The organism is Verrucomicrobium sp. BvORR034 (genome assembly GCF_000739635.1).
Lineage (GTDB): Bacteria > Verrucomicrobiota > Verrucomicrobiia > Verrucomicrobiales > Verrucomicrobiaceae > Verrucomicrobium.
On record NZ_BATQ01000078.1, the window covers coordinates 1 to 44809 of the forward strand.

Genomic DNA, 44809 nt, shown 5'->3' on the forward strand with positions numbered 1-44809 from the left:
GCCTCTGTGGCGGTGTGGGAGGGAAGCTTGTGGATGCATTCGTGAGAATGCGTCGTGGCAAGTGGCCGGGTGGGGTGGCTTGGTCTTGCTGGGACAAGCGATGCCCCTGACCGCGTTTTTACAAACGCAGCCACGAGCTGCCTCTGTGACGGTGCGAAGGGGGAGCTTGGTCCCAGCACCTACCTACTGCGATGTCACCTGGCGGCGCACGGTTTTGCCGGGGTTCAGGAGATCATCTCTTTCCAGGCCGGTGATGCGTTGAATGCGGTTCAGCAGCCACATGAACACCACCATCATGATGACCAGAAGGGGAATGCCAATCACGACGGTCCCGGCCCAGTTCAGGGTGCCCAGGGCTTTGACAAAGGCTTCGCTGCCGGGTTCCTTGCCGTTCAGAAGATAGAGTGCGAGGAAAAAATTCGCGATGCTGCTCAGCACCATGCCGCCGCCCAGGCCAAGGGAGGCTTTGAAGGTGGAGCGGTCCAGTTGTTCCTTGATCCATGGGGAGGATGCTGCCTTCGCCTGGAGCGTGTTCACATTCATGATGTGTGGCTGCATGAGCATTGCCTGGATGAGCGGCTTGCCGAAGCGGTGGCTCAAGGGGAAGGCGAGGGCGATGATGAGGGGCATGGCCGTTTCCTTTACCGCGACCCAGACGGCGGGAAGTTTGAGCAGTCCCAGACCGCCGCTCAGGAGGATGGTGGCCAGGCCCAGAATGGAGAAGACGTTCCAGCCGGTTTTCTTGTACCAGCACCACACGCCGAAACCGAGAGGGAAAAGCAGGCTCACCACCAGCGCGCCAAAGGGACCCAGCATCTCGGGCTTGCTCAGTTTGTCGAGCACCAGGGATGGCAGCACGATCGTGAGTGCGATCTCAAACAGCGGGTTCGGCGGATTTTTCGGGGTGGGGGAACTCACGAGGGGAAAGGGAGGTGGCAGGGGCGTGCGAGGCGGAGACAGACATACCAAAACGGGAAAACCGCCAATCTGCAATCTCCAATCTTCGAGCGACCACTCCGGTATCAGGGAACCTCGGAGCTTGTTTGCGGCGTCTCCCGATGTGACGATTTGCGCGGGACGTCTAATTGCCAGCCGGGCTTTTGCGTTATCTTCAGGACCATGCCCTTCCCCCGCACCCTCTTTCCCGCCCTGCTGGCCGCATCTGCGGTGGCTCCCGCTGCGACGTATGCCGTTGATTTTGAGAAGGAAGTCAAGCCGATCCTCAAGAAGTACTGCTATGAATGCCACAGCGAGTCGGCCAAGAAGGAAAAGGCAGGTTTCGTCTTCGACAACCTCAAACGCTTTGCCAAAGACATCGGAACCAACCTCGTGATCGAGCCGGGCAAACCCTCCGCCAGCCACTTCTACGAGGTCATTGCTGATCCGAATGTGGACAACGCCATGCCCCCTGACGGGCCCATGCCGCAGAAGGACATCGACAAGATCCGGGAATGGATCGCCGCGGGGGCTGCCTTCGATCCGAATGCGCCGAAGGTAGCCTTCAAGAAGGAGTTGCCGCCCATTTTGAAGTGGACCAATGCCGAGGGGCGGTCCATCAAGGCGGGCTTTGAACGTCTGGAAGGCGAGAACGTGGTGCTCAAGATGCCGGACGGCAAGTATGTGCAGTACCCGTTGTCGAAACTCTCTCCCGAGAGCCAGCAACTCGCCCGCGAGTGTGCGGCCCCGTGATAAAGCTCTTCTCTCCCATGGAGAATCTGGCTTGAGTGGCGGGGTGTTCCTGATGATCCGGGCCTTGCAGGAAGGACGGTCTGGTTCATGAGATGGATTATCTGATCTGACTTCATCTGCCGCTCGACAGCGCGAGGGAGGGATGGGAAGACTGGGGAAGCCTTCCTCATTTTCCCGTCGCTTTCCCATGCAGCCCCGTTCCCTGGCAGATCCCTCCACCTTGTCCCCATCCCAGCGTTACCTCGCCGCGTGTGAGGGGTTGCTGGCTCAAGTGTCTGCGCAGGAAGACGTCATTCAGAAGGTGGCGGACCTGTTTGCCGCCACGATCCTGCAGGGACAGATGGTGCATGTGTTTGCCAGCGGACACAGCCGTATGATGGTGGAGGAGATGTGGCCGCGGTACGGGTCATTTCCCGGCTTTAATCCCATCGTGGAGCTTTCCCTGACCTTTCACAATCTGGTGGTGGGGGCTAATGGCCAGCGACAGGCGATGTTCCTGGAAAACGTGAGCGGTTTTGCCAATCGGATCCTCCGCAACTTCGATCTCAAAGACGGCGACAGCGCCCTGGTGATCTCCTCCAGCGGTTGCAACGTGGTGCCAGTGGAGATCGCGGAGGAGTTCCAGCGACGTGGGGTGAAGGTGGTGGCGCTGATCAGCGCGGCCCATAGCGAGGCCAGCACGAGCCGTCATTCCCAAGGTAAGAAGCTGCAGGACTTCGCTGACTTTGTCTTGGACACCGGTGCGCCGGTGGGCGATGCGATGGTCAAGATCGAGGGGTTGGACACGCCGGTGGCACCGGGCTCCTCAGTGGGCGGCTGTCTTGTGGTGAATGCCATCAAGGCGGAGGTGGCAGATCGTCTGACACGGGCGGGGCATCCTCCAAAGGTCCTGACGGCAACGGCGGTGTGCGGGGCTGAAAAGGGGACTGAACTCTTCGAAGCCGCCTACGACGAACACGCCCGCAGGCTGGCCCGGTACTATGAAAAACTGGGCGCCTAAGAATGCCGCCTGCCTGCCAACGCCCCTCCTACATCACGAACCCCTTCCCATGACCTCGCAACCCCTCCGTACTTCCGTCATCGGCTCCTATCCCTTCCCTGGGTGGCTTGAGTTTGCTTCCTTGAACCTGGACCAATTTGGGTCTGAGGACATCAAGGAGATGCAGGATGATGCGGCCCGGGTGGCGATTGGCGACCAGTTGGACGCCGGGCTGGATGTGATCACGGACGGGGAGCAGACCCGCTTTGACTTCAACCTTTCGTTTTACGGATTCATCGAAGGCATTGCTTTGGAGGCCGCCAGTCCACGACGTTTCGGCCCACCGGCGCATGACCAGCGGGGCAAGCATGCCATCGTGGGTGAACTTGCCGCACCGCGAGGCTTGGGGGCGGTGGAGGAGTTTGAGCGCTTGCGTCGCCTCGCCCCAGCGGGAACGCGTTTGAAGGTGTCTGTCCCGGGGCCGTACACTCTCGCGGGGCGTCTGGCTCCCAACGACCGCTACTCGGATCGCTATGCTGTGACGGAGGCGCTCCTCCCGCTGGTGAGGAAGGAGATCGAAGATCTGCTCCAGGCCGGTGCAGAGGAGATCTGCGTGGATGAGCCAAGCATGAGCTGCTACGGCTACCGGGAGGATACCCGACGCTTTGTTGACATCTTTAACCGCACGGTGGAACCCGCCCGGGGAAGGGCGCGAATCTGCACGCATCTTTGCTTTGGCAATTTCAAAGGGCATCCGGTGGGCTGGCGGAAGTATGCGCCGCTCTTCCCGGCGTTTCTGGACCTGCATGCGGACGAGGTGCACGTGGAGATGGCAAATCGTGAGTATGCGGAGCTGGATGTGATCGGCCCTATGTCGCAGCGGTATGATGTGGCGGTGGGGATTGTGGACGTGAAGAGCTACCACGTGGAAACGGTGGCGCAGATCGCCGAAGTCGTGCGCGCCTGCCTGAAGTTTGCCCCGGCTGATCGCCTGGTATTTGCTCCCGACTGTGGGCTGAGCCAGACCGCACGCTGGGCGGCGAAGAAGAAGCTGGCAAACATGGTCCGCGGCGTTCGCAGCGTTCGGGAGTCGCTGGGCGTGGCGTAGGGCTGGGGAATGGCCTCCACGGCCGCAGGCGCCTTTCTGCGAGTTCCTTCTGGGAAAATCGTGCATGGGACTTGCTGGATTCGGGGCTTTTGTGCCAAACTTGCCGATTCTCAGGTCCTCACATGCTCATCAAGCCCCTGCTTCAGAACGGTGCCCTCCTCGCAGACATTCATGCCGCCTCCAATGGCGGAGACCGGTTGCACGTCTGGTGGCTGGGCCAGAGCGGCTTTCTGCTGAAATGCGCTGGAGAATTTCTCCTGCTGGATCCCTATCTGTCAGACTCCTTGTCGAAAAAGTATGCGCGGACGGACAAGCCGCACGTTCGGATGACGGACCTGGTCATCCTTCCTCACAAGCTGGACATGGTGGGTGTGGCCACCAGCAGTCACCAGCATACGGATCACTTTGACGAGGATACGCTCCGCCCTCTGTCTCAGGCCAATGGCCACCTCAAGGTGGTGCTGCCGGAGGCGACCGTTTCCCAGGCAAGACGGCGTCTGCCGGATACCAGCATCGAGTTCGTCTCCCTGAATGATGGGCAGACCGTCCATGTAGAGGGCTGGGAGTTCACGGGGGTGGCCGCGGCGCACAATCTGGTGGAACGTGATGACCAGGGGCGCTGTCAGTTTCTCGGCTTCATCATCCGCCGCAATGGGTTGACCATCTACCACAGTGGCGACACGCTCTGGCATGATGGGCTCATCGAACCTCTGCGGAATGCCCGGTGTGATCTGATGCTGCTACCCATCAACGGGCACAAGCCCGAGCGGCGGGTGGCGGGCAATCTAAATGGCACAGAGGCCGCCGCCCTCGCCAAGGCCTGCGGAGCCGGTCTGGTGGTGCCCTGTCACTATGAGATGTTCAAGTTCAACACCGAGACCACGGATGAGTTTGTGGCCGCGTGTGAGCGGTTGGGGCAGCCGTATCACTTGATGCGCTCTGGCAGCCGGGTGACGATTGGGAAAAGGTGAGGGTTCAGTAGGCAGTGGGCAGTGGGCAGCGCAAGTCGTGGAAAGTAGAAGAGCCGTCCCGGCTCTTGGGCGCAGGTTGATGCGCGAACGAGGACCAGGACGAATCTATTGCGGTGGTAGGGAGTTGTACTCTCCTAGGTCTCACGCAGGGCCGATGCAATCGGCAATCTTGCCGCACGTACTGCGGGGAACAGGCCACCGATGATGCCGATCACAGAGGCCCAGATGATGGCTTGGATCAGCAGGCCTTTGGTCACGGCGAACTTGAAGGTCACCTGACTGAAGGTTGCCCAGTTGAGCGTGGAGGCCTCATAGCCGTTGAAGGCGAGGTAGGCGATGCCGGCACCGATGGCCCCGCCGATCAGAGAAACAGCGAGCGACTCGACAATGACCGAGATGACTACTGGACCCGAACTGAAGCCCATGGCGCGCAGCGTGGCGATCTCCCGGGTGCGGGACGCGATGGCGCTGTACATGGTGTTCAGGGCGCCGAACAAGGCTCCCAGCGCCATCATGCTGGCAATGAAGACCCCGATGGTGGTGATGAACTTGGTCAGCATCTCCGACTGCTCAGCGTAGAAGTCGGAAAGGCGCAGGACCTTCACTTTGAGCTGGGGGTTCGAGGTAAGGGCATCCCGGAATTCCGTGAAGGAGCCGGCTGATGACAGCCGGGCATACACGGACTGGAAGGAGTCCTCCCGCTTGTAAGCCGGCTGCAGCACTGCCGCATCCGTCCAGATCTCTGACTCCGCCACGCCGCCGCCAGCGGTGAAGATGCCCACGATTTTCCAGACGTTCTGGCCAATCTTGATCTCCTTGTCCAGATCCAGCCCGGCAAAGGCTCGGGCCGCACCCGCGCCCACGATGATCTCGTTCTTGCCGGACTCGAACATATTGCCCTGCACGATCTTGACGTCATCTCGCACTTTGACGGCAGTCATCTCGACACCGCGCAGGGGCACGTTTGCATCCAGGCCGGTGGAGCGCTTGGGCAGGTTGATGATGACAAACAACTCCGCCGAGGTGAGCGGGGTGTCGCCATCTCGCGCCACACCGGGAGCGTCAGAGATGAGCCGGGTTTCATCTCGACTCAGGCCGCTGGTCATTTCACTGTCGGAACCCGTGCGCATCACCACGGCGATGTCCTTGGCTCCGGAGGCGGTCATGGCGAGGCGGAAGCCTTCAGCGATCGCCAGCACGCCGACGAGCACGCCGACCACGCCAGCGATGCCGATGGCGGAGGTGAAGGCAGCACCCCGGCGCTCAGGGATGGTGCGAAGGTTGTAGGACGCCACCGAGACGACCTGGTCAAGCCAGTTGGAAAAGCTTGTCATGTGAGAGAAGAGAGGGAAGGGGATGATCCGGTTGCCGACTAACCATTGCGGCGGAGGGCTTCGGCAATGCGCAGTCGCATGGCCTGAATGGCGGGGGCGGCTCCGGCGACAATGCCGAGGGCCAGCACGATGACGGCGCCGATGACAACGTACTTTTCCGGAAGGAAGAAGTTGGGCAGCAGGTCGGGCACGGGGTTCTTGGCGGAGATGATAGCCCAGCCCAGGCCGAGACCTGCGAAGCCGCCCAGGGCCGCCAGCACGCAGGACTCTACCATTACCAGTATGAGCACCAGTTCATTCGTGAAGCCCATGGCCTTGAGTACGCCGAGCTCCTCGGTGCGTTCACGCACGGCCTGGCTCATGGTGTTGCCCGCCACGAGCAGGATGGTGAAGAACACGGCGCTGAGCACCGCGACCATGATCGTCCCGATATCGCCCACCTGCTGGGCAAAGCCCTGGGCGGCTGCTGCTTCGGTCTCGGCCTTGGTTTCATAGGGCGAGTTGGCGAACTCTTCGTCAATGCGTTTGGCAATAGCCGCGGCATTGTCGGGGTTTGCCACACGCACGCTGTACCAGCCCACCTCGCCTTTGCCCTTTTCACGGGCCTCGTCGAAGTAGTCGTAGCGGAAGTAGAAGGAGGTGTTGTCCGCCCCTTTCTTGTTCACGTCGTACACGCCCACGATCTCAAACTCCCACGCTGGTTGATTGGCGGGTTCGCCCCAGATGGGAGAGGTGATGGGGACGCGGGAGCCGACTTTCCAGCCGTGCTTGGCTGCCATGCGATCCATCAATGCCTTGCCCACGATGGCGCCGTTGCGGGTCTTTTGCCACGCCTGCATGACGTCTGGCGCCACCACGAACTCGTTGTACATCTTGGCGAACGACTCCGGTTCCACCGGCATGGTGGCGAAGAAGTTCTCCTTGGGGTCCTGGTAGATGCCTCCAAACCACGTCTGGTGGGTCACGCCGGACACGCCGGGTATGGCGGCGATGCGGTTCGTGTAGCTAACGGGCAGCGTCTGGATGATGGAGACCTTGTGCCGGACCATGAGACGGTCTGCACCGGCGATGCTTACGCCACCGGTGAAAGCCTCCGTCATGGCACAGAGGAAGGCGAAGAGGAGGAACGCCACCAGGATGGAAAGCAGCGTCAGGATGGTGCGCAGCTTTCTCCGCTTCAGGTTGCCCCAGATCAGGGAGAAGTATTTCATGCGGGCTGCTCGGTAGATAGCTGACCTTTGTCGAGGTGGACGGTGCGGGTGGCGCGGGCGGAGGCGTGCGGGTCGTGCGTGACCATGATGATGGTCTTGCCGTGCTCCTGGTTCAGGGCCTGGAGCAGGGAGAGGATCTCATCGCCAGACTTGCGGTCCAGGTCGCCGGTGGGCTCATCGCAGAGCAGGAGGGTGGGATCAGTCACAATGGCGCGGGCGATGCCCACGCGCTGCTGCTCACCACCAGACATCTGGCGCGGGAAGTGCCGGGTACGATGAGACAACCCCACGGCCTTCAGGGCGATATCCACATGCTTCTTCCGCTCGGCTTTGTTCAGGTGGGTCAGCAGCAGGGGCAGTTCCACATTGCGCTCGGCATTGAGCACGGGCATGAGGTTGTAGAACTGGAAGACGAAGCCCACGTGCCGGGCGCGCCAGGCGGCCAGCTGCCGGTCAGAGAGCTCATCAATGTGATCGCCGCCAATGGAGACGGAGCCCTTGGAGGCCCGGTCCAGGCCGCCGATCAGGTTGAGCAGGGTGGACTTGCCCGAGCCGGACGGACCCATGAGGGCGAGGAACTCACCCTCCTTCACCTCCAGGTTGAGCTGCGACAGCACGGGAACTTCCTCCGAGCCGCGGCGGAAGACCTTCGTGACGTCCGATACGTGGACGAGAGTTTTGGCGGTGTTGATCATGATTTTGTTTCCTTGACGCGGGTGCCTTCTTTGAGGGGGGCGGTGGCGCTGACGACGACTCGTTCCCCATTGGAGAGTCCGGCAGCAATGGTGGAGTTGTCGCCTTGGGTGAGGCTGACGGAGACGGCGCGCCGCTCGACGCGACCGCTCTCGATGATCCAGACGATGTTCTTTCCTCCATCCTCATGGAGGGCAGACTTGGGGATCACAATGGTGGGGACCGGAGCTTTGCCGGGTTTGGCTTCCTCCTGGGCGGCATGGAAGGCCACTTTCACGCCCATCTCAGGGAGAATGCGGGGATCCAGCTTGTCGAAGCCGACGCGCACCTTCACCGTGGCCTTCTGGCGGTCGGCGGTGGGGATGATGGCGACCACGCGGGCGGGAATCTTCCAGTCGGAGTAGGCGTCCAGAGTGGCTTCCACTGGCTGCCCGGCGACGACGCGGTTGATGTAGCTCTCACTCACATCCACCTCAATCTCCAGGGAGCTCATGTCCACCAGCGTGCAGATGCCGGTGCGGGTGAAGCCGCCGGATGACATGGGGGAGATCATCTCGCCAGGCTGCGCGTTTTTGGAGGTCACCACACCGGGGAAGGGCGCGCGGATGATGGTGTCATCCACCTGTTGGGTCCAGGTGGCCAGTTCACGCTCTGCCACTGTGAGGTCTGATTGCTGGCGGGCCAGTTTGGCCTGGAGGGAGCGTGCTTCGGCCTGCGCCTTGTTCAGGTCCGACATGCTGGCCGCTTTGGTGGCGGCCAGGTCGGTGAAGCGCTTCACTTCCTGTTCAGCAAACACCGATGTGGGACGTGTTTCTTCAATGGCACGACGGGCGGACTCAAGTTGCGCCTCGGCGAGCTTCAGGCTGGCCTGCACGTTGGTGTCATCCAGTTTTGCGAGCTCCTGGCCTTCCTCGACTTTCATGCCTTCCTCGACTTTGATGTCCACCACCTTGCCGGTGATCTTGGAGGAGACGGTGGCTTCACGCCGGGCAGTGACATAGCCGGAAGCGTTGAGCAAAGGGGTGCTTTGGGCGCGAGCTCCGTTCTTGCCGGACGGCACCGTTGCTTGCACCGTAAAGGTCTCCACCTGGACTGCCTTGGGGCCTGCGATGAACCATGCCGCCAGACCCGCGGCTGCCAGCGCAACCACGCCGACGGGAAGGAGCCACCCGGGTCGGGATGAAGCTTTGGACATGGTCGGACGGTTGATGCGCAAACCGTCGAGACTGGCTTTTTCTGAACTCATGGATAGATGGGCGGGAGGACTAGGGCGCTGCGGGCGGCAGGGGCAATATGCCTGGGCCCGCTGGATGGGACGGTGAGATTATTGTCACGAGCCGGTTTTGGAGCCTGGCTTGCGATGGGGGGGCTTGGCGGGAGCGGGAGCGGACAGGTCGGAGGCATCGGGGGCAGGTCGCTCCTTGTGAAATCGTTTCCACTGGGGCAGCCAGCCGCAGCCGTCGTGAGCAATCTGCGCGACTAGTTCATGCACGAATTCAATCTCGGCCTCGATCAATTTCAAGTGGTATGATGTCTCGACGGAGAAAAGTGCCGGCAACCCATGGTGCTGGGCCACAGTGAGCGTGGCGCGCGTGCTCTCGGCTTGCTCCTGCAGGGTGATGATTCTCTTCTGCAAAAGCTGGCTGACTTCCTTTGCCGGCAGCGCGCCCAGCAAGGAGAGGGCGGCTTCAAACTGGGGATACTCCTTCACGGGTGTCTTTAACAGCGATCGCATCCATTCCCGCATTTCCACATTACCCGCAGGGGTGAGCTCATACACTGTGCGCTCAGGACGGCGACCATCCCGCAGGGTCTCGCGAGGGGTGATGTTTCCTTCACGTACGAGGATGTCGATCACGGTGTAGAGCGAGCCATAGCGCAGCTTGATGCTGTCTTCCTTGTGCCTCTCCTTCAACGTCGCGGCCATCTCGTAGGGGTGCATGGGGCGTTCAAAGAGCAGGGCCAACACCGCGAGTGCGAGTGGGTTGGAGCGCTTGGGCCTGACGATGATTGGTGGCATATCCGTGAACGGATATACGGTGACGGAGAAAAACGGAGGAGTCAATCATGGAGTTGCGGCGTCGTCTTCCAGGGGCGGATGAGTGGAGGTTGTTCCGCCTGGAGGGGAGGCTCAGGCACGCTCGCACCATGGTGCGGAGCGGGATGTCTGCTGGCGAATTCGGACGATCGGTCTGGCTCACCGGGAGGCGGTGGGATCGGCTGGTCGAACGGTTGAAGTTTCGCCGTGGGCGCACCATTGGCGGGAGGACCGCTCATGGAGACTCCCGACCGCTGGTCAAAAAGCCCGCGACACGGCTAAAATGCATGGCAGCGTTCCATACACCTTACCCGGTTCCTCATGTCTTTTCAGGCCATCTCCGTCACCCCTCCCGCATCTGCGTCGCCCGCGGCGGAAGCGGCGGCCCGGGTGCGCCAGTCCGAGGAGAATCGCCGCTTTTGGTGGGGCCACAAGAACTACTGGCGCTGCCAGATGGCGATGTGGTTTGGCAGCATAGGGCTGGGCTGGTGGGGGAGCTTCCTGGACCCCACCCCTCACGTGGAGGGGGGGCTTCATCCCTTGTGGGGCACGGTGTTCTTCTCCACGGTGGCCGTGTTCCTCACCCATGCCTATCGCTGGGTGATCCTGGCGGGTAAATGGAAGGAGAAAAAGCTGGGCGCTCTCTGGCCACGCGTGGTGGCCGCCTCTCTGATCTGCGCTGCGATTGTGACCGGCCTTAGCTGGTCCATGGACCGCCCTACTTGGGAGGCAGAAGGCTTTGGCGCGGGTCTGGCGGCATTGCTCGTTGTTTGGATCTCTATTCAGCTGATGGCCTGGTCTGGTGCTTACTTTAGCCTGCACTACTACGTGCAGCTTCAGGAGGCCAAGGTGCAGAAGCTTCGTGTGGACATGTCTGTGAAAGAGGCGGCGCTGGCCTCCCTGCGATCACAGATCAATCCCCACTTCCTCTTCAACGGCCTGAACACGCTGCGGAGCCTGATCGACTCCGATCCAGAGCGGGCCCGGCTCATGGTCACGCAGCTGGCCAAGATCTTCCGCGCCTCCCTGGCCGGGGGCAATGCGCAGCTGGTGCCACTGGCCCAGGAGATCGAAACCGTGGATGCCTATCTGCAGATCGAGAAGATGAGGTTCGAGGATAAACTGGAAGTGTGCTCGGCGGTGGATGTGGATCCCGCGGATGCCCTGCTGCCGCCCTTCCTCCTGCAGACGCTTGTGGAGAACGCCGTCAAGTACGGCGGTGCGGATGCGGAGGGCGTGCGCCGCGTCGCCTACCGTGTGGGTGCGGTGCCTGGTTGGATCCGGATTGAGGTGGAGAACCTGGGCCGGCTGGGGCGCACATCTGGCTCCACAGGCATGGGGCTGAAGATGGCGTCTGAGCGGCTGGCTCTGCTGTACGATGGTCGCGCCACGTTCCAGATCAGTGATGAAGTTGGTGGCAAGGTCGTGGCCCGCGCGGTCATTCCTCAAGCTCAGAATGTAGCAAGTGTCATACCCCGATGATCCGAGCCCTGATCGTAGATGATGAAAATCCCGCCCGGCGGGAGATGCGCAAGCTTCTGGAGTCTCATGACGATCTGGAGGTGGTGGGCGAGGCCGACTCCGCTGCGGAGGCAGTGGAGCTCTGTCTCCAGACGCGTCCGGATGTGATCTTTCTGGACATCCAGATGCCGGAAAGGACCGGCCTCGAAACGGCTGCCCAGATGATCGGCAACGGTTGTGAAGTGGTCTTTGTGACGGCGTATGATGAACATGCGCTGCGCGCCTTCGATCTGGCGGCCTTTGATTATTTGCTGAAACCGGTGGAGCCGGAGCGCCTGGCCCGTACGCTGGAGCGGCTCAGGGGTGAATTGCCAGCTGAGCGCGGTCGCGCCCAGCCGTTAGGGGAGGGTGACCGCATCTTCCTCAAAGGGGCGGAGGGCCACTGGTTCACCCCGCTGGAAAGCATCCGTCTCCTCCAGTCTGAGGGCAACTACACCCGGGTGTACTTTGATGAGGAGCGTCCCGTCATCGGGAGGTCGTTGTCGGCTTTGGAAGAGCGTCTGCCCGCACACATGTTCTTCCGGGCTAATCGTGCTCAGATGATCAATGTGCGCTGGATCGTCTCCACGGAGGAGTGGTTCAGTAATTCGCTCAAGGTCCGTTTGAAGGACGGCACGGAGGTGGAGTTGTCCCGCAGGCAGTCGAGGGTGTTTCGGGAGACCTTTGGGCTGTAGGGGGGGAGTTCAGTGGGCAGTAGGCAGTAGGCAGTAGGCAGTGCGTCAGTGCGTCAGTGGGGCGCGGCATCCGGGATGAAGAGGGACGTTGGCTCACATGGCCACCCTGCGGTAGAGCCTCTGATGGTCTCTCGTCTTGTGCCAACGGCAGCGAAAATTCGCGTGTTGCCTGCCTTGTACCTTGAGTCCGGACGATTCCCGTCTTTGGTCGGGCAGACATGTCCAGCGTCCTTTCCGTCTCCCAACTGACCCGCCAGATTCGCTCACTCCTTGAGGGGCAAATTGGGGATGTCTCGGTGGAGGGGGAGATTAGCAACCATCGGCTCCAGTCGTCCGGGCATCAATACTTCACGCTCAAGGATGAGGGGGCTCAGATCTCCTGTGTCCTCTTCCGCGGAGCCAGTGCCCGCATGCAGACTCCCCTGCGCGATGGCATGCAGGTGCAGCTCTTTGGGGAACTCACGGTGTACGAGCAGCGGGGGAACTACCAGATCATTGTCCGCTCGGTCCAGCCCAAGGGGCAGGGCTCGCTGCAGGCCCGTTTCGAGGCCCTGAAGCAGAAGCTGGCGGCAGAGGGGTTGTTTGAGAATCACTGGAAGAAGCCTATTCCGAAATTCCCTCGTGTGGTGGCGCTCGTGACCTCACCGACCGGTGCGGCCATCCGCGACATGCTGAACATCCTCACCCGCCGCGCTCCCTGGCTGCGGGTGCTGGTCTTCCCTGTGCGGGTGCAGGGGCAGGGAGCCGAGCAGGAGATCGCCCGTGCGATCGATCTGCTGAACCAGGAGGTTGCAGGGCTGCCGCGTCCGGATACGATTGTCGTGGGGCGTGGCGGCGGCAGTCTGGAGGATCTCTGGAACTTCAACGAGGAGGTCGTGGCCCGGGCCATCTTTGCCTCCACCATTCCTGTCATCTCTGCGGTGGGTCATGAGATTGATTTCACCATCGCCGACTTCGTCGCGGACATGCGGGCTCCCACGCCCAGTGCCGCTGCCGAGCTGTTGGCACCTGATACTGCGGAGCTTCAGCGGCATTTCGATGCCATGGAGAAGAGCATGACGCACCGGCTGCGGACTACGCTGGAGCATCATGAGCGGGTTCTGGAGCTAACAGGCAAAGGGGCGCTGCGTCGCGAACCCGAGCGTCTGTTGAGGGATGCTGTGCAGTCGGTGGATGAAGTTGAATCCTCGTACCATCGCGCTCAGGAGCTCTACTGGCGGAGCCTGGATGACCGGCTCGTGCATCATCATCGGGCGCTGGAGAAGTATCATCCCCAGCGGGTGCTCACGGAGGCCGCTCACCGGGTGGCGCTCATCCAGCAGCACCTTGAGGCCTTCATCCGCCAGCGGATCGAGCAGAACGCCCAGAAGGTGATGGCCATGCGCAAGCTGCTGAAGAGCATGGGGCCGGACTCCGTGCTCTCCCGTGGATTCTCCATGACCACCGATGCCACTGGCAAGGTGATCGAGGAGGCGTCCAAACTACGTCCTGGCGACATGTTGATCACGCGTCTGGCGAAGGGCAAGGTGGCCAGTGTGGTGACGACGAACAAGTAGGGGAGAGGGGCAAGGGGTAAGGGAAGAGGGATAAGGCTGAGTGGTGGGTCGGTCAGCAGGGGATGTCTTCCCACTCCTTCTGCTTGGTCTGGCCGCGTAAGAGGCTTATCCGGGTGGTGATGTCCCTCATGGTCTGGGTGTCGTGCAAAAGTTCGGCGTAGAGGCTTCTCTGGGCTACGGCGGGGAGATGGAACGTCCAGTAAATGGGCATGAGTGGATTGATCCATAGTTTGGACCCGTCCGTGCGCCCGGTGCGATGGACATCTCCAAAGTGCCCTTCAATCGCCGAAGCGATGGAGTTGGCCACGATGCTCTTTCGATTGATGGAATTGAGATTGGCATGCTGCACTGCGGAGAGAAACTCCTGCGCTTCGGGCATGCTCTTCAGCACGGCGGTGACCCCGAGGAAGGCATCGTTCTGAGTCAATGCTGCCACTGCCTCCAGAAAATGGGCATGACAGACCCCGTGGAAGGTGTCGATGCCGAAGCCAATGCAAGCCAGGAAGGTCTTGCATCCTGCGGCAGAAAGCGAGTTTACCGCAAGGAGACTGGCGATATCTTCCTCCGGCGTGCCCAGGCCAAATTCGTCACCACGCATGAGGCTGTCCGTGCCGCCATCGACCAAGACCACAGCGTCCAGTTTGAGCCGGTCCTTCAGGCGTGCATAGCCTTCAATCAACGGGATAACACCACACTGGGGGAAGGTATAGATGTTAACTTCTTCCTGATGACGGCTGCGGAACCATTCTGCGAGAGTCTTCTCCGGGAAGTAGCTGCTTCGGCAGCGTGAGTCGGCGTCTACCCTGACGCAGTGTGAAGTGATTCTGGATTCCGGTTCCGACGGAAGTTCTGCAAAGGAGAGGTTCGCCAGATGCACTGTTTTTCCTGCGGCACGGAGGGCGAAGTAGAGGGGGAGTCCGGAGTAGACGTCAAAGCCACCTCCCGCCCCGGCGATAAGGATGCTCTGGCAGTCTTGGAGTTCGCTAAAAAGGGGCCAGTGTTGGAGGGGCATAGAATGAATGGGCGATTGATCGCACAAACCGTGTGGTTTTGCCAGGGTCTGCGGACTCGACTGACAGCGCGAATTCTATTGTTGACGGAATTGTGAGTGTACGCTTACTTATGCGATTCCATGATCTCGCAACCGTCCAAGAGACTCAGCAGCGATGAGCGCCGGGAGGCGATCATTCGTGCTGCGTTGAAGGTCTTTTCTGAGCGGGGGTTTCATGGCTCGACGACGAAGGCGCTGGCTCTAGAGGCGGGCGTGTCGGAGGCGTTGATCTTCCGCCACTTTCCCAGCAAGGATGAACTGTACACCGCCATGCAGATGGAGTGTTGCCGGGCTAAGAACACCCCGGCGGCGGCGGAGATGATGGCATTGGAGCCTTCGACGTCATCCCTGGTGACGATGGTGCACTACTTCATGGCGAAGATGCTGCGCCCTCCCCAGCGCCGGTCTCAGGAGGAGAACAGCCTTTACCGCCTCATGCTGCACAGCTTCTCGGAAGACGGCGAGTTTGCCCGGGGATTCATGCGGCAGGTGGGAGATGGCATGATCAATCAGCTGAAGGCCTGCATCGACGCGGCGGGGCAGGCGGGCGATCTGTCGGATATACCTGTGGGGACACCAGCCTTGAGGGCCTGGCTGGCCCAGCACCTCGCCGGGATGCTGATGCTCAATGAACTGCCTGGACGGCCCGTGGTGGACATGGGCGTCTCGTATGCCGAGCTAGTGGAGCAGTCCACGTGGTTTGCCCTGCGCGGGATCGGAGTGCGTGATGAAGCCATTAAGCGTCACTACAACCCCAAGGCCTTCGCCATGCTGATGAGCAACGAAGGATAGGGAGTCGTTTTTTTGTGCCCTGTAGTTTAGTGAGTACTTACTTGTGAATCGAAATCAACCCTCAAGCCAACTTCCATGAATGCTCTAGTTCCTGCTCAAAAAGGTCACCGTCTGTGGATTCCGGTCGTCGTCGCGGCTCTCACCGCTGTGGGCATTGCCGTCACTGTGCTCAAGCCAGAGTTGGATCGCAACTTCAAGAGTTGGGGGGTGTCGGCGCTGAGCTTGCTGGGTGGGTTGTTGCTGGTCCTGTGGTTCCTCTTGTTGAGCCGCTATTCCGTCCGACTCCGACTTGTGTCAGCAGGGCTGTTGGTGCTGGCGGGGTTTGGCCTGAGCCGGGCTGTGCGGGTGGATGGCACGGTGGATGGCACAGGGCTGCCCAAGCTGGCCTGGAAGTGGACGAGTCCGGAAGAGCGCCACTACACACAACGCAGCGGCACCCCGGTGGCGGAGGTGGCTGCAGTGAATGGCGTCCAGGACGTGTCGCAGTTCTACGGGCCCAATCGGGATGGGCGGGTCGAGAATGCCAGCCTGGCTCGAGACTGGCAGGCGCAGGCCCCCAAGGAACTCTGGCGTCAAACCATCGGTGAAGGCTGGAGTGCCTTTGCGGTGATCGGTGGCCGGGCCTACACCCAGGAACAGCGCGGGGACGAGGAAATGACCACCTGCTATGAACTGGCGACCGGGCGCATGCTCTGGAGCCATGCGATCAAGGCCCGGTTCACGCAGTGGCAGGGCGGCACCGGCCCGCGGGCCACGCCCGCGGTGGATCGCGGTCATGTGTACAGCTACGGCGGAACGGGTGTGTTGACCTGTCTCGATGCTGTGACGGGCAAGGAGGTCTGGAGTCGGGAAGTGCTGAAGGAAAACAACCTGCCCAACATTGAGTGGGGCGTGAGCGCTTCGCCTCTGGTCTATGATGATCTGGTGGTGGTGACCGGTGGAGACAAGGAAGGTCCCACGGTGCTGGCGTATCGCCGGGACACGGGTGAACCGGTCTGGCAGGCGGGTACGGCCAAGGCGAGCTATGCCTCGCCCGCGCTGGTGACCCTGGCCGGACGCCGGATGGTTCTGTCTGTTAACGCAGGCAATCTGAGTGCGCATGACCCGGCCACGGGTGAACTGCTGCTGGACCATGCCTGGGGTGACCCGCGCTGGCCCAAGGCCTCCCAGCCTCTCGTGGTGGGCGAGGATCAGGTGTTTCTCTCTGCCGGTTACGGCATGGGGTGCGCGATGTTGAAGATCAAGCCTGCGGCAGACGGGAAGAAGCTGGAAGCGGAAGAAGTGTGGCAGAACCTTCGCATGAAGACCCAGTTCAACAGCACCGCTTTGCGTGGGAAGTACATCTACGGGCTGGATGACGGGCAGATCGCCTGCATGGATGCCGAGACCGGCAAACGACTCTGGAAGAATGGCCGCTATGGGTCCGGTCAAAGCCTGATGGTCAATGACCTGGCCCTCATTCAAAGCGAGCCGGGCGAGGTGCTCCTGGTGGACCTGGAAAAGGAAGGGGCGGTGCTGGGCCAGTTGCCTGCGCTGAGTGCCAAGACGTGGAATCATCCCACGCTGGCGGGGAAGTATCTGCTCGTGCGGAACAGTGTCGAGGCAGTGTGTTATGAACTGCCGGGGAGATGAGAGGGGGGAGGAGGGGCGTTGAGACGCAGTCGCCGGGGCGGCTGCTGGTTGAGGGGGCCGCAGGCGGCTGGTTGAGGCGCTGCGCCGGAGGGTAACGTTGCTGCTGGAGAAGTTTGTGGCTGCGTTTGTAAAAACGCGGTCAGAGGTTCTATGACACAATAAACTCCAGCGCTCACAAACATCCCAGCAGCACCAAAGGAGGCGGGGTCTCCGGCCCCGCGGGTGAGCGAAGGAGATGAGAGTCTCAAGCGCCTATGCCCCATGGACGTCTGCAAGATCATAGATTGTTCGACTGAGCCGCCTAAAGGCGGTACTCCAACCCTGCCGGCGCAACGACTGGGTCATTTGCCAGACAAGAGTCGATGCGACATCTTGCCCCCCCTCTTCCTCAACCATCCCGCTTGCGGGAGTCTCAACAGGCCGCACATCGGCCTCCTTTGCCGGAGAGAATGGCGTTTGAGAGCGGGGGCGTGTGACGGTTATCTCGTTACATGAGCCCCTGACCGCGTTCTTACAAACGCAGCCACAAGCTTCTCCAGCAGCAACGCTGCCCTCCAGCGAAGCACCTCAACTAACGTAGTGTCTCAACAGGCCGCTTGCGGCCCTCTCAACCAGCAACGCGTCTCAACGGCCGCGCAGCGGCCTGGCCTCCTCACTTCTCCGGCAGGGCAAAGGCTACGAGCATGCCGCCGGACGGGCGGCGGGATTTGCCGCCGCCGGCGGAGATCACGAGATACTGCCGGCCATTGACCATGTACGTGCTGGGGGTGGCGTTGCCGCCAAAGGGCAGGGTGGCTTTCCAGAGGACCTTGCCGGTGTTCTTGTCGAACGCGCGGATGGTTTCATCGGCGGTGGCGGCGATGAAGATGAGGCCGCCGGCGGTGGCGACGGGGCCGCCGTAGTTTTCAGTGCCGGTGGGAGGCAGGCCACGGGCGGTGAGCTCGGCGTATTCACCCAAGGGCACCTTCCACTTGATCTCGCCGGTGTTGAGATCCACGGCGTTTAACGTGCCCCACGGGGGCTTGATGGCGGGATAGCCTTCCTGATCCTGATAGCGGCGGAAGCCGGCGAATGCGTAGGGCGGGGTTTTGTCGTCCTTAGCGTCCTTCTTTGCGGTAGCGCCAGCGGAGCCGGGCTCATCCTGCCGGGAGGAGCTGGGCGGAGCGGCGTTGGACATCACGTAATCCAAGATGGCCTCGCGCTGCGCAGGCGGGATCATGTCGAACGCGGGCATGCGGCCCGCGCCTTGTTTGGTGATCAGGGCCACCTGCTCGCGTGGACGGCGTTTGTCCACATCCACCAGACCGGGGAAGCCGCCAGCGAGATTGCCTTTGCGATCCAGGCCGTGGCAGGCGGCGCAGTAGATCATGTATTCCTTCTCCCCGTGGATCAGCGGGGTGCCATCGGCACGACGGGTTTCCACCATCTGTACCACCCAGGGGATCTCGTTGACGTTCGCATAGTAGATGCCGTCCGGGTCCACGGCAGCGCCGCCCCATTCCATGCCGCCGTCAAAGCCGGGGAACATGATGGTTTCCTTGAGACTTGGCGCAGGGAAGGGGCCGAAGTTCGGGGAAACACGGATGCGATCCAGCGTGGCCACCGCCGCCTGGGGCGAGACGTTGGAGATGTCTGCCTCTGTGTAGCCCTGGCGCATGAGCGGGGCGGGTTTGGTGGGGAAGGGCTGAGTGGGCCAGGCTTGTTCACCACGCAGTTCCGAAGCGGGAACGGGACGTTCTTCAATGGGCCAGAGCGGCTCACCGGTGACGCGGTCGAACACGAACAAGAGACCGTGTTTGGTGCCCTGGGCCACGGCGTCCACCTTCTTGCCCATGTGGGTGACTGTGAGGAGGACGGGTGGGCAGGGGAGGTCCTTGTCCAACAGATCGTGATGCACGATCTGGAAATGCCAGAGGCGCTCACCGGTATCGGCCTTTAGGGCGACGATCGAGTTCGCAAACAAATTCTGCCCATGGCGATTGCCGCCGTAGAAGTCGGGCTCCGCAGTCTTGGTGGCGATGTAGACAATGCCGCGTGCTTCATCGAGCGACTGGCCGGGCCAGGGCATCACGCCGGTGGCGGTCTTCCAGGAATCGGCGGGCCAGGTGTCGTTGCCCACCTCGCCCGGGCGGGGAATGAGGTGGAAGATCCACTTCCGCTCGCCCGTGCGGACATCAATGGCGCGTACAGCCCCGGGGCCACCCACGCCACCAAGGATGAGGAGGTTCTTGTAAACAACGCCGGGCGTGTTGAGGCCGATGTTGGGAGTGCCTTCGGTGTCGAGGCCGCTGCCCAGATGGAAGGCACCGTCCTTGCCAAAGGACTTGATGAGCTGGCCCGTCTTGACGTCGAGGGCGAAGAGGTAGTTTCCCACAGCCGTGAAGAGGCGCTGCTCCCCGCCTTCTTCATTCTGCCAGAAGACCATGCCGCGCTGGCGGCCCTTGCCAGCTCCGGAAACGGAGGTGGCGGGGTCCCACTTCCACAACTCGGCGCCGGTGGCGGCGTTGAGCGCGACCACCTTGCGGGTGGGGGTGGGGGTGTAGAGGACGCCGTTGACGATCAGGTTGTTCGCCTGGTACTCGCCTTTGTCGCCCGTGTCATACATCCAGGCCACCTTGAGCTGGCTGACGTTCTCCTGGTTGATCTGATTCAGAGGAGAGTAGAGGCTCCGCTGCTTGTCGCCCAGATACGTGGTCCAGTCGACGTTGCCACTCTTGGCGTTGGCGGGTTCCGCAGCACTGGCCGAAGGGCCGGTGGACCAGAGGGCAGCGAGACCTGCCAGGGGGAGGGCCAGTAAGGGGAGAAGAGGGGGGCGGAGCATGGCGGGGCAGAAGATCAAGACGGGGCAAGCGATGGTGGAGAAAAACTCCCGGCGGGCAAGCGCAATCGCACCGTCACCCGATCGGCGGTCGATGAGCTGGTAACGAGCTGGCTTCAGGGCTGGGAAGCTGCCTTGACGATGGCATCGGCGATGGCTTGCATGCCGCGGTCTCCCGGGTGGCGGGCCACGCCCTCGTTCTTGAAGGGGCGCTCGGAGCGGGCGTAGTTCGCCTCCACTTTGTCGAAGCCGGTGATGTCCACGTAGGTGCCACCCACGGCGTCGCAGGCTTGTTTGAGGCATTGGTCCTTGGCAGCGTTTTGCCAGAAGGAACTGCGGACGATGATCTTGGGGGAGGCTGAGCCTTTCAGGGTGGTGAGGAGGCTCGTGACCTGCTTGGTGAAGAGGGCTTTTTCCTCGTCGGTTTTCAGAGCCGGAACGTTCTCGCCGATGGCCAGGACGATGAGCGTAGGCGCAAAGTTGGCGGCGTCTTTGAGCTTCGCGGCAAGGTCGAATGTGGCGTAGTTGCGCTCGAACTCCGCGATGTTCTGGACGAAAGTCTGGGGCGCGGGAGTGTCGGTTTTGGTCAGTCCCTTGGTAACGAGGTGGACGTAGTCTTTGTCCTCGGCACTGGCGGCCATGCCCCAGTTCCCGGTCCAGCCGATGTCGGCCTTGGGTCCGTGTTTGGTGATGCTGTTCCCGAGGAAGAGGATCTTTTGCGGCGTGGGGTCGGCAGCGGTGAGGGATGAAGGGAGGGCGAGGCCGAAGCCGAGACTGATGAGGAGGAGCGAAAGGAGGGTGCGGCGGTTCATGAGGTTAGGGGAGTTCGGCGGGAGGACCGGGATAGGAGTACGCGGGGGAGGCGTGGTTTCTGTGGGCGGAATAGCGAGATGGACGCTTGGAGTTGGAGGTTGCGATGGGCCTACCGCTCCGCGGTAGTAACGCTGGGCGGAAGAGACCATGGGTAGTCCTCGCTACGCTCGGCCGACGCCATGGCTACTCATGGTGAACCCTCCGGGTTCGGGGGGCGGTGCGAGAGTGTTAACGGCGAGAGGGGCCTGTGGGGTGAATGAGACCTATGGGACGTCAGCCTACGGGTCCAAAGGTGGCGAGGCTGGCTATCTTCCTATTGCCAACGTACTGAGGGCTGAAAGCCCGGCGTAATAGCAACCTTGGGCAACGCCCAAGGTTGGGGCTAGTTGAAGAGGTTGAGGGCTGTAGGTCCGACGTCATTCAGGGATGCTCCTCTTGGGCAGGCTAGATGAGGCCGGGCCTTCAGCCCTCAAGGGTTGGGTTGTCATCTATTCCTTGGGCGTTGCCCAAGGCTGGCATGAAGCCGGACCTTCGGCCCTTCTGAAGTGGCATTCCTGACACTAGTACGCTGGACGCACCACGGCGACTTCGAGCTCCCCAGGGCAAAATATCAAGACCATCCTTTTCCCAGATGCCCACCGGGTGTTCGTGGGTTCGAGGAAGGTGGGTGCGGTTGTGCCCAATGCACAAACCGCTCTTCCCGGTTCATCCAGAGAAGACCTCCCACTGCTTACCAACCCACCACTTACCACTTACCTCTTACCGGAACTTAATCGTCCCCACGGCGTTCGCCGATGTCGAAGAGATACTCAAGGTCCTGCTGATCCAGGCTGCGGGCGAAGTTCTCCTCGCCCAGCACATCGCTGGAGAGCAGGCTCTTCTGCTGTTGCAAGTGGCGGATCTTTTCCTCAATGGAGTTCTTGGCGAGCAGGCGGTACGCCATGACGGGCTGGGTCTGACCGATGCGGTGGGCACGGTCAATGGCCTGGTTTTCCACGGCGGGGTTCCACCATGGATCATACAGGATGACGTAGCTGGCGGCGGTGAGGTTGAGACCGCTGCCGCCGGCTTTGAGGGAGAGCAGGAACACGGAGGGATCCGGTGCTTCCTGGAACGACCTCACGATATCGGCGCGGTTCTGGGAGGCGCCCGTGAGCCAATGGAACGGGCGGTTCAGTCCCGTGAGTTTGTCGCGAATGATCTTGAGCATGGCGACGAACTGCGAGAAGACGAGCACCTTGTGGCCTTCGTCGTGGAGCTGGTCGAGCAGCTCCATGAGGGCGTTGAGCTTCGCGCTCTCCTCGTCGTCGGCTCCGGGCTGCACGAGGGCAGGGTGGCAGCAAATCTGACGCAGGCGGGTGATGGCCTGCAGGATGGCGAAGCGGCGCTTGTTCAGCATCTCCGCACCCGTGGAGGTGAGGATCATGTGCTGGGCCTGCGCGAGCTGTTCGCGGTAGAGTTTTTCCTGAAGCCCGGTCAGTTCGCAGAGCATGTTTTCCTCCGTGCGCGGAGGCAGCTCGCGGGCCACCTGGCCCTTCGTACGGCGCAGGATGAAGGGACGCAGACGGGCGCTGAGGCGTTCTGCGGCGCGGTCGTCTTTGCGACGGTCGAAGTGTTTCTGGAAGTAGGCGCGATCACCCAAGGCACCAGGGTGGCAAAGGTGAGCAGGCTCCAAAGGTCCAGCAGGCGGTTTTCCAGCGGAGTACCGGTCAGCACCAGGCGGTTCTGGGCGTGCAGCTGGCGGGCGGCCTTGGCGACTTTGGAGTCTGGATTCTTGATCTGCTGGCCTTCGTCCAGGATGGTGGCGAGCCAGTTGACCTTTTGCAGCTGCTCAATGCACGAGCGGAGCTGGGCGTAGTTCAACACCAGGACATCGGCGTTGTCCTTGATGTCGCTGAGATTCAGCGTGTCCTTCTCGCGCAGCACATGCACGCGCAGATTCGGGGCCGCTTTGCCAAACTCGATCGCCCACACATCCAACACGGACTTGGGGCAGACGATGAGCACGGGGGCGATGGGCTTGCTCTCTTTGATGGCCTCCAGCCGGAGCCAGAGAACCCAGGCGATGCTCTGCACCGTTTTGCCGAGGCCCATGTCATCTGCGAGAACGCCACCAAAGCGGTTCACGGCCAGATAGACGAGGAAGTGGAAGCCATCCACCTGGTAGGGGCGCAGGGTGATCTGGAGTTCGGCAGGAACTTCTGGCTTCGTCTGAAGGTCCAGATGGCTGAGCCGGCTCTTGACCCGCTCCCAGAGTTCCGGTGGAATGAATTCTTTGCGCTCCTGCAGGGCGAGCTGCCGGGCGTGAATGGGGTGGGCCTCGTCGGTGAGTTCGTTGATATCGATGCCGAGGGCGGCGATGGCCTGCTGCTGCTCTTCACTGAGTTCGAGGCGAACACTGCGCCAGGTGCCATCGGCCAGGCGCACATAGCCGCCGCGGGCCGCGATGAGGCGGCGGATTTCGGCGGGCTTCAGTTCCACGCCCTCGATGTCGAACACCAGACGAAGGTCAAACCAGTCGATGCCCGCTTCGTTGATCTCCAGCCGGACCGTGGCCTTCAGGGGATCGGCAAGGATGGAGTGGAGGCGGTCATCCGTGTCCAGCGTCATCACTTCAGGGAGATTCCTCGCCCAGTCGTGGAACTGCTCCGGGAAGGCCTTGGTGATGCGGGCGCGGAAGGCGCTCAACTCTGCATCATAGGTGGCCTTGACCCCTTCCAGCACGGGGAGGACGGCATCCAGCGGTGTGCGATCGTAGCAGGGGATCACCCCGTTGGAGGAGCGAACCTGCTCTGTCACCTCCCACCGTCGGCCCCGAAGGGTCTGGGTGAGAAGACCGTTGGAACTGACGGCCTGGGCTGTGATGGCCACGTGCTCGGTGCCGCCCTGCTCCACCTTCGGCAGGCAACGGGCGCTCAGTTGCACCTTGAAGGTCTCCCGCGTGACGCGGGCGGCGAGGCTGGGGGGCAGGGGGACGTCCAGCTTTTCCAGGAAGCGGATGCCTTCCTCTGTGGAAAGGGCCTCCACCGGGATCTCAATGCTGGTCTGGGCAGTGGTGCCCTCTTCAAAGGACGGCGGGCCGTGGAAGATGGTGTCGGAGCCCAGATAGAGGGGCTCTGCTGCTGGCAGGTAGCGCAGTGGCTTGGGCGGCTCGTTGCCGTTCCCGTCAAAAAGGCGCAGCGTGATGGACTGAGTCCGGCCTGCGGCAGTGACCTTTTCCACTGCCTGCCATCGCAGGGGCTCGGCAGGGCGATTGAAGGGGGCTTCATCCAGCGTGACCAGGTGGGTGCCCAGTTCCGGTTGGGCGAGCAGGCTGGCCAGCCATTGGGCCGGGGTAAGCTGGTCCAGACGGATGATCGGCCGGGTCTGATCCCGCAGCCACCGGGTGGCAGAGGAGAAAATGAGGCTGGAATTCACCGGCAGTCGCAGGGCATTGGCCCGCTCCAGTTCCAGCAGTTTCTCAAGTTCCGGGTCGGCCAGATTGTGCCAGGAGGCGTCTTCCGCTTCCGGGGCGCGGACTTGGAACCTGGCCTCAGAGGGGGTAATGAGGAGGCGAAGCTCCCTCTGCACGGGCTGGGGGGCCTCACGCTGTGAGAACTCGCGAATGCGCTCCGCCCAGCGGGGTAGGTCCTCCTGTTCGCGCCAGGACTGCAAGCGAGCCCGAGTACCTGGGAGATCCGTGACGTTCTCCAGAAAGGCGGGGTAGGTCAGCTTCCGCTCCAGCAGGGCGGCGGCCAGGTAGTTCCAGAACTCCAGCACATCCTGCGGCGGCTCCGGCCAGAGTTTGAGGGGATCGTAGCTCTGGATGGGCCATCGGGAGTTGAGACGCACGAGGTCATGGTCGTGGATCTCTCCCAGGGTACGGTAGCGCTCAAAGCGCTTCTCCACCTTGGCGAGGTACTGCTCTTCGGAAGGGGTGAGTTGTCGGGAGAGCTTGTCTTCCACGATCTCGTGCAGGGTCTTCTCCGGCACAGTGGCGCTCACGTCGCTTTCAGGCTGGCCTTCGGACTCCATGATCACGGCGCATGCGGCCAGATTGTGCAGATCCTCGTCCTCCGTGTCGCTGTCGGACTCCCAGAGGAGCCCCTTGCGGGTGAGTTGGACACGGACGGTCTCCTCTTCGGTCTTTACCCGACCTTCGATGGACTGGTGGGTATGGCCTTCCAGGCGGACCCTGCCTTTCTCCACTAACGCCCTGGCCGCGGCGATGATGGTCGGATCTATGGGGGCCAAAAATGATTCTACTTCAGCGGCGCTGGGCATAACGGGGGCGGCTTTGAGCGCCTCGAAAGGCGCGAACCTCCACGCTTACACACGGGATGGACTCGGTGCAAGGTGTTGACGGAGAATTCGACGATTCCGCAACAATGGTGCCGGGGCGGGAGGGGGATTTGATGTAGGGGGAAACATCGACAGCCCAATCGTCTTTCCGGGCTTTGAAAATGGACATAATTGGATATAATCGGATATCAATTGGAGGTGTAGTGGTCTCGAATTATGCTGCAACAGATTGTGCCAGAGCCGGTTATTACGCCGGAGATGTTGAACTTCATCGCTTCGCTCGATGAGTTCAAAGGGCAGTGGCGTGCCTTCAAGAGTCTATCCAGGGACCAACTCTCTGAACTGAAGAAGATTGCGACTATTGAGAGCATTGGTTCGTCGACCCGAATTGAGGGCAGCAAGCTTACTGACCTGCAAGTTGCTACCCTGCTCTCGTCCATCAAAGTCCAGGAGTTCCGCAGTCGCGATGAGGCGGAGGTGGCAGGCTACGCTGCGGCTATGGATATGGTTTTCGAGTCGTTCGAGCACATCCCTCTTACCGAGAATCACATCCGTCAACTCCATCGGGTGCTGCTTCAGTACTCGGAAAAAGACGAACGGCACCGCGGAGAGTACAAGAGTCTGGACAACCTCGTGGCCGCCTTCGATGCCAATGGCAAACAGCTCGGTATTGTGTTTGAGACGGCTACCCCATTCGAAACACCATTGGCGATGAGACGGCTGGTGGATTGGGTGGGGGAGGCAGAAAGGGATCGGGTATTTCACCCTCTCCTCATCACAGGGATCTTTGTGGTCTGGTTTCTCGCCATTCATCCGTTCCAGGACGGAAACGGCAGGCTCTCTCGCGTGCTGACGACGCTGCTGCTGCTGCGTTACGGCTACAGCTATGTGCCGTACGCTTCGCTCGAGGCGGTCATTGAGGAGAGCAAGGAGTACTACTACAAGGCTCTACGGAAGACACAGGGCACGATGAGAGAGTCAAAAGTAATGTGGGAACCCTGGCTGCTGTTCTTCCTCCGCTGCCTAGTGAGGCAGAAAGACAATCTCAACGCGAAGATTCAGATCGAGCGTCAGAGGGTGGAGGCGGGTTCGCCCCTGTCAGCCGCCATTCTTCGGCTGCTGGATGAAAGCGGCCGCATCACGCTTGCCGAGGCGATGGCAGCGACGGGCGGGAATCGAAGTACCCTCAAGTCCAAGCTCGCTGACCTGATTGATGAAGGGTTGCTGGTTCGTTTTGGCAAGGGGCGCGGCGTGTACTACATGAAGAGTCACGGGTGATCTTCCGTGATTGGACCGTGGGTTCCTTCAGCCCCGCACCCCGGCCGTCTCATAGCGGCCCCGGATGCACTGCCACAGGCTCACCCGCACGCGCTTGAGGGTGGCGCGGATGGCGGTGGAGGTGGTGCCGAGGCGGGCGGCGATTTCGGTGGCATCGCACTCCTCGCGGTAGCGCCAGTCCAGGATGGAGCGGGACTTCTCTGGCAGGGTGCCCATGCAGGTCTTCAGAGCGCCGGTGAGCTCGGTGTCGTCTGACCACCAGTCGTCCTGGGGGTCGTCACCGGGGGCGAGGTCCTCCATGAGGCGGACGAATTTTTGAGCTCGCTCGGACTGACGTCGGTAGCGACGGGCGTGCTCCAGTGCGACATTGCGGGCGATGCCGCGGAGGAAGGCTCCTGTGCTTTCCGGTTGCTGGATGCGGTCCAGCCGGTCCAGGGCTCTCAAGAAGGTCTCCTGCGCGAGGTCATCCACTGAGGCGAGATCTGCGGTCAGCATGGACACGAAGGCCCGCACCTCCCGCTGGTAGAATTGGACAAACGCAGCCTGAGCCTTGAGCTCGCCAGCTTGGGCCCTTTGCAGGGTTTCGACGGGAATCAGGGGCATGGAGGGGAGGGTGAGATCTCTGGGCGGGCACTACTGGGCTGACGCGGCAGGGCGGGAGACCTCCAGCAAGGAGGGGCGGCCCTCCTCGTACAGGCGGTGGATCTCGTCCTTGGTGAGGGCGCGTTTCCAGACAAAAAGCTCGTCAATACGACCGCGCACGGTACGAACGGGGTTGCCCTCGCCCGGCTTGGGGTTGCAACCGCCGATGCGGCAGCGGCCCGGGCGGATGCCCCAGACGTTGACCATGTCGCCCGTGAAGGCCAGGCGACCGTTGATCCAGCCCTCGGTGCGTCTCTGATCCTCATTGGTGACCAGGACCACGAGGGACCAGACGCCGGGCTGCACCACGTCATCCGTCAGCTGGGTGTAGGTCGTGCGGGGGTAGGTGCCGCCAAAGAGGCGCCCCTGCCCATTGAGGTTCATGTGGAAGTCCTTTGCCTCCCAGCCATCGGAGGCAAAGATGGCGTTGTTGGGGAAGTCATAGCGGTCGAGGAGGACCCAGGCCGCCACGGTGAGCTGCGAGTATTCCCCGGGGATGTCCACGAGGGCCTGATCGTCATCGTGGTCAAAGAAGAGGGCGTCCTTGCCCGGCCAGCGCCCGGTGACCCAGCGGGCACCAGAGACCTGGGCAGCCAGAGGGACACCACTGGTCTTGATGTCCTGCAGCTCGCGAGGGGACTCTGGGTTCTTCTGGAAGGAGTAGTAGCAGAGAAGAGTGGGGTCATCCCTCCAGCCCTGGCTGAGTTGCTGCCAGCGGCGCATGCCGATCTCACTGGCGCTGGGGAACTTGTCTTTGTCCGGAGCGGGGGCTGCGGAGAGGTTACCCTGCGCAAAGGCCACCGTCTGGCCCAGCGTCACGGACTCGATCTTGGTGCCGTCTGTCTTAAGGACGTCGACCTGTCCATCGAAGACATGCATCTGACTGGAGCCGGACTCGCCGGCGCTTACCCCAAACTCGGTGCCCAAGTCCTGGTAGTCCACTCCGTCGGTGGCGACGATGAAGCCGTGGGCGGTGTCAGGTACGACAACGCGCATGTCCCCGGTCTGCAGGCGGATGCGCATGGGGTCATCGATGTGAAATGCCACAGGGGCCTTCAGCACGAGGTCTGTGCCGTTGATCATACGGACATGGGCGAGGCCGTTCTCCAGCTTGTATGGCCCAGGGGCAAAGCCGGTCTTTTGCGGGGACCGGCCGTCGGCGAAGGAGGCATCGAGTTCATCCACCAGCACGGCCACTGCATTGCTCGCTGTGTTGTCTGCAATCACGGGCCCGGCAGGGGTGGGGGCTGGGCGCCACCAGGAGGCTGCAGCCGCGATGCATGCCGCCAAGGCCACCCACCAGGGGGCCAGGGAGCGCGAGGAGCGCTTGGTCTCGCGACCATGACTGCGCATGTCGATCACCTTGGCGGTGAAGGTATCCTTTTCCGACTCACCGGCCCAGGTCATGACGCGACGCACAAAGGCCTCGCCTCCCGCAAGCTCTTGCTTGATCAGCGTCTGGGTCCGCAGAAACAGCGCCAGTTCCTTACGCTGCTCAGGGGAAAGATCGGCGGGGTCCAGGTTTTCAAACACTTCTTCCGGCGGGGATTCACCTGCCAGGTGTTCGATGAGTTTTTGAAAATCGGAGTCAGTCATGTCGTGCCCGGTGCGAAGTGGACAATGGTAAATGATCGCACCCGGCCAACTGTGACGCGAATGGATTCTCCAACAAGACGGTCGGCTGGGAGGTGTCTCGGTCTGTGGGGGCGCGTGCTCTTTTCTTCAAGGTTGATCCATTCCAATACTTTCGTGCTGCGCTTTGCAAATCTCTTGGTCTGGAGCCGTACTCGGAAACCATGGTGAAACGGGCTCGCAAACAAATCGCGGATGGAACTGGGAACACGTATCGAGCCAAGCTGTCCCGGCGACATCTGGCGGGCCGGTTGGTGCAGGCCTCTGTGGGCTTCTTCCTTCTCGGTAGCGTGGTGGCCCCTGTTGGGGCCGAGACGCCTCAAGATCCCAAGATTGAGCTGAAGGCCAACATCATGGTGCCGATGCGCGACGGCATCAAACTCGCCACGGATGTGTATCTCCCTGCCGTGGCTTCGGGCCAGCAGCAAGAGCGTCTGCCGGTCATCTTGAGCCGGATTCCCTACAACAAAGATGGGGCGAAGAAGGCCGGCAACTACTTTGCCTCCCACGGCTATGCGTTTGTGGCCCAAGATACGCGGGGACGCTACGGTTCAGAGGGGGTGTGGAAATTCCTCACCGACGATGGCGTGGATGGGAAGGACTGCGCGGCCTGGATTGGGAAACAACCTTGGTCGAACGGTCACATCGGGATGATCGGCACTTCTTATGTGGGCGGCACCCAGCACACGATGGCGCTGGCGGATGTGCCAGAGCTGGCCACGGTCATCCCGGTGGATGCAGCGTCCAATATGGGGCGGCAGAGCATGCGCAACGCTGGCGCTTTTGAGATGCGCTTCTGGAACTGGATCATGCTCAACGCGGGGCGGGGCAGTGTGCCCGGAAAGGACCCGGCCGTGGCGGCGGAACTCGCAGCGCTGTCCGATAATCGCACCGCCTATCTGCCTCAACTGCCTCTGCGTCGTGGGGCGACCCCTTTGCGTCTCGCTCCGGAGTATGAAGACTGGCTTGTGGAGGCGATGAACCACGGGGCGGACGATGAGTTCTGGGCTCCTGCCAACATCCTGGCGGATCCCACCAAGTACAAGGACATCCCGGTGTATCTGGTGGGCGGGTGGTATGACTCCTGGGCAGGAAACACGACGGCGAACTATGCCGCGCTCTCACGGACGCTGAAGAGTCCGGTGTACTTGATCATGGGGCCGTGGATTCACGGTCAGCAGACCAAGAGTGCGCATGGGCAGGTGGATTTCGGTGATGAGGCTGCGATCAAGGATGAGTGGGCCTGGCGCAAGGAATGGTTCGACCACTGGCTGAAGGGCCAGAGCAATGCTGTGGGCAGTGCTGCCCCTTTCGCCAGCAAGGTGCGAATCTTTGTGATGGGGGCCGGCGATGGTGGGAAGAATGAGAAGGGGATGCTGCGTCATGGTGGTGTCTGGCGGGACGAGAGGGAGTGGCCGCTGGCGCGCGCCGTGGCCACCCCGATGTACCTCCATGCGGGTGGCGGGCTGCAAACTGGAAAACCGCCAGCGAAGGAGGCTGCTACCACCTATGACTACGATCCGCGCGATCCTGTGCCCACCCTGGGCGGGAACATCTCCTCAGCTGATGGCATCATGCAGCAGGGCGCGTGGAACCAGCGGGGAGGGAAAGCCTTCTGGAACTGGTCCAAACCGGTGCCGCTTTCCGCCCGCCGTGATGTGCTGGTGTTTCAGACCGAACCGCTTGAGAAAGACACAGAAGTGACGGGCGAGATCGAGGTTAAGCTCTGGATCTCCTCGAGCGCGAAGGACACGGACTTCACGGCCAAGCTGGTGGACGTGTATCCCGCCAGCGCTGAATGGCCGGACGGATTCGATCTCAATCTCACCGATGGTATTGTCCGCGCCCGGTTCAGGGAGTCACTGAAAGAGGAGAAACTCATGGTCCCGGGTGAGGTCTATCCGGTGACGGTCAAGCTCTATCCCACCTCCAACGTGTTCAAGAAAGGGCATCGCATCCGGGTGGACATCTCCAGCAGTAACTTCCCCAGGTTTGACGCAAATCCCAACACGGGTGAGCCGTTGAACGGGCATCGGCGGATGGTGGTGGCGACCAATACGATCTATCACGATGCGGAACGGCCTTCGCAGATTGTTCTGCCGGTGGTGAAGTGAGGGTGCGAGGGAGAGGATTCATCGACAACAGCTTCCCGAGTATCGACTCTATGACTGAGTTTGCTGAAGTCAGAGTGCAAGTCCTCCGGACTGTCGATGAACATGCGTTTCCAAGGTGGGTGGAGTTCATGCTGCGCGATGCCAACGGCCTTGAGTGGACCTTCGTGGAAAAGGAGCCGATGATCTGTAGGGAGCCTTTGGAGATCAATGCCGAGTTTCCCCTGTCAGGCTTCTTGAAGTGTCAGGTCGTGAAAAAGTGGGTCGATGAGAGAGGAATGGGGCGATGTGCCATTGATACGGAGTTTCCGTTTGGGATTGAATCTCGGCAGGGGGAGACGAGGTTTGAGGTCTACGTGGAGGAAGTCTGTGCGTAGGATCGTCGGGGCTTGTCGCTTCGGCCGGTCCAGCGTTTGCGAATATGTTCCGTATGACCTTTGAGAAGATCACAAGACTCGCGTGGATCGCGATGGTGTTGAGCGTGCTCGGACTGGCGAGTGCGGCGGTTTTGCCCTATGTGACACAGAGGCAGATTTTCTACAAGTTTGGCGATTTCGCATCCGAGGAATCGATCGCGCAGATTGCTGCTGAGGCCGCCAAGGCGGAAGCGCCGGCCCTTGTTGGTGTTTTTTTGCTGTCTCTCGCTGGCGGTGTGTCAGCGTTTGGGCTGTTCCGTTGCCGCGAGTGGGCCAGGAAAGGTTGGCTGGCAGTGTGCATGATGTGGGTAGGTGGTCCGGTCATCAGCAACCTGCCACATGGGGAGATGCCGAACTGGCCTGCCCTGGTATTTCGAGCGGTTGTCCTAATCTACTCCTGGCGAGTCCTCATGGATCCTGGTGTGCGAGGGGAGTTCAATAGAGTCAAAACGCACGTGCAAGTTTGACTCGGTCGTGATCGCGAAGCCCGGATTCTCAGGAGAGTGATTTCCTCGATCTATTCGCGTATCGGACTGGGATGCGACGATTTCTGCCATCCCTTCAGGATGGACTGCTTTCTCATTCTCCCAGGGGCAGGGCTCGTCGAACTCGCCCGGCCCCTGGCTACCCTCTGGTATGCCTTCGGCATGGGCAGGTTCGGAATCCCGTCCTCGTCCTCGGAGGTGTGACGCCGCCGCGTTTGCGACCAGATGTCCAGTGGTCTGGCTGCCATGGAACAATGAGGCGACGGCAAGTCACACCGCCGCAACTCCTTCGGAGTAGAGCCCGTCCCGCCCTTTCCCAACGTAGACTCGCTCAAGGCTCGCCAACGTTGGGCTTGTAGCTGGATCCTCTTCGAGGAAGAGCTTCGATTGAGCGCGCTGGATGATGTGGAACCGTAGGAGGCCATTCCCCCCCGGGGACGATCTTGGATGCTACGGAGGTGACTTGGTGGCGATTGAGATGCTGTACAACCGTGCCTGCTTCATCGTCACTACGACCCTTATAGGGTGATCGGTGGGCAAAGGTTGACTACCGCCTTTCCAGCGGGCTCTCCATTGGGTCGCGTCCGAGGTCAATACCTCGCACTCGTCGGCAGAGTGCCCGGCAATCGGAGTGCCATCGGCTTCGGTGAGTGCCACGCGGAGCTCGCCGCCTGTAGCGTTGGCGTTAATGATCAATTCACCGCCATGCAGTCTGAGCGGCTTGGTTTCCACACGGCCGTTTTCGCCTGCATCCAGGGAAACGAAGCCATGGCGTCGCCATTCGGCGCGGCCGATGGCGTTGCGCTTGGGGGGGATGGGGGCGCCGTGGCTGGTGGTGAGGGCGGTGTAGTACACCCAGGTCTCGTCCCCAACATGAACACAGGTGCTGGAAACTCCCAGGATGGCTCCGGCATCGAATTGACCCGGAGCGCCTCTTGCGATCACGGGTAAGCGGGGCTCGGTGCGCTGCCAGTGGGTGCCATCGGCGCTGGTGATGAGCTGTACATCGAGGATGCCATCCGTGCCGCTCTGTCCATGGGCGAGGCTTTCTGCTGGGCGAGTGGGGATGAGTACGCGAAAGATCGTGGGCAGGCCGAGGAACCCGGCGGCATGAGGAAATACCGAGAGGTTGTTCACCTCGGTTCTCTCTCCCGGGTTTCGGGCCCACGCATTGTCGATGGCATCGGCAGCGAAGACGAGCTCCGGTTTGCTCCAGGTGGTGAAGTCCGCACTGCGTGAGAGCCAGACGCAGCGGCCGTTTTTCGTGGAGGGACGCCGATGGTAGGCGAGGTAGCCGCCGGTGAAGGGATCCTGAGTGAGGCTGATGTTGTCCGAGGCGGTCAGGATGGGATTGTCATCAGGATGGCGTTGCCACGTGAGACCATCGGGGGAGACGGCCGCGTAGTAGGCACCGACGCGACTGCCCAGCATCTTGTAACGTTTGGCGGGATCCTTCTCGCGCAGGTCGTGCAGGACGCTGGCGCTGTGGAGGTCGAAGACGATGTTGTTGGCCTTCGATCCCTGAAAGCTGTGCAGTCCCAGTTCCGGCCGCTCCCACTCCAAACCGTCGCGGGAGGTGGCATAGAGCACGACGTCGCCTTTGCCTTTGCGAAATCCCGGCACGCGCGGCTCCTTGCCGCTGGCGTCAGGCTCGGGATGCCCCAGGTACCAGAGGGAGAGCCGGTCTGCGCTTTGATCGTAGTACACTGAGCCGTACACGTACACACGGCTGCCTTCCCAGGGCAGTTTCGGCTCCAGCACAGGCGCGGGACGTGTTTTGGCGGCGTGTACGGTGCGGATCACACCGGCACTGGATGCGATGCCGCTATCATCGGCGAAGAGCAGGGGAAGTTCGTTTAGCTCAATGATGCGCGGAGTTGTCTCTTCGCCGGTTGGTGTCGCATGAGCGATGCCCATGGGGATCCCGGCTGCGATCAAAAGGACGGGCAACCAAGGGAAGGAAGACGGGCGCATGGGGAAGGGGGGCTACGCGGACTCCGGAAGGAAGGTTGGGAAGGCAAGCCCCTTGGTCTGGGGCAGCGGGCCAAGAATCTGGGCGGTGTGCAGTTCCACATTCCGTCCGCCCCAGCGGTACAGCGTGCGTACCAGATCTCCCGCCAGGCAGGGGGCCAGCAGCACGGTGGCGTCTCCGCGCTGGGCATCGAGAGCCACCCACAGGAGTGCGGTAGCCGCCGATTCATCCCGTGCCACGCCGGGACCGGTCATGCGGAAGGATGGGTGGACGCTGTACACCATGAACCCATCCAGTTCGCCGGTGGTTTCATTCTCCAGCACGAGAGATTTCCATGAACCCACTTCGTTTTTCAGGAAGAAATGCATGTCCCGTTCCCGCCGGATGCTCTGCAACTCCTGCTCCAGATCGGCCATGCGAACCGCGTCCTCTGGCCGGGCAGTCCGTACTTGGTCTGCCCGTACGGGTGGTGGCCCTGCCAGGCCTTCGACAGGGACATTGAAAAGCACATCCTGATACAGCGTATGCGGGACAAAGCCCAGTTTCGTGTACAGGGAGAAAGAGTCCAGATTCAGCGCGCTGGAGATCAGTCGCAGAGGCTGACCGCGATCGCGCGCAATTGCGGCGGCGTGTTCCATCATCAGGCGGGCGGCCCCGCGACCGGAAGAATCCGGGTCTGTGGCCACAATCCCGACGGACACGTGGGTTTCCCGGGGATGGATGAAACAAACGCCGACCAGGGTGCCGGTGGCGTCCTCTCTCACCGACACGGCATGTCCCGGATCCAGAGCCTCGTACACCTCAGGAAATATCCGAAAAGGCTCCGGGCGATCACCGAACCTCGCTCCCTGGCGCAACCGGGTCTCATACCAGTGGACGAGCGACCGGTGCAACAGACTGGCTGTGGCGTCGTGGTCAGCGGGAGTCAGGGGTGTCAGTTGCACGGCGGGGCGGTCAGGGTTGGATTGTCCTCGCAATGATCATAGGATGCCGTGGTGCTTCCGTGAACCCCAAGCGAAAGGAGATCGAATGGCTCACATGGGCGAGTCGTCCTTGCCCACCTGGGCGATGATCAGCTTCAGATGCTCAATGGTGTTCTTGATCGCGACGTCTTGCTCGGTGGTGGTGGCGGAGCGGGCATCACTGGCGAGACCTTCCAGGTACTCAGGCGCGACCTTGATGTCGTGGAGGTCCTTGCCCTGATATTCGAAAACATAGGTGCGCACCAGCTTCTTCCCAGAGCGCAGCTTGCCTTCAATGGAGGCAACCACGCAGCTGCGCCCCCGCACCGGCACGATCTGGCTCCAACGGCCGATGGAAGCGCTGCGATCACGAATGTTGTCTTTCATCCACTGCTTGATGACCGTTTGCGCCTCTTCCTGCTCCGGGGTCAGGCCCGAAGAGGGGGCCTGTACCACTTCTTCGACGCGATCATTAGCCCCAGGATTGGCTTTGTGCCACTGGTAGAGCTTAAAGCCGCCAACCGCCAGTGCAATGGCCAGGGAGATTTGGGCGATGATCGTAACGATTCTCATAGGGAGTGATGAGGGAGGGGGAGGTAGAAGGACGGTGAACGCTCGGAGATTCGACAGGGAGCTTCTGGGAGTCAAGAAAGGATGACACCCTACACTGCCTGTCTGGCTTCTACGAGGTTCAGTTCCAAAACCATGCAACAAGTTCATGGCGGGGCATGAAAGTCCCGCGACATGGTCAATCGACGCCCCTCGGGAAGCACGGCGTGACGGTCAGTTGGATAAAATCCATTCGCCGCAGTGCTTGCGAGGTCTGTTGGGGGATCACCCTCTAAAGAGGGGGAGAGCTCCCTGAATGTCCTGACTACGGTGCAGCCAAACCGGATCGAGAGTGAGAAATGACCCCTTCCAATTCGCGGAGGGCGCGATCGCGGAATGGGGTGTCGGGGAACAGGTTCACCCATGCCGCGGCGGAGGCGGGATCCTGGATCGCCCATTGATGTAAGACCATCACAACAGCTTCCTCATGGATGTACCCAGGCGGAATCTCTTCCGCCACCAGCCAGGCCGCTGCGTTGGGGTCACTTTGAGCCCCCACAAACGCGACCCGTGTCATCAAGGCATCACGTGCCGAGCCAGTGGGGTGGTGCTGAACCCACTCATAAGCAGAAGTCAAATCGGCCTGGGCCCATAGTTGTACGAAGTTTTCAAGAGCGACTGGATCGTCTTTGCCCCATTTCGGATGGGTGCTCAACGCTAGGCGATTGGCAGCATCGACCACGGCCGACTGGAGATGCGGATCGGCGCAAAGGGACCCGTTTTGATCCCGGCCAGGCGATTGAAGCAGTGATTCCAAAGCCGCGTGAGGGTCATCAGCCAATTGCTTCACGAAGCCCAGACGATTTTTTGTGTGGTACTTTTGTTGGGGGGCAGAAAGCGGGCTCTTTGTGCTGTGGGCGGAGGATGCATCGGAATCATCGCCCATTCGAATCGCGAGTGCCAATGCCACCATCGCGAGTGCCGAAGTTGCCGCCACGAGAAGCTTAAAACGCATAGGAGGGGAGTCGGAGGTGATGTCCTGTCATTCGGCAGTGGCTGCGCCTGCCGCGGAGACAGGTGCAGCCAGGTTCAAGGCCAAATCAGGGAGCTATGGTGAGCGACCACTGCTGGTTCGCATTGCCAGTGTGGGGCCACTGGATGATCGACGCTCCATCGGCAGTGCTGCCGGTGTTTACATCTGCAACCTTGCCACTGTGCACGGCGGTGATCTTGAAAAAGCCATCGCCGCCCGGTGTCAGGGTCCACTTCTGATTGTTACCGTCGAGCCAGCTCCAGAGATGGATCGCAGCGCCATTCGCCGTGCTCACGCCGGAGACATCCGCCACCTTGTTGCTGCCAGCGCCGAGGATTTGATACTGGCCGTTGCCCAAATGGGTGAACGTCCACCGCTGTTCCTGGCTGCCAGTAAGGCTCCATTGAACAAGGGGTGTGCCGTTGGTGGTGCCACCACCCGAGGCAGTGAGCGCCTTGTTGCTCTTGCGGCAGAGCACGTGGTAGGTGCCATTCCGAATCAAGCGGCCCTGGTCGGTGAAGAGTCCGAGTTCCCCGAGTTGGGTTGAGAGGTCACCATTGTTGGCAGTGACTTCCAGTCGATAGTATCGATACGCACCCGGGCTGGATACAGGGCAGGTGAGTGTCTGGTAGCGGGTCGTGAACGCCTGGGCGCTGCGGGCGTCGAGAGTGACCCAGGTGGAGCCGTCGTTGGAGCCCCGGAGTTGCCAGTCCTTCGGGTCGCGCGTGGGCACATCATTGGCACTGGTGACAGTGTAGCGCTTGACGGTCAGGGCGTTGCCTGCACCGAAGTCATATTGCAGCCAGCTTGCTGCAGTGGAGAGCCATTTGGAGGCGGGATTCCTGTCGAATGCCTTCGCGGCCCCCTGGGCACCATTTGGGTTGTTGGCGCTGTCGTTGGCTGTGCCATCGAAGACGATGTTCACCATGGGGTTCAGTGGTGTTGCGCTGTCCTCGGGCGAGTTGGCGCTCGTGCCAGCGGCATTGGACGCGGTGACGACGTAGTAATAGGTCGTGCCATTGGTCACCGTGGCGTCTGTGTAGCTGCTGGTGGTGATTCCCGATGCGATGGGCGCGTACGTGCCGCCGCTGGCGGTGGCGCGCTTCACCGTGTAGCTGGTGGCTCCGAATGACGGCTGCCAGCGCAGCGGGACGGTGTGTTCGCCCGGAGCAGCCAGCAGGGCTGCGGGGGCGGCGGGAGTAAAAAGCGGCGCGCTACCGTCGCCGCCGGTGATCTGGACGTTGCTGAAGGTGGCGGTGTTTAACGTACCATTCGCAACTGAGCAGACCATCAGGCCCACGTAGAGTGTGGGCGGCATGTCGTCGTAGCGTCCGACATCGGTGGCCGCCCAGTTGGTGCCATCCGGAGAAACGTAGCCAGTGATGATGTTTCCGAGGCGCTCGAGCTTCACCCAATAGGAGGGACTGGCGATGTTGAAGGCTTTGTTGCCGTAGTTGTTGCCGCCATACACGGCGAGTCCCTGGAGGTTTTGCTCGCCTTGGATCCTGTTGGTGACGGCCATCCATGCCCGGGGAGCGCCTGCGGTGAGGCTTGATCGAATCATCACACCAGCTTTGGCGGAAAGGCTGGTGTTTTGAACCGACTCGACTTTTGCGATGATGGCGCAGTCGCTGGTGACCGCTTTGTATGTAAAGTGGCAACTGTCGTTCGAGCCCCACATTTCACTGCCTCCGCCCTGCACCGTCCAGACGCCGCCGGAGTAGGAGGCACCGCCGACGGGAGAGGCACCTCCGATATCGAGGTCGGTGAGCCCCGAGGTGATCGAGGTGGTAGCGGGAATCGGCAACGCTGCTGCTGGTGCCGCCACGGAGGTGTCACCAACTTTGTGGAACATGAAGCTGTCACCATCCACGGGCATCTCAAGGCGTCTCAGGGCGATGTAGGGAGCGGGGAGGCCTTTGCGGACGGCATAGGCGCCGTGGATGAGATTGAGCGCGATGTTTCCGCCTCCCCAACCCCGATTCGTGTAGTCGCCGACGTAATAAGCATCGGTCGTGCCGAAGGGGAGAGACGGCGTGGGGCCGAGGTCATTCACCCGGGCGAAATACTCCCCTGCCGCCAGCAGGCGATTGTTGTAGTCGGAGTACACATCAATGCCCTGCTTCCACAGAGCTTCGGCAAGCATGGACAGCGAGAAAAGCTGCCCATGTGCGTGGCCCTGGTCGCGGAGGGAATCACCGAGCATGCCGATGTCGTTGGAACTGCGCAGACCGATATGCGCGAGGGTGCGAACTTGATACGCGATCGTGTTGAGCCGGGCGGTGTCGTCATTGAAGATCGCAATCAGCCCTCCGGCGACGAGGGCCAGCGCTCCTTTGTTGGCAGCGCCGAACATGCTCTCACCATAAGGGTTGGTGGCGGGCAGAAGGACCGTGCCGAAATAGTTCTTCACTGCGGTGGTGTCGGCCTCCGTCCAGCCGGGCCACGTGCCGCGTAGGATGTCTGCGCCGCCCACGAAGCGGTAGGCGTAGTCTCCCAAGTCGAGGGGGGATTCGCCGCCGGTAAACGATGTTTGTGTGGTCGCCCATGCAAGCAGGATGTCGTGCGCCTTTTGCGCGTACGCTTCGTTGCCGGTGAAGTACCACATGCGCGCGAGGTTCCAGATCGCTGTCATGTCACTGCGCCACTGGTTCAGGTTCACATTGGGGTTGCGGCTCACGTTCGCAAAGGGCCCCGCCATTGTATAGGTAAGCTGGGTGCGGCCATCGGCGGCCAGGGCATCGTACCCAGCTTTCCAAGGCTGCTCACCCGCGATGACCTTTGCCTTGAGGGCCATGAGGTCGGTATTTGTCAGCGGAGTGCCCGGATGCGTAAAGGCTCCAGCTTTCGGCGGGTTCAACCACAGCGCAGCGGCAGCGGCCAACATGAAAAGGATAGTTTTGCTCATAGGACGAATCTTGGTGAGGGCCAACCGATGAAGGTGAGTCGGCGATTCGTCGTTAAGTCCTATAGAAGCCAGAGCCCGGTGACTTGGCGTTTTCGGACGAATTTTTGTCGAAACGCGCCCACCGAGATCTGCTGGCGAAGTTGTTGGTGAGGCTGGCTGTCAAGCCGCAGGCGAAAGCGGCGCTTCACGCACGCACTCCGGAGCCCCGCAAGCGGGGCCAGATGTTGGTTGGGGGCTTTGGGATTCTGGGTGTCGACAGGCCTGCGACATCGGAGGCCGGACGGGAATCGGCGCACTGACACCCCTTGTGACGTCTAGAACCCTTCGGCATACGCTGGTGGCGAGAAGCAACCGAGGCGCAGGATGGTGCGAGATATTTCCTGAATCCGGACCGAGCCAGAGTTAAGAAAGAGGGGCGGTGACACGAGTTGGGCGCTTGCTACGCTCCCTGAGCCTGCGATTGGCCTCGCGCCTGCGTAGGGCGGTGAATTGCCGGAAGTCCTGTTGGGCGAAAGCGGGCCAACGCCTTTGCGAGTATCCTTACGACCTAGCCTGTTCAGCCAAAGTGGTCGGGCTGGCGGGATTCGAACCCACGACCTCTTCGTCCCGAACGAAGCGCGCTACCAGACTGCGCTACAGCCCGTGTCTAAAACCACGAAAAATAACCGGGAGGGGATGATGGCTCGACCGATGGAATGTGCAACTGGAAAGTTGAGCTATTGCGACACGCAAAATCCGGCGGGGAGGGGGTGGCCGGCCAGAGGAGGCCAACAAAAATCCGCCGTGGAGACGGGCTCCACGGCGGATCAAAAGGTTCAACGGAAATCCGGCCGGATGGCTCGGAGGCTTGGCAGGTTACTGCCAGGACTTGATGTCGTCGGACTTGGTTGCGCTGCCGGTGCTGGCGGTCTTGTCTGCGCCGTTGCAATAGATGATCACGCCAGCGGAGAGTGTCTTGCCCTCTTCAAAAGGATCGGTGATCACGCCGTCGCCATCATAGTCAATTTGCACCATGTAGCCATTGCCCCAAGGATCGGTGAGAGTGCCTGCCGTGCTGTCATAGCCATTCATCCCGCCCTTGGCCGCGGGCGGGTCATAGAAACGCACTTTGCGGGGATTCGACGTCGTGTCTGTTGCCATAAGAGCCGCCAGGAGAGGGCCTCCATCCGCTGCATCGCCTGTGTCATAGATTTTGGTGTCCTCAGTATCCGCAACGGCGAGCGGGTAGCGGTTGTACTCGGTCTGGTAGCCCTTGATGGCGATTTCCAGCCCCTTCATGGCGGTCTTGGCCTGGAGTTCACGGGCCTTCTTCAGCACGATGTTTCCAGTCGGGATGGCGATGGTGGCGAGGATGGCGATGATGCCGATCACGACCAGCATTTCGATCAGGGTGAAGCCGTGCTTGAGGCGCACGACGGGATTCAGCGTCTTCATGGATGGATGTGTATTGGGGGTCAGTTTAGTCTGGCAGGGGTGGTGGTTGGGCTAGCTGTATGAGGGCTCTATTATGTATACGGAAATGGAATTCCAGTCGGCGCGCCGGGGCGGGGCGAAGCCGAAGGGATTGATTTCAAACTCCAGAATACCGGAATTACGTGAAAACCGTCAACAGGGTAATTTTGGAGGGGCTTTCTTCTCGCAAAGGTAGGAGGAGGACGCAGGGGTGATGACCGGGAGAGGGCAGGCGTGGGGTGGTGGCAATGAGGTGCGGATCGGGGGCGTGGCTGTGTTCGAGAGTGAGTGAAACGAAGGGGCTAGCGGAGGGGGGAGCAGGGGCGCGACAGGTCTGGGTGAGGCCTGATCGCTTTCCCGTGAACCCATCTACGAACATCCCTCGGAATCGGAACAGGAATCAACAAATTCCCACGGAATTGTGGGCGAAAAGCGGCTCATTCCAGACATCGTTTTTCGAAGCGAATCGGGGCATTTTGAGCCTTGCAACTAACGCGCAAAGAGTATTGACAGGTGAGGTGAACCCAATACTCTTGCGAAATTAATTCAATTTGGCTAGACGCATCGAACCAAACCAACACACACGAACATCACAGTCCCGTAAAGTGACTGAATCAGCTATGGCAAAAAAAGCAACCAAAGGCGGCGCGGAGAAAACAAAATACGTTTACTTCTTCGGAGCAGGTAAAGCAGACGGCAACGGCTCTATGAAGGCGCTGCTGGGCGGTAAAGGGGCCAACCTCGCGGAAATGAGCCGCATCGGTCTTCCTGTACCTCCCGGGTACACGATCTCGACGGAGGTCTGCACCTACTACTACGACAACAAGAAGACCTATCCTGCCACTCTGCAGAAGCAGATGGAAGCCGGCGTGGCCGGGATGGAAAAGATCATGGGCTACAAGTTCGGCGACACCAAGAAGATGCCGCTGCTCCTTGCAGTGCGCTCCGGTGCCCGCGACTCGATGCCTGGCATGATGGACACGATCCTCAACCTTGGTCTCAACGACCAGACGGTTCAGGCTTTGGTCAGCGCCACGAACAACGAACGTTTTGCCTGGGATTGCTACCGCCGTTTCATCCAGATGTACGGTGACGTGGTGATGGGGGTGCAGAAGCGCCCTGATGAAGACGAAGATCCTTTCGAAGCCGTCATCCACAAGCTCAAGCACGACAACCACGAAGACGACGTGGACGACGCCCACCTGACCGTGGACGACTACAAAGAACTCGTCGCTCTCTTCAAGAAGCTCGTCAAAGACCGCACGGGCAAGGACTTCCCGACCAATCCCTGGGACCAGCTTAACGGCGCCGTGGGCGCAGTGTTCGGCTCCTGGAACAACGACCGCGCGATCGTGTATCGCCGCAAGTACAACATCCCGCACGAGTGGGGCACCGCTGTCAACGTGCAGGCCATGGTGTTCGGCAACACGGGTGACAACTCCGGCTCCGGCGTTGCATTCACGCGTGACCCCGCCACCGGCGAGAAGGTGTTCTACGGTGAGTTCCTCATCAACGCCCAGGGTGAAGACGTCGTCGCCGGCGTGCGTACCCCGAGCCCCGTGGCTGAGCTTCAGGCCGTGATGCCGAAGCCCTACAAAGAGCTCGACCGCATCCGCCACGTCCTCGAAGCCCACTTCAAAGACGTGCAGGACTTCGAGTTCACGATCCAAGAGGGCAAGGTGTTCATGCTCCAGACCCGTAACGGCAAGCGCACTGGCGTCGCCGCCGTCCGCTTTGCAGTGGAAATGGAGAAGGAAAAGCTCATCGACTGGAAGACCGCCATCAAGCGCGTCCCCGCCGACCAGCTTGAGCAGGTGCTTGCTCCGATCTTTGAATCCAAGGCTGTGAAAGCCGCCAAGGTCATCGCCTCCGGCCTCAACGCCGGTCCTGGCGCCGCCTCCGGCAAGATCTACTTCAACTCTGACCGTGCAGCAGCCGCTGGCGACAAGGGTGAGCGCGTTCTCCTCGTTCGTAACGAGACCTCCCCGGAAGACATCCGCGGCATGCTGGCCTCCGAAGGCATCCTCACCCTCAAGGGTGGTGTGTCCTCCCACGCTGCACTCGTCGCCCGTCAGATGGGCAAGGTGTGCGTGTGCGGTGCGTCTGACAAGACCCCCGGCATGAGCATCGACTATGAAGCACGTACCTTCACCGTGGGTGGCAAAACCTACAAAGAAGGCGACTCGCTCTCCATCGACGGTTCCAACGGCTTCGTGTACGAAGGCAACCTTCCGACCGCTCCTTCCGAGATCACTCAGGCTCTCGTGGACGGCAACAAGGACGCCCTTGCAGGCCGCAACTACCAGAACTTCAGCAAGCTGATGAACTGGTGCTCCAAGGTGTCCCGCCTGACCGTGCGCACCAACGCAGACAGCCCTGACCAGGTGGCCAACGCCCTTGCGTTCGGCGCTGTGGGCATCGGCCTCTGCCGTACGGAGCACATGTTCTTCGAAGGGGACCGCATCTACGCCGTTCGCGAGATGATCATGGCCACCGACGAAGCCGGCCGCAAGAAGGCTCTTGCCAAGCTGCTTCCGTATCAGCGTGAAGACTTCACCGGCATCTTCAAGGCCCTCAAGGGTCTGCCGGCGACGATCCGTCTTCTTGACCCGCCGCTCCACGAATTCCTTCCTAAGGAAGACCAGGAGAACGAGATGAAGGACACGATGAAGAAGACCGGCATGAGCCGTGAGTTCATCGTTCAGCGTATTCATCAGCTTCACGAGTTCAACCCGATGCTGGGTCACCGCGGCTGCCGTCTCGGCATCGCGTATCCCGAGATCACCGAAATGCAGGCCCGCGCCATCTTTGAGGCCGCTGCCGACGTGATCAAGGCTGGCGTCAAGGTGAAGCCGGAAGTGATGATCCCGCTCGTGGGCTTCAAAAAGGAACTCGACTTGCAGGTTGAAATCGTGCACCGTGTGGCGAAGGAAGTGATTTCCGAGCGCAAGGTGAAGATTGACTACCAGGTCGGCACCATGATCGAAGTTCCCCGTGGTGCTATCACGGCGGACGAGATCGCTGAAACGGCTGAGTTCTTCAGCTTCGGCACGAACGACCTCACCCAGACCGCTCTCGGCATCAGCCGTGACGACATGGGTGCGTTCCTTACGCCTTATCAAGAGAACGAAGTCTTCAAGAAGAACCCGTTTGCCACCCTTGACCAGGTGGGTGTGGGCGCTCTCATGAAGATCGCTGTGGAGAAGGGCAACGCGACGCGCCCCGGCATCAAGCTCGGCATCTGTGGCGAGCATGGTGGCGATCCAGACAGCGTGAAGTTCTGTCACCGCATTGGTTTGAATTACGTGAGTTGCAGCCCGTTCCGCGTGGCCATCGCCCGCCTTGCTGCAGCCCAGGCAGCCTTGGAGGAAGAAGCGCAGCAGGATGGCTCCAAAGTTGCTCCGAAAAAAGCTGTCCGTGGTAAAGCAAGTGCCAAGCCCGCCGTGACGGCGCGCGCAGGCAAGGTTGCCGCGGCCAAGACAAAAACAGCAACCAGCAACCCAGTAACGAGGAACAAACCTATGGCCAAGAAAGCTGCCAAGAAAGCCGCCAAGAAGGCTGCACCTGCGAAGAAAGCTGCCAAGAAGAAGTAACGACGCAGGTGTCTGAAGCCTGAAGGCCGCAGACAACGAAAATAGTCGTTAGTTACAGAGTCCTGTGAAGATTGCCTTCACAGGACTTTGTTTTTTTGGGGTGATGGACGGGGAGTGGTGGAGTGGTGGAGTGGTGGAGTGGTGGTTGTCGTGGGCAGGCTTGATGAGGCCGGGCCCTTCAGCCCTCAATGATTGCTTGGTCATGCGATCCTGGGGTGTTGCCCCTGGCTGGTATGATGACGGACCTTTGGTCCTCCTGAGGCGGCGGAGGTTCAGGATTCCATCCGTGAGGCGTGATTGGAGTCGTGCCGGGGGGAGCTGAATGAAGATGCGTCAGCATGTGGAAGGGGGTAGAGGATAGAGGGCGGCGTGCGAAAGGTTATGCGTCGGGACGTGGGCCGCCTTATGTCCCGGAGGGACGTCGGAGAGTAGCCGGTGGTGAAGGGAGTTTAACGACCGGAACCACCGGATTGCAGGTTCAAGGTATTGCGTCCCGGAGGCAACGCTGGAGGGGCTGGGTGGTGGGTGTGACGGCTTGGGTGGGTTGGTCGACGTCGATTCCGCGAACTGTGTCCGGCGGCTCAAGTGATTCGGCTCCGCTCAGATGATCTGGTT

32 protein-coding genes, 1 tRNA gene and 1 pseudogene are annotated in these 44809 nt (G+C 61.1%); 14 read left to right on the top strand and 20 right to left on the bottom strand.

Features of this window, described 5'->3' with window-relative positions; all coding sequences use genetic code 11:
- Window positions 1–183: 183 nt before the first annotated feature.
- The gene (locus tag BV034_RS13625) at window positions 184–918 is read right to left on the bottom strand and encodes a VC0807 family protein (protein ID WP_050027560.1); all 735 of its coding nucleotides are present in this window, start codon (window positions 916–918) and stop codon (window positions 184–186) included.
- 201 nt (window positions 919–1119) lie between these two features.
- Here BV034_RS13625 and BV034_RS13630 point away from each other — a divergent pair, with 201 nt between their 5' ends.
- The 4 genes from BV034_RS13630 (at window position 1120) to BV034_RS13645 (ending at window position 4747) form a co-directional block, all read left to right on the top strand.
- Window positions 1120–1689 carry a c-type cytochrome domain-containing protein gene (locus tag BV034_RS13630; protein WP_050027561.1) on the top strand — a complete coding sequence of 190 codons (570 nt, stop codon included), beginning with the start codon at window positions 1120–1122 and terminating at the stop codon, window positions 1687–1689.
- Window positions 1690–1876: 187 nt separating this feature from the next.
- Window positions 1877–2689, top strand: a complete 813-nt coding sequence (locus BV034_RS13635) for an SIS domain-containing protein (RefSeq protein WP_081887794.1) — start codon at window positions 1877–1879, stop codon at window positions 2687–2689.
- A 49-nt stretch (window positions 2690–2738) separates the two neighbouring features.
- On the top strand, window positions 2739–3776 hold the full coding sequence (locus BV034_RS13640) for a methionine synthase (RefSeq protein WP_050027562.1): 1038 nt from the start codon (window positions 2739–2741) through the stop codon (window positions 3774–3776).
- 122 nt (window positions 3777–3898) lie between these two features.
- Window positions 3899–4747 carry an MBL fold metallo-hydrolase gene (locus BV034_RS13645; protein WP_050027563.1) on the top strand — a complete coding sequence of 283 codons (849 nt, stop codon included), beginning with the start codon at window positions 3899–3901 and terminating at the stop codon, window positions 4745–4747.
- A gap of 134 nt (window positions 4748–4881) precedes the next feature.
- Here the strand turns inward: BV034_RS13645 and BV034_RS13650 are convergent, their stop codons facing one another.
- The 5 genes from BV034_RS13650 to BV034_RS13670 all read right to left on the bottom strand — a co-directional run bounded on the left by BV034_RS13650 (window position 4882) and on the right by BV034_RS13670 (window position 10005).
- Window positions 4882–6081, bottom strand: coding sequence for an ABC transporter permease (locus tag BV034_RS13650; protein ID WP_050027564.1), 1200 nt, complete (start codon window positions 6079–6081; stop codon window positions 4882–4884).
- Between the two features lie 38 nt (window positions 6082–6119).
- Window positions 6120–7292 (bottom strand): FtsX-like permease family protein, encoded by a 1173-nt coding sequence (locus tag BV034_RS13655; RefSeq protein WP_050027565.1) that lies wholly within the window; start codon window positions 7290–7292, stop codon window positions 6120–6122.
- Window positions 7289–7987 (bottom strand): ABC transporter ATP-binding protein, encoded by a 699-nt coding sequence (locus BV034_RS13660; RefSeq protein WP_050027566.1) that lies wholly within the window; start codon window positions 7985–7987, stop codon window positions 7289–7291. Before BV034_RS13660 ends, BV034_RS13655 begins: the two co-directional genes overlap by 4 nt.
- Entirely contained in the window at window positions 7984–9231 is a 1248-nt protein-coding gene (locus tag BV034_RS13665) for an efflux RND transporter periplasmic adaptor subunit (protein ID WP_050027567.1), read from the bottom strand. Before BV034_RS13665 ends, BV034_RS13660 begins: the two co-directional genes overlap by 4 nt.
- Window positions 9232–9315: 84 nt before the next feature.
- A complete protein-coding gene (locus BV034_RS13670; RefSeq protein WP_050027568.1) occupies window positions 9316–10005 on the bottom strand; it encodes a PadR family transcriptional regulator in 690 nt (229 codons plus the stop codon).
- Between the two features lie 339 nt (window positions 10006–10344).
- On the opposite strand from BV034_RS13670, the gene BV034_RS13675 reads away from it, so the two are divergent.
- From BV034_RS13675 to xseA, 3 genes are all read left to right on the top strand, one after another.
- Window positions 10345–11505, top strand: coding sequence for a histidine kinase (locus BV034_RS13675; protein WP_050027569.1), 1161 nt, complete (start codon window positions 10345–10347; stop codon window positions 11503–11505).
- Entirely contained in the window at window positions 11502–12218 is a 717-nt protein-coding gene (locus BV034_RS13680; protein WP_038169895.1) for a response regulator, read from the top strand. The genes BV034_RS13675 and BV034_RS13680 overlap by 4 nt, the downstream gene beginning before the upstream one ends.
- Window positions 12219–12436: 218 nt before the next feature.
- On the top strand, window positions 12437–13774 hold the full coding sequence (gene xseA, locus BV034_RS13685; protein ID WP_050027570.1) for an exodeoxyribonuclease VII large subunit: 1338 nt from the start codon (window positions 12437–12439) through the stop codon (window positions 13772–13774).
- A 52-nt stretch (window positions 13775–13826) separates the two neighbouring features.
- Here the strand turns inward: xseA and BV034_RS13690 are convergent, their stop codons facing one another.
- Window positions 13827–14786, bottom strand: coding sequence for a DUF1152 domain-containing protein (locus tag BV034_RS13690; RefSeq protein WP_050027571.1), 960 nt, complete (start codon window positions 14784–14786; stop codon window positions 13827–13829).
- 120 nt (window positions 14787–14906) lie between these two features.
- Between BV034_RS13690 and BV034_RS13695 the strand changes: the two genes are divergently transcribed.
- Complete coding sequence (locus tag BV034_RS13695; protein WP_050027572.1) at window positions 14907–15617, top strand: TetR/AcrR family transcriptional regulator; 711 nt, start codon at window positions 14907–14909, stop codon at window positions 15615–15617.
- Window positions 15618–15692: 75 nt separating this feature from the next.
- Complete coding sequence (locus BV034_RS13700; RefSeq protein ID WP_050027573.1) at window positions 15693–17249, top strand: PQQ-binding-like beta-propeller repeat protein; 1557 nt, start codon at window positions 15693–15695, stop codon at window positions 17247–17249.
- A 652-nt stretch (window positions 17250–17901) separates the two neighbouring features.
- On the opposite strand, the gene BV034_RS13705 is transcribed toward BV034_RS13700, so the two are convergent.
- The 4 genes and pseudogenes from BV034_RS13705 to BV034_RS36810 all read right to left on the bottom strand — a co-directional run.
- On the bottom strand, window positions 17902–20070 hold the full coding sequence (locus BV034_RS13705) for a PQQ-binding-like beta-propeller repeat protein (RefSeq protein WP_050027574.1): 2169 nt from the start codon (window positions 20068–20070) through the stop codon (window positions 17902–17904).
- 113 nt (window positions 20071–20183) lie between these two features.
- Window positions 20184–20879 (bottom strand): SGNH/GDSL hydrolase family protein, encoded by a 696-nt coding sequence (locus BV034_RS13710; RefSeq protein WP_050027575.1) that lies wholly within the window; start codon window positions 20877–20879, stop codon window positions 20184–20186.
- A 770-nt stretch (window positions 20880–21649) separates the two neighbouring features.
- Window positions 21650–22555, bottom strand: a complete 906-nt coding sequence (locus BV034_RS13715) for a DEAD/DEAH box helicase (RefSeq protein ID WP_081887795.1) — start codon at window positions 22553–22555, stop codon at window positions 21650–21652.
- A pseudogene (locus BV034_RS36810) lies at window positions 22531–25143 on the bottom strand (SNF2-related protein); the annotation flags it as partial. The gene BV034_RS13715 and the pseudogene BV034_RS36810, both read right to left, overlap by 25 nt.
- Window positions 25144–25377: 234 nt before the next feature.
- On the opposite strand from BV034_RS36810, the gene BV034_RS13725 reads away from it, so the two are divergent.
- On the top strand, window positions 25378–26439 hold the full coding sequence (locus tag BV034_RS13725) for a Fic family protein (RefSeq protein WP_050027578.1): 1062 nt from the start codon (window positions 25378–25380) through the stop codon (window positions 26437–26439).
- A 27-nt stretch (window positions 26440–26466) separates the two neighbouring features.
- On the opposite strand, the gene BV034_RS13730 is transcribed toward BV034_RS13725, so the two are convergent.
- Window positions 26467–27042 (bottom strand): sigma-70 family RNA polymerase sigma factor, encoded by a 576-nt coding sequence (locus BV034_RS13730; protein ID WP_050027579.1) that lies wholly within the window; start codon window positions 27040–27042, stop codon window positions 26467–26469.
- Between the two features lie 30 nt (window positions 27043–27072).
- On the bottom strand, window positions 27073–28677 hold the full coding sequence (locus tag BV034_RS13735) for a LamG-like jellyroll fold domain-containing protein (RefSeq protein WP_050027580.1): 1605 nt from the start codon (window positions 28675–28677) through the stop codon (window positions 27073–27075).
- 200 nt (window positions 28678–28877) lie between these two features.
- Here BV034_RS13735 and BV034_RS13740 point away from each other — a divergent pair, with 200 nt between their 5' ends.
- The 3 genes from BV034_RS13740 to BV034_RS13750 are packed head-to-tail and all read left to right on the top strand — an operon-like array spanning window position 28878 to window position 31707.
- A complete protein-coding gene (locus tag BV034_RS13740) occupies window positions 28878–30827 on the top strand; it encodes a CocE/NonD family hydrolase (RefSeq protein ID WP_265592970.1) in 1950 nt (649 codons plus the stop codon).
- A 50-nt stretch (window positions 30828–30877) separates the two neighbouring features.
- The gene (locus BV034_RS13745) at window positions 30878–31201 is read left to right on the top strand and encodes a hypothetical protein (RefSeq protein ID WP_265592971.1); all 324 of its coding nucleotides are present in this window, start codon (window positions 30878–30880) and stop codon (window positions 31199–31201) included.
- A 53-nt stretch (window positions 31202–31254) separates the two neighbouring features.
- Complete coding sequence (locus BV034_RS13750; RefSeq protein ID WP_265592972.1) at window positions 31255–31707, top strand: hypothetical protein; 453 nt, start codon at window positions 31255–31257, stop codon at window positions 31705–31707.
- Window positions 31708–32175: 468 nt separating this feature from the next.
- Here the strand turns inward: BV034_RS13750 and BV034_RS13755 are convergent, their stop codons facing one another.
- The 7 genes from BV034_RS13755 to BV034_RS13790 all read right to left on the bottom strand — a co-directional run bounded on the left by BV034_RS13755 (window position 32176) and on the right by BV034_RS13790 (window position 40583).
- Window positions 32176–33699 carry a hypothetical protein gene (locus BV034_RS13755; protein WP_265592973.1) on the bottom strand — a complete coding sequence of 508 codons (1524 nt, stop codon included), beginning with the start codon at window positions 33697–33699 and terminating at the stop codon, window positions 32176–32178.
- Window positions 33700–33711: 12 nt separating this feature from the next.
- Complete coding sequence (locus BV034_RS13760; RefSeq protein WP_063768782.1) at window positions 33712–34641, bottom strand: GNAT family N-acetyltransferase; 930 nt, start codon at window positions 34639–34641, stop codon at window positions 33712–33714.
- 90 nt (window positions 34642–34731) lie between these two features.
- Window positions 34732–35232, bottom strand: a complete 501-nt coding sequence (locus BV034_RS13765) for a hypothetical protein (RefSeq protein ID WP_050027585.1) — start codon at window positions 35230–35232, stop codon at window positions 34732–34734.
- A 301-nt stretch (window positions 35233–35533) separates the two neighbouring features.
- A complete protein-coding gene (locus BV034_RS13770) occupies window positions 35534–36223 on the bottom strand; it encodes a hypothetical protein (RefSeq protein ID WP_265592974.1) in 690 nt (229 codons plus the stop codon).
- An 85-nt stretch (window positions 36224–36308) separates the two neighbouring features.
- Window positions 36309–39149 (bottom strand): RICIN domain-containing protein, encoded by a 2841-nt coding sequence (locus BV034_RS13775; RefSeq protein WP_050027587.1) that lies wholly within the window; start codon window positions 39147–39149, stop codon window positions 36309–36311.
- 566 nt (window positions 39150–39715) lie between these two features.
- Window positions 39716–39792 (bottom strand) — tRNA-Pro (locus tag BV034_RS13785).
- Window positions 39793–40004: 212 nt separating this feature from the next.
- Complete coding sequence (locus tag BV034_RS13790) at window positions 40005–40583, bottom strand: prepilin-type N-terminal cleavage/methylation domain-containing protein (protein WP_050027589.1); 579 nt, start codon at window positions 40581–40583, stop codon at window positions 40005–40007.
- 638 nt (window positions 40584–41221) lie between these two features.
- Between BV034_RS13790 and ppdK the strand changes: the two genes are divergently transcribed.
- On the top strand, window positions 41222–44194 hold the full coding sequence (ppdK, locus tag BV034_RS13795) for a pyruvate, phosphate dikinase (RefSeq protein ID WP_050027590.1): 2973 nt from the start codon (window positions 41222–41224) through the stop codon (window positions 44192–44194).
- Window positions 44195–44809 lie beyond the last annotated feature (615 nt).

Bases quoted from the DNA above. Each gene is read 5' to 3' on its own strand.
- BV034_RS13630 (WP_050027561.1), top strand. From the start codon at position 1,120: ATGCCCTTCCCCCGCACCCTCTTTCCCGCCCTGCTGGCCGCATCTGCG.
- BV034_RS13635 (WP_081887794.1), top strand. From the start codon at position 1,877: ATGCAGCCCCGTTCCCTGGCAGATCCCTCCACCTTGTCCCCATCCCAG.
- BV034_RS13640 (WP_050027562.1), top strand. From the start codon at position 2,739: ATGACCTCGCAACCCCTCCGTACTTCCGTCATCGGCTCCTATCCCTTC.
- BV034_RS13645 (WP_050027563.1), top strand. From the start codon at position 3,899: ATGCTCATCAAGCCCCTGCTTCAGAACGGTGCCCTCCTCGCAGACATT.
- BV034_RS13650 (WP_050027564.1), bottom strand. From the start codon at position 6,081: ATGACAAGCTTTTCCAACTGGCTTGACCAGGTCGTCTCGGTGGCGTCC.
- BV034_RS13655 (WP_050027565.1), bottom strand. From the start codon at position 7,292: ATGAAATACTTCTCCCTGATCTGGGGCAACCTGAAGCGGAGAAAGCTG.
- BV034_RS13660 (WP_050027566.1), bottom strand. From the start codon at position 7,987: ATGATCAACACCGCCAAAACTCTCGTCCACGTATCGGACGTCACGAAG.
- BV034_RS13665 (WP_050027567.1), bottom strand. From the start codon at position 9,231: ATGAGTTCAGAAAAAGCCAGTCTCGACGGTTTGCGCATCAACCGTCCG.
- BV034_RS13670 (WP_050027568.1), bottom strand. From the start codon at position 10,005: ATGCCACCAATCATCGTCAGGCCCAAGCGCTCCAACCCACTCGCACTC.
- BV034_RS13675 (WP_050027569.1), top strand. From the start codon at position 10,345: ATGTCTTTTCAGGCCATCTCCGTCACCCCTCCCGCATCTGCGTCGCCC.
- BV034_RS13680 (WP_038169895.1), top strand. From the start codon at position 11,502: ATGATCCGAGCCCTGATCGTAGATGATGAAAATCCCGCCCGGCGGGAG.
- xseA (WP_050027570.1), top strand. From the start codon at position 12,437: ATGTCCAGCGTCCTTTCCGTCTCCCAACTGACCCGCCAGATTCGCTCA.
- BV034_RS13690 (WP_050027571.1), bottom strand. From the start codon at position 14,786: ATGCCCCTCCAACACTGGCCCCTTTTTAGCGAACTCCAAGACTGCCAG.
- BV034_RS13695 (WP_050027572.1), top strand. From the start codon at position 14,907: ATGATCTCGCAACCGTCCAAGAGACTCAGCAGCGATGAGCGCCGGGAG.
- BV034_RS13700 (WP_050027573.1), top strand. From the start codon at position 15,693: ATGAATGCTCTAGTTCCTGCTCAAAAAGGTCACCGTCTGTGGATTCCG.
- BV034_RS13705 (WP_050027574.1), bottom strand. From the start codon at position 20,070: ATGCTCCGCCCCCCTCTTCTCCCCTTACTGGCCCTCCCCCTGGCAGGT.
- BV034_RS13710 (WP_050027575.1), bottom strand. From the start codon at position 20,879: ATGAACCGCCGCACCCTCCTTTCGCTCCTCCTCATCAGTCTCGGCTTC.
- BV034_RS13725 (WP_050027578.1), top strand. From the start codon at position 25,378: ATGCTGCAACAGATTGTGCCAGAGCCGGTTATTACGCCGGAGATGTTG.
- BV034_RS13730 (WP_050027579.1), bottom strand. From the start codon at position 27,042: ATGCCCCTGATTCCCGTCGAAACCCTGCAAAGGGCCCAAGCTGGCGAG.
- BV034_RS13735 (WP_050027580.1), bottom strand. From the start codon at position 28,677: ATGACTGACTCCGATTTTCAAAAACTCATCGAACACCTGGCAGGTGAA.
- BV034_RS13740 (WP_265592970.1), top strand. From the start codon at position 28,878: ATGGTGAAACGGGCTCGCAAACAAATCGCGGATGGAACTGGGAACACG.
- BV034_RS13745 (WP_265592971.1), top strand. From the start codon at position 30,878: ATGACTGAGTTTGCTGAAGTCAGAGTGCAAGTCCTCCGGACTGTCGAT.
- BV034_RS13750 (WP_265592972.1), top strand. From the start codon at position 31,255: ATGACCTTTGAGAAGATCACAAGACTCGCGTGGATCGCGATGGTGTTG.
- BV034_RS13755 (WP_265592973.1), bottom strand. From the start codon at position 33,699: ATGCGCCCGTCTTCCTTCCCTTGGTTGCCCGTCCTTTTGATCGCAGCC.
- BV034_RS13765 (WP_050027585.1), bottom strand. From the start codon at position 35,232: ATGAGAATCGTTACGATCATCGCCCAAATCTCCCTGGCCATTGCACTG.
- BV034_RS13770 (WP_265592974.1), bottom strand. From the start codon at position 36,223: ATGCGTTTTAAGCTTCTCGTGGCGGCAACTTCGGCACTCGCGATGGTG.
- BV034_RS13775 (WP_050027587.1), bottom strand. From the start codon at position 39,149: ATGAGCAAAACTATCCTTTTCATGTTGGCCGCTGCCGCTGCGCTGTGG.
- BV034_RS13790 (WP_050027589.1), bottom strand. From the start codon at position 40,583: ATGAAGACGCTGAATCCCGTCGTGCGCCTCAAGCACGGCTTCACCCTG.
- ppdK (WP_050027590.1), top strand. From the start codon at position 41,222: ATGGCAAAAAAAGCAACCAAAGGCGGCGCGGAGAAAACAAAATACGTT.